The following is a 56,740-nucleotide window of genomic DNA, read 5'->3' on the forward strand; positions in this document are numbered from 1 at the left end:
CCGCGCAAGCGGGCTTTTTCGTTCCGGTGTGACGTCGCCAGGCAGGTATCGCCGGGCACGCGATGCGTGATCGAGCCGGCATTGAACCGGGCAAGCGATCGCACGAACGCACCGCCGATCGAGCAACGGGCCGCCACGCATTCGGCAATCCGGCCGCGCGCGAGCACGCGACGCCGTCTCGCACACGCGTTGCTCTTGCTCAGTCGTCCTTCGAGTCGAGCCCCGGAAACAGCACGTCGGTGAACCCGAAGCGCGTGAAATCGGTGATCCGCATCGGATACAGCTTGCCGATCAGGTGATCGTATTCGTGCTGGACGACCCGCGCATGGAACCCCTCGGCAACGCGATCGATCCTCGCGCCGTACTGGTCGAAGCCGCTGTAATGGACCTTCGCGTAGCGGCTGACGACACCGCGCATGCCGGGCACCGACAGGCAGCCCTCCCAGCCCTCCTCCATGTCCGGCGGCATGTACTCGATCTTCGGGTTGATCAGCACGGTCTCCGGCACGGGCGGCGCATCCGGATAGCGGTTGTTGTTGCCGAAACCGAAGATGATCACCTGCAGGCCGACGCCGATCTGCGGTGCCGCGAGCCCCGCGCCGTCCGCGTGATGCATCGTTTCGAACATGTCCGCGACGAGCGCGTGCAGCTCGGGCGTGTCGAACTTCTCGACCGGCCGGGCGATTTCGAGCAGGCGGGGATCGCCCATCTTCAGGATCTCGCGAATCATCACGCATTGCCCTCCAGGAGTTTGTGCAGGCCGTCTTCGTCGAGCACGGGAATGCCGAGCTCCTCGGCCTTCGCGAGCTTGCTGCCCGCTTCCGCGCCGGCGACGACGTAATCCGTCTTCTTCGATACCGAGCCCGCGACTTTCGCACCGGCCGCCTCGAGCATTTCCTTCGCGGCGTCGCGCGTCAGCGTGGGCAGCGTGCCCGTCAGCACCACGGTCTTGCCGGCCAGCACGCCCTGCGGCGCCCTCGGCGCGGGCGGCCCCTCGGGCCATGCTACCTTGCCGGGCGCGCGCAGCTGCTCGATCACGGTCCGGTTGTGCGCTTCGGCAAAGAACTGGTGGATCGACTCGGCGACCACCGGCCCGACGTCGTTGACTTCGAGCAGCGCGTCGATCGACGCGTCCATGATCGGATCGAGCGAGCCGAAATGCTTCGCGAGGTCCTTCGCGGTCGATTCGCCGACGTGGCGGATACCGAGCGCGTAGATGAAGCGCGCAAGCGTCGTGTGCTTCGCCTTCTCGAGCGAGTCGAGCAGGTTCTGCGCGGATTTCTCCGCGAACCGGTCGAGCTCGGCGAGCGTCGCGAAACCGAGGTTGAACAGGTCGGCCGGCGTGCGCACGAGGTTCAGCTCGACGAGCTGGTCGATGATCTTCTCGCCGAGCCCGTCGATGTCGAGCGCGCGCCGCTGCGCGAAGTGCCACAACGCCTGCTTGCGCTGCGCTGGGCAGAACAGGCCGCCCGTGCAGCGGGCGATCGCCTCGTCCGGCAGCCGTTCGATCCGCGAGCCGCACACCGGACACTCGGTCGGCATCACGAATTCGGCCGCGTGTTCGGGCCGCCGGTCGAGCATCGCGCCGACGACCTCGGGAATCACGTCGCCCGCGCGCCGCACGATCACCGTGTCGCCGATCCGGATATCCTTGCGGCGCACTTCGTCCTCGTTGTGCAGCGTCGCGTTGGTCACGGTCGCGCCGCCGACGAACACGGGCTCGAGCCGCGCGACCGGCGTGATCGCGCCGGTGCGTCCGACCTGCACGTCGATCGCGACGAGCGTCGTGAGCGCCTCCTGCGCGGGGAACTTGTGCGCAAGCGCGAAGCGCGGCGCGCGCGACACGAAACCGAGCCGCTCCTGCTCGTCGCGGCGGTTCACCTTGTAGACGACGCCGTCAATGTCATACGGCAGCGACTCGCGCTTCTCGCCGATCCTGCGGAAGAATTCGAGCAACCCGTCCGCGCCGCGCACGACCGCACGCTCGCGGTTCACGGGCAAGCCGAGCGACTCGTACCAATCGAGCAGCGCGCTGTGCGTTGCCGGCATCTCCGCGCCGTCGAGCACGCCGATCCCGTACGCGAAGAATGACAACGGACGCTGCGCGGTGATCTTCGGATCGAGCTGGCGCAGGCTGCCGGCCGCCGCATTGCGCGGATTCGCGAATTCGCGCTGCTCCGCGGCGCGCTGGCGTTCGTTCAGGCGTGCGAAATCGCGCTTGAACATCAGCACCTCGCCGCGCACGTCGAGCACCGCAGGCACGTCGGCGCCCTTCAGCTTCAGCGGAATCGAGCGGATCGTGCGGACGTTCTCGGTCACGTCCTCGCCGGTCGTGCCGTCGCCGCGCGTCGATGCCTGCACGAACGTGCCGTGCTCGTAGCGCAGCGAGATCGCGAGGCCGTCGAACTTGAGTTCGCACGCGTATTCGACCGGGTCGGTCACGGTGCCGGCGAGGTCGGCAGTCTTGTCGAGCGCGTCGGCAACGCGCTTGTCGAACGCGACGATGTCGTCGTCGGCGAAGCCGTTATTGAGCGACAGCATCGGCATCGCGTGGACGACCGGCGTGAAGCCGCTTGCGACTTCGCCGCCGACGCGCTGCGTCGGCGATTCGGGCGTCACCAGTTCGGGATGATCCGCCTCGAGCTGCTGCAGCTCGCGGAACAGCCGATCGTATTCGGCGTCGGGCAGTTCCGGCTGGTCGAGCACGTAATAGGCGAAGTTCGCCCGCTCGAGTTGGTCGCGCAGCCACGCGGCGCGCGCGTCGGGCTGGCTGGCTGGCGGTTCGGCTTGGGTTCGGGCCATGCTGGCGGCAGTGCCTTTCTGAGATATTCGAATGCCAGATTATCTCAGTTTGGCGTTGCGAACGGGCACCCGAATCGCCCGCCCGCACAAGGCCGACGGCGGGCCTGCGCCCGCGTCGGCACTGCAGCGGACGGCGACGCGGACGGCAACTGCGGGACGCCGCCGTTCCGACGATCGCGTTACTGGCTGAAGAGCCGCCGCGTGACCGGCGAACCGGCCGGAATACCCGCCTCTTCGAGCTTCGCGTACAGCTTCATCAGCTGCTGCTCGATCGCGAGCAGCGTCGATTCCGGCAGCGGCCGGCGCTGGTCGTCGACGACCCGCGCGCCGATCCGCTCGGACAGCGACTTCGCGTAGTCGCACATCAGCCGGAACGGCAGGATGTCCTCTTCCGCGACCGGCACGTCGAGCACCAGCGTGATCATGTTGCCGCCCTTGTAGGTCAGGTCGTCGCGCAGGAAGTTGGTGTCGCCGAACTGCAGCATGAACACCGGATTCTGCTTCGCGTCGAGCTTGACGAAGCGCGTGCCGTCGCGCGACAGCAGCAGGCCGTCCTGCGATGCAACCGCCTGCACGTAGTTGGCCGACCACGGTGCGCCGTCCGACATCACGTTGATCGACAGCTGCGCGTCGCATTGCGCGGCGAAACCGTCGAGCTCGCGTGCCATCGACACCGTTTCCATCATGTCCGGGAATTCGGGTGCGCCATCGATCGCGTCGGCGAACTGCTGGACGCCCGTCACGAATTCCGAGAACTCGAGCTCGTTCAGCGGGCCGCTGCGGTTCGCGAGCTGCGCGGCCGCGCGCAGTTCCTCGTAGCGCACGCCGTTCTGCAACAGCTCCCAGTTGCCGCCTTCCGGCTTGCCTTCGATGTGGACCGGCTTGCTGCCCGCGCGGCGCAGGCGCTGCGCGATCGGCAGGATCTTGTCGCCCGGCAGCGGCGACGCAAGACGGATCGGCACGATGCAGTCGATGCGGCGGTCGACGATCGTGGGCGGCGCGGCGGAAATCGTCGTCGCCGCCGGCAGCACGGGCTCGACGGGTTCGCTCGGGGCGGCTTCGTGGGCCACCTCGACTGCCTCGACCGGCTCGTCGGCCGGCACGTCCGGCAAAGTCGCCTCGGCCTGCAGGTCTGCCGGCATGTCGGCCGGCGCGGCCCCGCCGAATGTCGGCTCGACGCGCGCGGCTTCCGCCGCCGCGCCGGCCGCACCCGCTGCGGCTGCGGCCTCGGCGGCGGGCGCCGCCGACTCGCGGCGAGTCGGCTGACGCACGGGCTCGATGAACGGCAGCTCGTCGTCGCGCTCGGGGCGGTTCATCGCGTCCGCTGCCTCTTGCGGCATCGGCCGCGGCATCTTGCGCCGCACCTTCGCACCCTGCCACGCGTTATAGACCACGACGCCGCCAACCACGACCGCGCCCGCGCCGATCAAACCGAGTGTCAACTCGTCCATGCATGCTCCATCAGCAATTCTTTTTCGTTGGACTCGCAAGCGGGCGTCGATGCACCGGGCATCGGCATGCCGCGCACCCGCGAGCCATTGTCGTCAAACGTCAATTCTGGGCAAAACCCGCGGCGGTTTCCATGTCCACCGCGACGATCCGCGATACGCCCTGCTCCTGCATCGTCACGCCGATCAGCTGCTGCGCCATCTCCATCGCGATCTTGTTGTGCGAGATGAAGAGAAACTGCGTCTTGTCCGACATCGCGCGCACGAGGTTCGCGAAACGCTCGGTGTTCGCGTCGTCGAGCGGCGCGTCGACCTCGTCGAGCAGACAGAACGGCGCCGGGTTCAGCTGGAACATCGCGAACACCAGCGCGGTCGCGGTCAGCGCCTTCTCGCCGCCTGACAGCAGGTGAATCGTCGCGTTCTTCTTGCCGGGCGGCTGCGCCATCACCTGCACGCCGGCGTCGAGGATCTCGTCGCCCGTCATGATCAGCTTCGCCTGGCCGCCACCGAACAGACGCGGGAACAGGTCGCTGAAGTGACGGTTGACTTCGTCGAAGGTTCCCTGCAGCAGCGTGCGGGTTTCCTGGTCGATCTTGTGGATCGCGTCCTCGAGCGTCGTGATCGCGTCGGTCAGGTCGGCGGATTGCGCGTCGAGGAACACCTTGCGCTCGCTCGCGGCCTTCAGCTCGTCGAGCGCGGCCATGTTCACGGGGCCGAGCGCGTTGATCGCGTTGTTGATCCGCGTGACCTCGCCTTGCAGGTACGACGGCTTCAGGTCCGGCGTCAGCTTCTCGCGCAGCGCGGCCTCGTCGACGTTGGCCGTCGCGAGCTGCTCGGCGAACTGCTCGACGGACAGGCGCGCAGCCTGCTCCTTGAGCTGCAATTCGGTGATGCGGTCGCGCAGCGGCTGCAGCGAACGCTCGGCGACGAGGCGCTGCTCGTCCGACGCGCGCAGCTTCGCGGTCAGGTCGTCGAGCTCGATGCGCGCCGCCTGCAGCGCCTCTTCCTTCACCGCGCGGATCTCGAGCGCATCCTGCAGACCCGTGTGCGCGGTCTGCTCGTTGATCGTCTCGAGTTCGGCGCGCGCATCCTCCAGCGACGCGGCAACGCGCTCGCTCTGCTCGTGCGCGACCTGGATGCTGCGCTTCAGCTCGTCGATCCGGGTCACCGCGTTGCGGGCCGCGAAGCGCGCGTCGTTCGCCGCGCGCTCGAGGTCGCGCGCTTCCTGGCGCGCCTGGGTCAGCGATTCGTCAAGCGACTCGAACGCGAGCTGGTTGTCCTCGAAGCGCGCCTGCAGCTCCGCGAGCTCGCCGTCGAAGCGCTCGAAATTCGCTTCCGACTCCGCGCGCAGCGCGCGCTGCTCCTCGATCTGCGCGCCGATTTCCTCGAGCTCCTCGCGGATCTGCGTGCTGCGCTGCGTATAGCGCTCGTGCGCCTGCGCGAGCTTCAGCACGTCCATCTGCAGCGCATGCACGCGCTGCGTCGCGCGTTCGGCCTGCGCGCGTACGTCGCCGAGCGCCTGGGTCGCCTGCGTGTGCGCGGCTTCCGCGCGCACCACGGCCGACTTCGCCTCGTCGGCGAGCAGCGCCTGCGCGCGCACCTGACGCGTCAGGTTCTCGATTTCCTGCTGGCGGGCAAGCATCCCCGCCTGTTCCGAATCGGCCGCGTAAAGCTGTACGCCGACGCGCGTGACGATGTGGCCCGCCTTGACGACGAACGCGCCGCCCGCCGGCAGCTGCGTGCGCGTCGCGAGCGCCTGCGCGACGTCGTCCGCGACGTACACGTTGCCGAGCCAGTCGTTCAGCACCGCGCGGATGCCCGCGTCGTCGATCCGCACGAGCGACAGCACCGCGCGCAGCCCGGCTGCGGCCGCAGGCGGCTCGCCGGCCGGCGGCGGCGCATAGAACGCGAGCTTCGCAGGCGGCGCGTCGGTCGCGAACGCCTTCACCCAGTCGAGATTCGACACCTCGAGCGCGGCGAGCCGCTCGCGCAGCACGGCCTCGAGCGCCGTTTCCCAGCCCGGCTCGACGTGCAGCTTCTTCCACAGACGCGGCAGCGCGCCGAGTTCGTGCTTGTCGAGCCACGGCTGCACCTTGCCCTCGGTCTGCACGTTTTCCTGCAGCTGCTTGAGCGCGGCGAGGCGCGCCTCGAGCTGGTGGATCTGTGCGCTCTCGGCCTGCACGCGCTCGTGCGCGGTGCGGCGCTCTGCATCGAGGCGCGGCACCGTTTCCTGCGCGTCCGCCACGCGCGCCTGCGCGTCGGACAGGATTTCCTCCTGCTCGGCGAGCTGCATGCGCAATTCCTCGAGCTGCGCTTCGTCCGGCACGTCGAGCCCGCCGGATTCCGCCTTCAGGCGCTCGTGCCGCTGCTGGAGCTGCTGAAGTTGCTGATCGGCGTTGCGCTGATGCGCGGCCTCGAGCTTCAGCGACTGCTCGGTCTGCGCGATCCGCGCGCGCTCGTCGTTGAGCTGCGCCTGTGCATCGCGCCAGGTCGCCTCGAGTGCCGGCAGCGCGTCGTGCTTCGCCGCGGCGGCGTCCTCGGCGAGCGCGGCCTTTTCGTCCGCGATCGCGCGCGCTTCCTCGGCGTCCTCGAGCTCGTCCTGCGCCTTTTCGGCCTGCGCGCGCCACTGCTCGCGCTGCGCGTTGAGCGCGGCGATCTGCGCCTGCACGCGGTTGCGCGATTCGACGATGAACCTGATCTCGGCTTCGAGCCGGCTGACTTCGGCGTTCGCTTCGTAGAGCGCGCCCTGCGCGCCCTGCATCGCGTCGCTCGCCGCGTAGTGCGCGACCCGCAGCGTCTCGAGCTGCGACTCGACCTCGCGCAGCTTCGCGGTCTGCGCGTCGAGGTCGATCTGCGCCTGCTCGATCGCGCGTTGCTGCTTCTGCTGCTCGCCGCCGGCCTCGTTCTTGCGCAGCAGCCACAGCAGGCGCTGCTTCTCCTCGCCGTCCGCGACGAGTTCCTTGTACCGGGTCGCGACGACCGCCTGCGCCTCGAGCTTCTCGAGGTTCGCGGCGAGTTCGCGGATGATGTCCTCGACGCGCGTCAGGTTCTCGCGCGTGTCGTGCAGGCGGTTCTCGGTCTCGCGGCGGCGTTCCTTGTACTTCGACACGCCCGCGGCTTCCTCGAGGAACACGCGCAGCTCTTCCGGCTTCGCCTCGATGATCCGCGCGATCATGCCCTGCCCGATGATCGCGTACGCACGCGGCCCGAGGCCCGTGCCGAGGAAGATGTCCTGGATGTCGCGGCGGCGCGCCGGCAGGTTGTTGATGTAGTAGCTCGACGTGCCGTCGCGCGTCAGCACGCGCTTCACGGCGATCTCGCCGTACTGGCCCCACTGGCCGGCGGCGCGGCCGTCGGAGTTGTCGAAGATCAGCTCGACGCTCGCCCGGCTGCCCGGCTTGCGCGCGGTCGAGCCGTTGAAGATCACGTCCTGCATGGACTCGCCGCGCAGTTCGGACGCGCGCGACTCGCCGAGCACCCAGCGCACGGCGTCGATGATGTTGGACTTGCCGCAGCCGTTCGGGCCCACGACGCCGACGAGCTGGCCCGGAACCTGGAAATGCGTGGGATCGACGAAGGATTTGAAGCCAGCGAGTTTGATCGAGCTCAGACGCACGGCGGTATCGGATGTGAAGAATGTGTGAAACGGACGGCGGCACGCCGCGCCGGACCTGCCGGCCCTTGCGCGCGGCGCGCCCCCGAATTCAAAAGCGGGGCCGCGCGCTCAAGCCGTGCTCAAGCGTTGTGCCCCGCAAACGGCACCCATCATACCATCGCGCGTGCGCCGTCCCGCCCGCCGCCGGGTTTGTCCTGCGCCTGACTCGACCGGTGGACCCGGCTCGACAGCAGCGTCGCGAGCACGATGCACGCGCCGCCCGCCCACTCGCGCGCGCTCGGCAATTCGTGCGCGAACACCCACGCCGACAGTGCGGTGATCACGATCTCGAACAGCATGATGATCGACGCGCGGTTCGCCGGCACGCGGGCGAGCCCGTACTGGACGAGCAGGTTGTTCGACGCCATCGTCACGCCGATCCCGACGACGATCAGCGCCGCCACGCCGAGATTGCCGCTCGTCGGCACGGCCGGCAGCCCCTCGAACAGCGACGCGATCGCGCCGAACACGGCCGCGCCGCCGAACAGCGTCGCGGTGCGCATCTCGGCGCGCATCTGCGGCAGCTCGCGGCTCGCCTTGATCACGAGCACGTTGCTCATCGCGAACGAGAGCCCGGCCGCGAGCCCCGCCCATTCGGCCGGGTTGGCCGGCAGCGGCACGCCGAGCTGCGGCGACCACAACATCAGCATCGCGCCGCTGATCGACAGCGCGGCGAGCCCCGCGCCCGCCCACGTGAGCCGTTCGCGCAGCAGGAAGTGCGCGTAGATCGCGGTCCATGCGGGGGTCAGATAGAACAGCAGCATCACCCGCAGCACCTCGCCGTGGATGGTGCCCCAGACGAAACCGAGGTTCGTCACGCCGGCCGTCACCGCGATCCCGGGCAGCACCCAGTGCCAGCGCAGCGTCGCGATCGTGCTGCGCCTGGCGACGATGACGAACAGGAACGCGACGACGCTCGTCAGCGCGCTCGCTGCAGTGCCCGTCACGCCCAGCGACGCGAGGATCCGCAGCGGATACCAGATCAGGCCCCATACCGACGCGCCGACCAGGATCGCCAGCGTCGGCAGGCTGCCGCGTACCGCATTATTCATCTCGTTCGATACCCTCTATCTTTCATTGCCCGGCCGGCGTTCCGGCCCGCCGTGACCGCATTCCGTCACGCTATAATCGTCGGTCGCGACACGCGCCGCTTCATCGGCCCCGCCTCGCTGCCGCGCGGCGCGCACGCCGCCCCTTTCGCTCCAAACCGGCCGCGATGGCCGCTTCGCCCGTGAATCCTCGACTCGACTCGCTCCAGCCCTATCCCTTCGAAAAGCTGCGCGCCCTGTTCAAGGACGTGACGCCCGCCGCCAGCTTGAAGCCGATCAGCTTCGGCATTGGCGAGCCCAAGCACCCGACCCCGGCACTGATCCGCGACGCCGCGGTGGCCGCGCTCGACGGCCTTGCCTCGTATCCGGCCACGGCCGGCTCGGACGCGCTGCGCACGTCGATCGCGCGCTGGCTCGAGCGCCGCTACGGGCTGCCGGCGATCGATCCGGCGACGCAGGTGCTGCCCGCATCCGGCTCGCGCGAGGCGCTGTTCGCGCTGGCGCAGACGGTGATCGACCCGAACCGCTCCGAAAGCGGCGAGAAAGCGATCGTACTCTGTCCGAATCCGTTCTATCAAATTTACGAGGGCGCGGCGCTGCTCGCGGGCGCCGAGCCGTACTTCGCGAACAGCGACCCGGCCCGCAACTTCGCGTGCGACTACGCGGCCGTGCCGGAAAACGTCTGGGCACGCACCCGGCTGCTGTACGTGTGCTCCCCCGGCAACCCGACGGGCGCGGTGCTCACGCTCGACGACTGGCGCGAGCTGTTCGCGCTGTCGGACCGCCACGGCTTCGTGATCGCGTCCGACGAATGCTATTCGGAAATCTACTTCGACGAATCCCGCCCCCCGCTCGGCGGGCTCGAGGCCGCGCACCGCCTCGGCCGCGGCTTCGAGCGGCTCGTGATGCTGTCGAGCCTGTCGAAGCGCTCGAACGTGCCGGGCATGCGCTCGGGGTTCGTCGCGGGCGATCCGGCGCTGCTGAAGAAGTTCCTGCTTTACCGCACGTACCACGGCGCCGCGCTGTCGCCTGTCTGGCAGCAGGCGAGCATCGCCGCGTGGGACGACGAGGCGCACGTGCGCGAGAACCGCGCGCTGTACCTGCAGAAGTTCAACACCGTGACGCCGATGCTCGCCGACGTGATCGACGTGAAACTGCCGGACGCCGCGTTCTACCTGTGGGCCAACGTCGCGCGCACCGGGCTGTCGGACACCGAGTTCGCCCGGCGCCTGTACGCCGACTATAATGTGACGGTTCTGCCCGGCTCGTACCTCGCGCGCGACGCGCACGGCATGAACCCGGGCCGCGATTTCATCCGGATCGCGCTCGTCGCGGGCACCCCCGAATGCGTCGAGGGCGCGCAACGCATCGTCGATTTCTGCCGCGGCCTCGCGCGGTAATCGGCCATCCCGATCAATTCCATCCATCTCCTGCGAAAACGAACATGTCGCAACAACTTCAGCAAATCATCGATACCGCCTGGGAAAACCGCGCCGAGCTGTCGCCGAAGGCCGCGCCCGCCGAAGTCCGCGAAGCCGTCGCACACGCGATCGAGCAGCTCGACAAGGGTGCGCTGCGCGTCGCCGAGAAGATCGACGGCGACTGGACCGTGCACCAGTGGCTGAAGAAGGCCGTGCTGCTGTCGTTCCGCCTCGAAGACAACGCACCGATGCCGGCCGGCGGCTACTCGCAGTTCTACGACAAGGTTCCGTCGAAGTTCGCGAACTACACGGCAGAAGACTTCGCCGCGGGCGGCTTCCGCGTCGTGCCGCCGGCGATCGCGCGCCGCGGCTCGTTCATCGCGAAGAACGTCGTGCTGATGCCGTCGTACACGAACATCGGCGCGTACGTCGACGAAGGCACGATGGTCGACACGTGGGCAACGGTCGGTTCGTGCGCGCAGATCGGCAAGAACGTGCACCTGTCGGGCGGCGTCGGCATCGGCGGCGTGCTCGAGCCGCTGCAGGCAAACCCGGTCATCATCGAGGACAACTGCTTCATCGGCGCGCGCTCGGAAGTCGTCGAAGGCGTGATCGTCGAGGAGAACTCGGTGATCTCGATGGGCGTGTACCTCGGCCAGAGCACGAAGATCTACGACCGCGAAACCGGCGAAATCAGCTACGGCCGCATTCCGGCCGGCTCGGTCGTCGTCGCGGGCAACCTGCCGTCGAAGGACGGCTCGCACAGCCTGTACTGCGCGGTGATCGTCAAGAAGGTCGACGCGAAGACCCGCGCGAAGGTCGGCCTGAACGAGCTGCTGCGAGGCGATTGATGGCGAAGCCGCACACCGTGGTCGTGTACGGCATTCCGAACTGCGACACCGTGAAGAAGGCCCGCGTGTGGCTCGACGATCACGGTGTCGAGTTCGAGTTTCACGACTTCAAGAAGGCCGGCGTCAGCGCGCCGCTGATCCAGGACTGGCTGAAGGACGTGTCGCTCGACGTGCTGCTGAACCGGCGCGGCACCACGTGGCGCGGCCTGGGCGACGACCTGAAGGCAGCCGCCGAGACGCCGTCCGGCGCAATCGCGCTGATGATCCACAAGCCGTCGGTCATCAAGCGGCCCGTGCTGGTCGTCAACGGCCGCGTGAAATCGCTCGGCTTCGCGGCCGACCAGTACGCGGCGCTGTTCGCCGCGTAGGTCCCGCCCGCGCTGCACGCGCCCGAAGCCTCATCGCTGCCGGCCACCGCGCCGGCATTTTTTATCGAAAGTGGTTCGAACCATGTCCGCCACCCTAGTCCTTACCGAACAGCTGATCGCCCGCGCGTCCGTGACGCCCGACGACCAGCATTGCCAGCAGATCATGACCGAGCGCCTCGCCGCGCTCGGCTTCGAATGCGAGACGATCGCGTCGCACGGCGTGACCAATCTGTGGGCCGTCAAGCGCGGCGCCGACGGCCGCGACGGCAAGCTGCTCGCATTCGCCGGCCACACCGACGTCGTGCCGACCGGCCCGCTCGAGCAATGGACGTCGCCGCCGTTCGTCCCCGCGCACCGCGACGGCAAGCTGTATGGCCGCGGCGCAGCCGACATGAAGACCTCGCTCGCCGGCTTCGTCGTCGCGGCCGAGGAATTCGTCGCCGCGCACCCGGACCACCGCGGCTCGATCGCGCTCCTGATCACGAGCGACGAGGAAGGCCCGGCGACCGACGGCACCGTGAAGGTCGTCGAGCTGCTCGACGCACGCGGCGAGCGCCTCGACTACTGCATCGTCGGCGAGCCGACGTCGACCGCCGAACTCGGCGACGTCGTGAAGAACGGCCGCCGCGGCTCGATGTCCGGCGAGCTGATCGTCAAGGGCGTGCAAGGCCACATCGCGTACCCGCACCTCGCGAAGAACCCGATCCACCTGCTCGCGCCGGCGCTCGCCGAGCTCGCCGCCGAACAGTGGGACGAAGGCAACGAATACTTCCCGCCGACCACCTGGCAGGTGTCGAACCTGCATGCAGGCACCGGCGCGACCAACGTGATCCCCGGCCACGCCAACCTGCTGTTCAACTTCCGCTTCTCGACGGCGAGCACCGTCGAAGGCCTGCAGGCGCGCGTGCACGCGATCCTCGACAAGCACGGGTTCGACTACGAACTCAACTGGTCGGTCAGCGGCCTGCCGTTCCTGACGCCGCGCGGCGAGCTGTCGAGCGCGCTCGAGACGGCGATCCGCGCGGAAACCGGCCTCACGACCGAGTTGTCGACGACGGGCGGCACGTCCGACGGGCGCTTCATCGCGCGCATCTGCCCGCAGGTGATCGAGTTCGGCCCGCCGAACGGCAGCATCCACAAGATCGACGAGCACATCGAGGTCCGCTTTATCGACCCGCTGAAGAACGTGTATCGCCGCGTGCTCGAACAACTGATCGCCTGACGGAGCCCCGCATGACGACGACACCTTTTGCAACAGTCCGCGACCTGCTGCGCTACGCAGTCACGCGCTTCTCGAAGGCGAAGCTCGCATTCGGCCACGGCTCGGACAATGCGTATGACGAAGCGGCCTATCTCGTGCTGCACACGCTCGACCTGCCGCTCGACACGCTCGAGCCGTTCCTCGACGCGCGCCTGTTGCCCGAAGAGATCGACGCGGTGCTCGCGGTGGTCGAGCGGCGCGCGGCCGAGCGCGTGCCGGCCGCGTACCTCACGCATGAAGCATGGATGCACGGCCATCGCTTCTACGTCGACGAGCGCGTGATCGTGCCGCGCTCGTTCATCGGCGAACTGCTCGACGACGGGCTGCAGCCGTATGTCGCCGACCCCGAGCAGGTCGGCGCGGTGCTCGAGCTGTGCACGGGCTCCGGCTGCCTCGCGATCCTCGCGGCGAGCGCATTCCCGAACGCGGAGATCGACGCGGTCGACCTGTCCGACAAGGCGCTCGAAGTCGCCGAGATCAACGTGCGCGACTACGGCCTCCAGGACCGCATCGCGCTGCACCGCGGCGACCTCTACACGCCGCTGCCCGTGTTCCGCTCGACCGAGCCCGGCGCGCGCTACGACGTGATCCTGACAAACCCGCCGTACGTGAACGCGGCGTCGATGGCGGCGCTGCCGCCTGAATACCGGCACGAGCCCCAGATGGCGCTCGCGGGCGGCGACGACGGGATGGATATCGTCCGCCGCATCATCGCCGACGCGCGCAACTGGCTGCACGACGACGGCGTGCTCGTCGTCGAGATCGGCAACGAGCGCGAGAACGTCGAGGCGGCATTCGGCGGCCTCGAGATGACGTGGCTGTCGACCAGCGCCGGCGAGGACAGCGTGTTCCTGATCCAGGCGTCGGATCTTCCGCTGAAAGCCTGACGGCCGTCACCGGCCCCGACCGTGCGCGCGGCGCGGCGCCCCAGTACGCCCCGCTTCGCCGCACGGTTCGGTAAGATGCGCGTAAGCGGCCGCCGCGCCGCACGACTGCAGGAGTCCGTCACGCGCCTATGACCCTCGACTGGCTACATCTTGGCACGCTCATCCTCGCCATCCATGTGCTCGGGGTGATCGCGGCCTGCCACGCCATCCTCAATACCCGCACGTCGCAAGGCGCGATCGCGTGGGCGGTGTCGCTTGCCGCGATGCCCTACCTGACGCTGATCCCGTATCTGTTCCTCGGCCGCAGCAAGTTCTCCGGCTACGTCGACGCGCGGCGCCACGAGGCGGAAATGCTGCGCACGCACACCCACCCCGTGCCGTGGCACGACTGCGGCTCGACCGAGGGCCCGCCCGCGGACGCGCTCGGCGAGGCCGCGGTGCGCGCGCTCACGCGGCTCGGCGGCATGCCGTTCCTCGCCGGCAATGCGGTGCGCACGCTCGTCAACGGCGAAGCGACGTTCGCGGCGATCCTGTCGGCAATCGACAATGCGCGCGACTACGTGATCGTCCAGTTCTTCATCATCCGCGACGACGCGCTCGGCCAGATGCTGCACGATGCGCTGCTCGCGCGCGCCGCCGCGGGCGTGCGCTGCTACGTGCTGTACGACAGCATCGGCAGCTTCGACCTGCCGCACGGCTACGTCGACGCGCTGCGCGCGGGCGGCGTCGAAGTCCATCCGTTCGCGACCAAGCGCCAGTTCGTCAACCGGTTCCAGCTCAACTTCCGCAATCACCGCAAGATCGTCGTCGTCGACGGCAATCTCGCGTTCGTCGGCGGGCACAACGTCGGCGTCGAATATCTGGGCGCGAAACCGCGGCTGTCGCCGTGGCGCGACACGCACATCGAGGTGCGCGGCCCCGCCGTCGCGAGCATCCAGTACGTGTTCGCGGAAGACTGGCACTGGGCGACGCAGAAGCTGCCGCCGCTCGCGCCGCCGCCCGCCGCGCTCGCCGACGCCGACATGCATTGCCTCGCGGTGCCGATGGGGCCGGCCGACCAGCAGGAAACCGGCTCGCTGTTCTTCGTCGAGGCGATCAACGCGGCGCGCGAACGGGTGTGGATCACGACGCCGTATCTCGTCCCGGACGAAGCCGTGATCGCCGCGCTCAAGCTTGCGGTGATGCGCGGCGTCGACGTGCGCATCCTGATTCCGAGCCGGCGCGACCACTACGTCGTGTTCGAGGCGTCGAAGCTTTATGCGCGCGACCTCGTCGACGCCGGCGTCAAGGTGTTCCGCTACCGGCCGGGCTTCCTTCACCAGAAGGTCGTGCTGATCGACCGCCGCGCCGCTGCGATCGGCAGCGCGAATCTCGACAACCGGTCGTTCCGCCTCAACTTCGAGATCATGGTGCTGACCGTCGACCGCACGTTCGCCGACGAGGTCGAAACGATGCTCGCGGCCGACTTCGCGCAGGCATACGAGGTCGATGAAGGCGAATACCGGCACTCGCCGGCATGGCGGCGGGTCGCGATGCACATCGCCCGGCTGTTCGCGCCGATTCTGTAGCGCCCGTCGTTGGCGGGGACCGAGCGTTGGCCGCCCCGCCCCCCGTCACAGCAGCTTTTCGACGTCGGCGGCGATTTCGTCGGGCTTGGTCGACGGCGCATAGCGCTTGACGATCCTGCCGTCGCGATCGACGAGAAACTTCGTGAAGTTCCACTTGATCGCCTTGAGCCCGAGGATGCCGGGCGCTTCGTCGGTCAGGTAGCGATACAGCGGGTGCGCGTGGTCGCCCTTCACGTCGATCTTCGCGAACATCGGGAACGTGACGCCGTAGTTGCGCTCGCAGAACGCGCCGATCTGCGCGGCGTCGCCCGGCTCCTGCTTGCCGAACTGGTTGCACGGGAAACCGAGCACCGAGAAGCCGCGCGCCGTGTACTGGTCGTAGAGCTTCTGCAGGCCCGCGTACTGCGGCGTGAACCCGCATTCGCTCGCGGTATTGACGATCAGCAGCACCTTGCCGCGATACGCGTCGAGCGACACCGGCGCACCGGCGAGCGTCTCCGCGCTGAAGGAATACAGTTTGGACATCGGGCTACCCCCTTCGAAATCGGACCGACGTGGAGTATAGGGCCTGTCCACGCCAATATCAGGCCAGCCCTGACCCTATATGAAATCGCGCCAGCGCGCGATCTCCCGAACGGCCAATGCCCGGTGCGCGGTCCGCAGTCTAGAATAGCGGTTTTGCCCAGTCATTTCCGTCGTGATCCGTTTCAATCAGTTCAGCCTTGCGCGCGGCACCAAGCCGCTTTTCGACGCGGCCTCGTTCGTGCTCAATCCCGGCGAGAAAGCCGGCCTGATCGGCGCGAACGGCGCCGGCAAGTCAACGCTGTTCGCGGTACTGCGCGGCGAACTGCACGCTGACGCCGGCGATTTTTCGATGCCGCCGTCGTGGCGGATCGCCCACGTGTCGCAGGAAACGCCCGCCGTCGACCGCACGGCGCTCGACTACACGCTCGACGGCGACGCCGCGCTGCGCGAGATCGAGGCGCGCATCGCCGCCGCGTCCACCGCGCATGACGGCGCCGCCGAAGCGGAAGCGCACGCGGCGTTCGCCGACGCCGACGGCTACACCGCGCCGGCGCGCGCGGAGGCGCTGCTGCTCGGCCTGGGCTTCACGCTCGCGCAGACGCGCGAGCCGGTCGCGAGCTTCTCCGGCGGCTGGCGCATGCGCCTGAACCTCGCGCAGGCGCTCATGTGCCGGTCCGACCTGCTGCTGCTCGACGAACCGACGAACCACCTCGACCTCGACGCAATCGTCTGGCTTGAAGACTGGCTGCACCGCTACCCCGGCACGCTCGTCGTGATTTCGCACGACCGCGAATTCCTCGATTCCATCTGCAACGTGACGCTGCATCTCGAGAACCGCCAGGTGAAGCGCTACGGCGGCAACTACTCGCAGTTCGAAGTGCTGCGCGCGCAGCAGCTCGCGCTGCAGCAAAGCGCGTACGAGAAGCAGCGCAAGACGATCGAGCACCTGCAGAGCTTCGTCGACCGGTTCAAGGCCAAGGCCACCAAGGCACGCCAGGCGCAGAGCCGGATGAAGGCGCTCGAGAAGATGGAGCTGATCGCGCCGGCGCACATCGCATCGCCGTTCACGTTCGAATTCCGCACGCCCGACGCCGCGCCGAACCCGATGATGGTGATGGAAGACGTCCGCTGCGGCTACCTCGGCGACGGCGGCGCCGAGATCCCGATCGTCGAGCGCGTGTCGCTGTCGATCCAGAACGGCCAGCGCATCGGCCTGCTCGGCGCGAACGGCCAGGGCAAGTCGACGCTGATCAAGACACTGGCCGCCACGCTCGCGCCGCTGTCGGGCCACGTCCGCCAAGGCAAGGGCCTGACGATCGGCTATTTCGCGCAGCACCAGCTCGAAACGCTGCGCGAGGACGATTCGCCGCTCGCGCACCTCGCGCGGCTCGCACCCGACACCCGCGAACAGGAGCTGCGCGACTTCCTCGGCGGCTTCAATTTCTCGGGCGACATGGCGACGAGCCCCGTCGGCCCGTTCTCGGGCGGCGAGAAGGCACGCCTCGCGCTCGCGCTGATCATCTGGCAGAAGCCGAACCTGCTGCTGCTCGACGAGCCGACCAACCACCTCGACCTCGAGACGCGCCACGCGCTGACGATGGCGCTCGCGCAATTCGAGGGCACGCTGATCCTCGTGTCGCACGACCGGCACCTGCTGCGTGCGACGACCGACCAGTTCATGCTCGTCGCGAAGCACCGGCTGCAGCCGTTCGACGGCGATCTCGACGACTATCGCGACTGGCTGCTGCAGCATGCGGCCGAGCAGCGCGCCGCCGCGAAGGCCGACAGCGCGGCGGCGGCAGGCGCGGGGCCGGCCGTCAACCGCAAGGACCAGAAGCGCCAGGAGGCCGAGGCACGGCAGCGCCTGTCGCATCTGAAGAAGCCGCTGCAGTCGCGCATCACGAAGCTGGAAAAGGAAATGGAGACGCTGCACGCGGAGAAGGCGCGCCTCGACGCGTTCGTTGCCGATCCGGCGAGCTACGAGGCCGCCCGCAAGACGGAACTGACCGACGCGATCCGCAAGCTCGGCGACGTCAACGCCCGCCTCGAAGCCGTCGAAACGGACTGGCTCGCCGCACAGGAAGAACTCGAGCAGATCGGCTGAGCGCCGCACGGACGCCGGATACGGCGAGGCCGGGCGCATGGGCCCGGCCTCTTCATCGTCCGTCGTGCGACACCCGGCGGCTCAACGCCGCGGCAGCGTGTCGCGCGGCATCTGCTCGTCGTCGCCCATCAGGTGACGGCGCCCTTCGGTCGGCCGCCGGATCGTCGCGGCCACTTCCGCCTCCGTCACATCCTCCGACACGACCCGGCGCGCGAGGCGCCCGTCGTCATCGATCCATTCGACGATCCGGCACCCACCGCCCCACGGCTGGCGAATCGGCTCCGACACACGGCAGCCGCGCAGGTTGTAGACGCGTCCGCCCGGCACTTGCCCAGACTGTTTCAACATAGGTCCCTTTCGCATTGCGCGGCATTGCGCGGTTCGACAATTCGCCCAAGGATAGGGAAAAGGAATGTCCGGCGGGTTACACATCCCTACATATTCTTTACAGCGAATTACGCGACCGAACGCCGGGGCGCGGCCTCCGCGTCGCGCGGCAAGGCACTCACTCCAGCCCGCGTACCCGGTCGATCGCCTGCTCGATCCGCTCGACCGCCATCACCTCCAGCCCGTCGACAGGCTGTTTCGGCGCGTTCGCCTTCGGGATCAGCGCGGTCGTGAAACCGAGCTTCGCGGCCTCGCGCAAACGCTCCTGCCCACGCGGGGACGGCCGGATTTCGCCGGCCAGCCCCACTTCGCCGAATACGATCAAGCCCTTCGGCAGCGGCTTGTTGCGCATCGACGAATGGATCGCGAGCAGCACCGCGAGGTCGGCGGCGGGCTCCGTGATCTTCACGCCACCCACCGCGTTGAGGAACACGTCCTGGTCGAAGCACGCGATGCCCGCATGGCGGTGCAGCACCGCGAGCAGCATCGCGAGCCGGTTCTGCTCGAGGCCGACCGCGAGGCGGCGCGGGTTCGGCACGTGCGCGGTATCGACGAGCGCCTGGATCTCGACGAGCAGCGGCCGGGTGCCCTCCTGCGTCACGAGCACGCACGAGCCTGGCACGACCTGCTCGTGCTGCGACAGGAACAGCGCGGACGGATTCGCGACGCCACGCAGCCCGCGCTCGGTCATCGCGAACACACCGAGTTCGTTGACGGCGCCGAAGCGGTTCTTGAACGCGCGCACGAGGCGGAACGACGAGTGCGTGTCGCCTTCGAAATACAGCACCGTGTCGACGATGTGCTCGAGCACGCGCGGGCCGGCGAGGTTGCCCTCCTTCGTCACATGCCCGACCATGATGATCGCGGTGCCCGACTGCTTCGCGATGCGCGTGAGCTGCGCCGCGCACTCGCGCACCTGCGCGACGGAACCCGGCGCCGACGTCAGCGCCTCCGAATAGACGGTCTGGATCGAGTCGATGACCGCGACGTCCGGCCGCTCCGCATCGATCGCGGCCTGGATCTTCTCGAGCTGGATCTCGGCCAGCAGCTTCAGCTCGGCCGCCGGCGCACCGCCGTCGAGGAGCGCGAGCCGTTGCGCGCGCAACGCGATCTGCGCGGCCGATTCCTCACCGCTGATATAGAGTGCGCGCCGTTCGTTCGCGATGTCCGCGAGCGACTGCAACAGCAGCGTCGACTTGCCGATGCCCGGATCGCCGCCGATCAGCACCACGCCGCCCGCGACGAGCCCGCCGCCGAGCACCCGGTCGAACTCGCCGATCCCGGTCGAGAAGCGCGGCACGTCGGCCGCTTCGATGTCGACGAGGCGCTGCACCGGCGCACGCTTCGCGAGCGACTGGAAGCGGTGCGCGGCCGGCGATTCGGCCACCGACTCGACGAGCGTGTTCCAGGCCTGGCACGACGGGCATTGCCCCTGCCACTTCGGCGTCTGGCCGCCGCACTCGCTGCAGACGTAGATGGTTTTCTGTTTCGCCACGCGGTGCGCCCTTATTCCGCGCGCACCGGCACGCGGGCGGCCACCGCGCACATCAGTTCATAGCCGATCGTCCCGCAGTGACGCGCGACGTCGTCGATCGGCAGGTCGTTGCCCCACAGCTCGACGCGCGAGCCAACGCCCGCCTGCGGGCACGGGGTCAGGTCGACCGTGATCATGTCCATCGACACGCGGCCGACGATCCGCGTGCGGATGCCGTCGACGATCACCGGCGTGCCCTCGGGCGCAACGCGCGGATAGCCGTCCGCGTAGCCGCACGCGACGACGCCGATGCGCATCTGCGCCTGCGCGGAGTACGTCGAGCCGTAACCGATCGCCTGCCCCTTCGCGATCGTCTGCACCGCGATCAGCTCGGACGCGAGCGTCATCGCCGGCTTGAGGCCCGTGTCGGCAATGTCGGCCGAGCGGCCGGACGGCGATGCGCCGTACAGGATGATCCCCGGGCGCACCCAGTCGAAATGCGTGCCCGGGTGCCAGAGCACCGCCGCGGAGTTCGCGAGGCTGCGCGCGCCGGCGATGTTTTCCGCGCCGCGCTCGAACGCGGCCATCTGGTCGGCGACGCCGCGCTCGCTGTCCGCGTCCGAAAAATGGGTCATCAACGTGATCTGGCCGATGCCGGGACAGGCGCGCGCGCGCTCCCACGCGGCGCGGTACTTCTCGGGCAGGTAGCCGAGCCGGTTCATCCCGCTGTTCATCTTCAACTGCACGTTGATCGGCTTCGACAGCCGCGCCGTCTCCAGCATCCGCATCTGCTCGTCGTTGTGGACGGTCGTGGTCAGGCTGTAGCGGTCGACCACGTCGAGGTCGGTCGAGCGGAAGAACCCTTCGAGCAGCAGGATCGGGCCGGCCCAGCCGAGTTCGCGCAGCTTGACCGCCTCGTCGAGGTCGAGCAGCCCGAACCCGTCGGTGCCGCGCAGTCCGGGAAACGCGCGCGCGAGGCCGTGGCCGTACGCGTTGGCCTTGACGATCGCCCAGACCTTGGACTGACCGGCATAGCGGCGGACGACGGAGAGATTGTTCGCGAGGGCGGCGGTATGGATGGTGGCGGAGATCGGGCGCGGCATGGGAAATTTACGTAAAGACGCTTGCGAATCAGCAGCTTACCGCGCCTTTTGGGCGCCGAAGCCGACAACTTGCGGAACGATCGGGGAATCTTGCTAGTCCGAATCGCTGTATTTTCGTGTTATAAAGCCGTGCGCACAACCCATTTCGAACGGAATAAGCCGATCGCATACCAGGCGGCCTTCGCGGCCGAGCCGCAGCGACGAAAGCATCGCATCAGATGAAAAAAGGTTTTTACACCATCATGGCCGCGCAGTTTTTTTCGTCGCTGGCCGACAATGCGCTACTCATCGCCGCCATTGCCCTGCTGAAAGACCTTAACGCGCCGAACTGGATGACACCGCTGCTGAAGCTGTTCTTCGTGTTGTCCTATGTGGTACTCGCAGCGTTCGTCGGCGCCTTCGCGGATTCGCGCCCGAAGGGACGCGTGATGTTCATCACCAACTCGATCAAGGTCGTCGGCTGCCTGATCATGCTGTTCGGCGCGCATCCGCTGATCGCGTACGGCATCGTCGGCTTCGGCGCGGCGGCCTACTCGCCCGCGAAGTACGGGATACTCACCGAGCTGCTGCCGGCCGACCGGCTCGTTGCAGCGAACGGCTGGATCGAAGGCACGACCGTCAGCTCGATCATCCTCGGCACCGTGCTCGGCGGCGCGCTGATCAGTCCGCATATCGCATCGCACGTGATCGCGCACACGCCCTCCTGGATCAACACGCCGGCCGAAGCCGCGATGGCGATCATCATGGCAATCTACGTGATTGCCGCCCTGTTCAACCTGCGTATTCCCGATACCGGCGCGCGCTACCCGCGCCAGCAGCACGGCCCCGTCAAGCTCGTCACCGACTTCGCGGATTGCTTCATGGCGCTCTGGCGCGACAAGCTCGGCCAGATCTCGCTCGCGGTCACGACGCTGTTCTGGGGCGCGGGCGCCACCCTGCAGTTCATCGTGCTGAAGTGGGCCGAGGTGTCGCTCGGCATGTCGCTGTCCGAAGGCGCGCTGCTGCAGGCTGTCGTCGCGGTCGGCGTCGCGGCCGGCGCGATTGCCGCAGCCGGCCGGATCCCGCTGAAGAAGTCGCTCACCGTGCTGCCCGTCGGCATCGTGATGGGCATCGCGGTGATGCTGATGGCGTTCTATACGCGCGACCTGTTCCCGTCGAACTGGGTCATCCACTTCGGCCACGTCCGCATGCCGGTCTACCTGCTCATCGCGTACCTGTTCCTGATGTGCGTCGGCGCGCTGTCCGGCTACTTCGTCGTGCCGATGAACGCGCTGCTGCAGCACCGCGGCCACGTGCTGCTGTCGGCCGGCCACTCGATCGCGGTGCAGAACTTCAACGAGAACCTGTCGGTGCTCGTCATGCTGTGCCTGTACGCGGTGCTCGTGTGGCTCGACGTGCCGGTCGGCGTCGTGATCGTGCTGTTCGGCACCTTCGTCTGCCTGACGATGTGGCTCGTGATGCGCCGCCACCAGGCGAACCAGCGCCAGTTCGATTCGGTCGCGCTGATCGGCGAGGCGAAACACTGACGCCCCGCTTCCCGTTCGCGCCTGTCCGCGCCGGTTCCCGGACCGGCGCTTTGCCATCATGACTCAACCGATCCCCAACGTCCTGACGATCGCCGGCTCCGATTCGGGCGGCGGCGCAGGCATCCAGGCCGACCTGAAGACGTTTTCCGCGCTCGGCGCGTACGGCGCGAGCGTGATCACCGCGCTGACCGCGCAGAACACGTGCGGCGTAACCGGCGTGCACGCGCCCGATCCGGCATTCGTGACCGCTCAGCTCGACGCGGTGTTCGGCGACATCCGGATCGACGCGGTGAAGATCGGCATGCTCGCGAACGCGCCGATCGTACGCGCGGTCGCCGACGCGCTGCGCCGTTACGCGCCCCGCTACGTCGTGCTCGATACGGTGATGATCTCGAAAAGCGCACACGCGCTGCTCGCGCCGGACGCAGTCGACGCGCTGCGCGGCGAGCTATTGCCGCTCGCCACGGTCGTCACGCCGAACCTGCCCGAGGCGGCCGCGCTGCTGGGCGACACAGAGGCCGCGACCGAAGATGAAATGGTCCGCCAGGGCCGCGCACTGCTGGAGATCGGCGCGCATGCGGTGCTGATGAAGGGCGGCCATCTGCCGGACAGCCAGTCGAGCCCCGACTGGCTCGTCGACGCGACGCGCACCGTGCGGCTCGACGGCGCGCGCGTGCCGGTCGCCAATACGCATGGCACGGGCTGCACGCTGTCGTCGGCCATCGCGGCGCTGCTGCCGCGGCATCCGGACCTCGAGACCGCCGTGCGCGAAGCGAAGGCGTACCTGACCGGCGCGATCGCCGCAAGCGGCCGTCTCGACGTCGGCCACGGCGTCGGCCCCGTGCACCACTTCCATCGCTGGTGGTAAGCGCCGGCCGGAGCCCGCGTCAGGCGGCCAGCGACGCGAATGCCTGCGCCTGCTCGGGCCAGTCGTCCGGCACGACGAACCCGCGCGCGGTCTCGTGCCATGTGCCGTCGCCGCCCCGCGCATAGACGCCGATCAATGCCGGCGCCTGGCGCGCCGTCAGCACTGCCGGCAGCGCGTGCGTGGCCGCGAACGGCTCGGGCGCCGCGTCGCCCGGTGCGATGCGCCGCGGCGCGAGCCATGCGAGCCGCGGCAGCACGGCCCACGCGACATCCGCCGGCTGCGCGGCCGCCCACTCCGCCCACTGCGCGTGCGTCAGCCAGAAGCCGCGCGGGTGGACCGGCGCAATGTCGCCGGCGACGCGCGGCAACGGCACACCGTGCGGATAGAACAGCCATCCCTTGATGAACATCTGTGCATCGGCCAGCGCGCCGTATCCGAGCCGCGCGAATCCGTCGCGCCCGCTCAGGCGCAACTGGTGGCTGATCAGCCGGCCGCGCTTGCGATCGAAGCGGTCGACGAGATTCGGGCCGACGAAATCGGCGAGCGCGGCCGCGTCGCGCACCGGTGCGCACAGGTAGCACTTCACCGCCAGCTCCCAATGCAGGCGCTGACCGCCGGGCGTATCGACGAGGAAGTCCACCTCGCCGAGCGTCTGGCCATTGATGCGCAGCGCGAGGTTGGCCGCGACGAGCCGCAGCGACGGCCCGTGCGTGAGGAAGTATTCGAGCAGGCATTCCGCATAGCGGCCGAGCCGGACCGGGCGCAGCCCTTCGAGCGCGCGGTGCAGCGGCTCGGGCGCCGCATCGAGCGCGGCCAGCCAGGCCTCTGCGGCCGCCTGTTCCGTGGCGTCGGACCACGGCTGCGCGAGCGGCGCGCCGGGCGCCGCCGTCAGCAGGCTCGGGCTCGACAGCAGCCACGCCAGATCGCGGACTGCCGCGTCGCGCAGCGTTTCGACGAACGACAACGCCGCGCGGGCCGTCATTGCGCGGACCGCTCGTCTGCGCTGCCGATGGCCGCCCCACGGACGGCCGCCCCACGGAACGTGTCGCGTGCGAGGCACAGATCGGCCCACGCCTTCGACTTGTCCTGCAGGCTGCGCAGCAGATACGCCGGGTGATAGGTGACGATCACCGGCACGCCTTCGTATGTATGCACGCGGCCGCGCAGCGACGCGATGCTCGCATCGGACTTCAGCAGCGTCTGCGCGGCGAAGCGGCCGAGTGCGACGATCAGCTTCGGCTTCACGAGCGCGACCTGACGCTGCAGATACGGCTCGCAGCGCGCGACTTCATCCGGCTCCGGATTGCGGTTGCCGGGCGGCCGACACTTGATCACGTTCGCGATATAGACATTGTCGCCGCGCTTGAGCGACAGCGACTGCAGCATGTTGTCGAGCAGCTTGCCCGCCTGGCCGACGAACGGCTCGCCCTGCTTGTCCTCGTTTTCGCCGGGCGCTTCGCCGATCAGCATCCAGTCGGCCTCGCGGTCGCCGACGCCGAATACCGTGTTGGTCCGCTTCTCGCAGAGCCGGCAGCGCGTGCAGTCTGCCACGCGTGCCGCAAGCGCGTCCCAGTCGAGTTCGGCCACCGGCGTCTCGGTGGAGCGCAGGTCGGCGACCGGCGCGGGATCGCCCGGCGGCGCGGCGTCGAACCACGCGAAATCGTCGTCGCCGAGCGGGGGCGCGTCGTCGGGCGGTGCGAACGCGCCTGTGTGCATCGCGGGTTCGTGCTTCGAGGTCGTCGCGCGGGCATCGCCGACAGGGGCCGCTTGCGCGCGCACTTCGGACGTCTGCGTGGCGGCAGGGGATTGCGTGCCGCGCGCCTGCGCCGCGTCGTCGGCCGAATTCATGTCCGGTTCGTGCACCATCGCCGCCGCGCTCGCCCGCACGTCCGGTTCAGGCGCGTTCGCCGGCCCGTCAGCCGGCCATGCGGCGTGCTCCGCTACAGGAACGGCCTCGCGCGCCACGGCTGCCTTGTCCGCCGTCCGCGCACGCGTATCGGCCTGCGCGCCTGCGGCCTCCGTCAGCGCATCCTGCCCGGCCGCTGCCGGCGCGTCGCCCGCATGCAGCCCGCGCCGGACCCAGCGATGCGCGAGCCCCATTTCCTCGAGTGCCGCTTCAGCCCACGCCATGCGCGCCTCCGTCCTTGTTCAGCGTCAGACGCATCACGATCGCGTCTTCCCGGCTGCGATGCCGCGCCGGATAGTAGTTCTTGCGCCGCCCGATCGTCACGAAGCCGAAGCGCTCGTACAGATGGATCGCCCGCGGGTTCGACGGCCGCACTTCGAGCAGCACGCCGTCGAGGCGTTCCGCCTGCGAAACGCGCACGGCCTCGCGCAGCAGCGCAAGGCCTGCGCCCGTGCATTGCGCGGCAGGCGCGACGCACAGGTTCAGCAGATGCATCTCGTCGATCACGGGCATCAGCACGCAATAGCCGACGAGCGCGCCCGTCACGTGACGCAGGCACAAGCCGAAATAGCCGTTGCGCAGCGAATCCTCGAAATTGCCGCGGCTCCACGGGAATTCATAGGCGGCGTGCTCGATCGCCACGACTTCGTCGAGATCGGCGTCCGTCATCGGCGACAGATACCGGTCGCTCAGCAGTACACCCGTCATTCCTGCGCTCCGCCCGGTCGTGCAGCCCGCGCCGCCATCCGCTCGGCGGTCGTCTGCGCGACCTTGTCGCGCACGTACTCGGGTGCGGCCTGCTCGGCCGGCACCGTACGCCCGGCCCGATACGCGCGCAACGCCGCGTGCGCAACCGCCAGCGCATGCGGCATTGCGTCGCCGTCGACCGCCGCAGCGCGCGCGACGGCCGGCAGCTGCGCGCCGAACGCGGCAGCCGCGTTGCCCGCGAGCGTGAACGGCGCGTCGGGCACGCCGACCGCGCCCGGCGCATCGAGCGCGGCCGGATGCAGCGTGCGCCAGTCGCCGGCAGCGTCGTCCCACGCGAAATCGGCCCAGTAGACCTCGTCCATCCGCGCATCGAGCGCAGCCAGCACGCGCGCGGTGCCCGGCGCGCGCAGCCGCGCATGCTCGGCGCACGCGAGCAGCGTGCCGACCGGCACGACCGGCAGACTGCGCCCGAACGCGAGGCCTTGCGCGATGCCGGTCGCGGTGCGCAGGCCCGTGAACGAGCCGGGGCCCGCGCCGAAGGCGATCGCATCGCAATCGGCGAGCGTCAGCCCGGATTCGGCGAAGAGTTCCTGGACGGCCGGCAGCACGCGCGTGCTCGACACGGCGCCCGTCAGTTCGTGGCGGACCCAGCTTTGCAGGGAGGAAGCCGCGGATTCGGCCGTAGCCGAGCGCAGCAGCGCGACCGAGCAGTATTCGGTCGACGTATCGATGGCGAGGAGCACTGTTTGCGTCATGGCCGACATTGTAATGCGGCGCCCCGCTCCCACGGGCGATCCCGGCGTATCGCGACGTGCCGTCAACGCCCGCGGCGGTTTGGAAGGATCGCTCGACCCCGCGCGCCGGTCCGCTTGTTAAGATCGCCCGACTCGAAACCCTTACCGGAGACACCCGATGAGCGAACTCACCACGCAATTCGACCAGGCCCAGGTCGACGTCAAGCAACTGACCGAGCGTCCGGGCAACCTGACCCTGCTGCGCCTCTACGCGCTCTTCAAGCAAGCCACCGACGGCGACGCGCACGGCGACAAGCCGGGCTTCACCGACATCGTCGGCAAGTACAAGTACGACGCATGGGAAGCGCTGAAGGGCACGTCGCAGGATGCGGCGAAGCAGCAATACATCGCGCTCGTCGACTCGCTGAAGAACGGCACGGCAGCCTGATCGCGCCCCACCGTGTCACGGGCAGTGGCGCAGCGCAGCAAAAGTCTCTATAATGCTGGCTGCGTCACATCCGCGCCCGGCCAACTGGCCGATCCGGCCAGACGCCTCGTAGCGTTAAGCTCCAATCCGGTTTAGAACCTGTCCCCTTCCTGCTTCGGCTCTTGCGGCCGTCAATTATCAGGCTGGCGGCAACGCTGTCATCGCACGCCGCACCCAAAACAGCTTCTAGCCTCATCCGCCTCATGACTGGCGGATTGCACCCGTTTTCCGATTTGCTCGTTGAATCCGACAACTTGGGCATGCGCGATTGGCGCCGACGTTTCACCCACTGTGTTTCAAGGATTGTTATGACTTCGAGCATTTCCACCAGCCCCCTCAACGCGACCGCCGACAAGGCACTCGGTCTCGACGACGCCGCGCAGACTGCAGCCGCGCCGGCTGCCGACGAGCCGACCTTCGCGTCGCTCGGGCTGTCGCCGGAGATCGTCTCCGCGCTGCAGGCCGCCGGCTACGAGAAGCCGACGCCGGTCCAGCAGCGCGCGATTCCGGCCGGCATCGCCGGCCGCGATCTGCTGGTGTCGAGCCCGACCGGTTCGGGCAAGACGGCCGCGTTCATGCTGCCCGCGATCGAGCGCTTCGCTCAATTGCAGAAGGCGCAGGCGCAACAGCCGCGCGCGCCGCGCGAACCGAACAACGGTGATCGCCGTGTCCGCCGTCCGCAACCGGTCGCGCGCCCGGGCCTCCTCGTGCTGACGCCAACCCGCGAACTCGCGATGCAGGTCACGACGGCCGCATCGACCTACGGCAAGCACCTGAAGCGCCTGCGCACGGTCAGCATCCTCGGCGGTGTCGCCTATGGCCAGCAGCTGATGCTGCTCGCGAAGAACCCGGAAATCCTCGTCGCGACGCCGGGCCGCCTGCTCGATCACCTCGAGCGTGGCCGCATCGACCTGTCCGAGCTGAAGATGCTCGTGCTCGACGAAGCCGACCGCATGCTCGACATGGGCTTCATCGACGACATCGAGACGATCGTCGACGCGACGCCTGAATCGCGCCAGACGATGCTCTTCTCGGCGACGCTCGACGGCAAGATCGGTTCGCTGACGAGCCGCCTGCTGAAGGATCCGGAACGCATCGAGATCCAGCAGCGCCTCGAGTCGCGCGCGAACATTGCGCAGACCGTGCACTACGTCGACGACCGTGACCACAAGGATCGCCTGCTCGATCACCTGCTGCGCGACAGCGCGCTCGACCAGGCGATCATTTTCACGGCGACCAAGATCGACGCCGACCAGCTCGCCGGCCGCCTCGCCGACGCAGGCTTCGAGTCGGCCGCGCTGCACGGCGACCTGCCGCAAGGCGCGCGCAACCGCACGATCCGCGCGCTGCGCGAGCGCCGTGTCCGCGTGCTCGTCGCGACCGACGTCGCGGCGCGCGGCATCGACATTCCCGGCATCACGCACGTGTTCAACTACGACCTGCCGAAGTTCGCGGAAGACTACGTGCACCGGATCGGCCGTACTGGTCGCGCGGGCCGTTCGGGCACCGCGGTGAGCCTCGTGCATCACGCCGAGCAAGGCGCGCTGAAGCGCATCGAGCGCTTCGTGCGTTCGCCGCTGCCGGTCAACGTCGTCGAAGGCTTCGAGCCCCGCAAGGCGCCGCCGCGCGGCGATCGCGGCAACGGCGGCCGCGGCCGTCCGGGCGGCGGTAACGGCGGTCGCCGTTTCGGCGGCAAGCCGGGCGGCGGCCACGGCAATGGCGGCGGCCGCAGCTACGGCGGCGGCAACGGCGGCTGGAGCGGCAAGCCGGGCGGCAGCCGCGACGGCGGCAACCGCCGCAGCGACGGCCAGCGCGGCGGCCCGCGCCGCAGCAATTCGGCGTCGTAATGGCGCGCGGGCGGCCTCGTCGGCCGTCCGTCACCTGCCCCGCAATACGCAACCGGCGCACCCGCGCCGGTTTTTTTTCGCCCCCGCCGCCTTTTCACGATACGAAAAATTTTTTTGTGCCGTGAAAAATCATGTTGCGTGGCACAACCCGGGCCATTGCAGGATGGAAAAATGCATTTCTTATCTCGAAATCATCACCACAAGCATTTGATTAATAACGATTAAAATTTTCAAAACTTCCTGAGAGCGCCTCTGTTTCGCGATCCTCGATTTGCCTAGACTCTTATACAAGACTTCACGAAACGAAACGCACCACATCCGGCTTCGTGAACAGCATCACCCCCGTTCGATTCACACCGATTCAGGCAACACCATTCGAGGAGCACATCATGTCGCGTCAGCAACAGGCACAGGAACTGCAACAGCAATGGGAAACCGATCCGCGCTGGAAGGGCATCAAGCGCAGCTACTCGGCTGATGACGTGGTCCGCCTGCGCGGCTCGATCCAGGTCGAGCACACGATCGCGAAGCGCGGCGCGGAAAAGCTCTGGACCCTGATCAACAACGAACCGTTCGTCAACGCACTCGGCGCGCTGACCGGCAACCAGGCCATGCAGCAGGTGAAGGCCGGCCTCAAGGCGATCTACCTGTCGGGCTGGCAGGTCGCGGGCGACGCGAACCTCGCGGGCGAAATGTACCCGGACCAGTCGCTGTACCCGGCGAACTCGGTGCCGCAGGTCGTCAAGCGCATCAACAACACGCTGACGCGCGCCGACCAGATCCAGTGGTCGGAAGGCAAGAACCCGGACGACGAAGGCTACGTCGACTTCTTCGCGCCGATCGTTGCCGACGCGGAAGCCGGCTTCGGCGGCGTGCTGAACGCGTTCGAACTGATGAAGGCGATGATCGAGGCCGGCGCCTCGGGCGTCCACTTCGAAGACCAGCTCGCTTCGGTGAAGAAGTGCGGCCACATGGGCGGCAAGGTGCTCGTGCCGACGCGCGAAGCCGTCGCGAAGCTGTCGGCAGCGCGTCTCGCGGCCGACGTGATGGGCACGCCGACCGTGCTGGTCGCCCGTACCGACGCGGAAGCGGCCGACCTGATCACGTCCGACATCGACGACAACGACAAGCCGTTCCTGACGGGCGAGCGCACGGTCGAAGGCTTCTTCCGCACGAAGCCGGGCCTCGAGCAGGCGATTTCGCGCGGTCTCGCGTACGCGCCGTACGCCGACCTGATCTGGTGCGAAACGGGCAAGCCGGATCTCGAGTACGCGAAGAAGTTTGCGGAAGCGATCCACAAGCAGTTCCCGGGCAAGATGCTGTCGTACAACTGCTCGCCGTCGTTCAACTGGAAGAAGAACCTCGACGACGCGACGATCGCGAAGTTCCAGAAGGAACTCGGCGCGATGGGCTACAAGTTCCAGTTCATCACGCTGGCCGGCTTCCATGCGCTGAACTACTCGATGTTCAACCTCGCGCACGGCTATGCCCGCACGCAGATGAGCGCGTTCGTCGAACTGCAGCAGGCCGAGTTCGCGGCAGCGGACAAGGGCTTCACCGCGGTCAAGCACCAGCGCGAGGTCGGCACCGGCTACTTCGACGCGGTGACGCAGACGGTCGAGCGCGAAGCGTCGACGACCGCGCTGCACGGCTCGACCGAAGACGAGCAGTTCTTCGACGGCAAGAAGGTCGCTTAGGACGCCTTGCGGGCGTCACGCCGATGCCCGCCGGTCATGCGACGGCGCGGCATCGGCACCCGAATCACGCACAAGGATCAGGGAGGAGACGGCAGGCGCGCGACATCCGTCGCGCGACCGGCCGCGCAGCCTGCGGGCTGCACACGACAACGCGCGCCGGGCCTGCCCGGCGCGCCTTCTTTTCGGCTTCGGCCGATGGACCGGTCGCCCATGCAGCGTGAGCACGCGCAGGGCCTACCGATAGACGATCACCGGAATTTTCGTATGAGTCAGTACGCGCTGCGTCTCGCTGCCGATCAGCAGGCTGCCGAGCCCGCGGCGCCCGTGCGACGCCATGAAGATCACGTCGCAGCCGCCGCGTTCGGCCGCTTCGATGATGCCGAGGTACGGCGACGGATGCACGCTCGTCCAGGTGTCGCAGTCGACGCCCGCCTGCCGCGCGGCGGATTCGACCTCGTCGAGGTGCGTGCGCGCCTCGCGCTCGCTGCGCGCCCGGAAATCGGCCGGCGGCTCGATGATCACCTCCGAGAACGGCGAGTACGGATATTGCGGCAGGCACGCATAGGCCGTCACGCGCGCGCCGACCGCGCGGGCGAGATCGATCGCGCCATCGATCGCCTTCTTCGACAGGTCGGAACCGTCGGTCGGTACGAGGATGTGCTTGAACATCGCGCCCTCCATCGTTATTCGCACCCGGCGCGGCGCGCCGCCGCACGCCGCGGCCGTCGCGCATCCGGTGTACCTGTCTCGATTGTAGTGTGCGAATCGGCGCGCCCGGCTCCGGCAGCGGGTTCGTCCTCATATCGGAAACACCCGGGCGACGAAGCCGCGCCCGGCTCGTGCGCGGTCGAGCGCCGCGCATCGCCCGGGCCCGCCGCCCTCCCGCGTGCGGCGGACCGCGCCGCGCCCGACCGGCGCCTAGCCCCAGTAGCCGGGCCGTTCGTACGTGTGCTTCAGGTAGTCGAGGAACAGCCGCACGCGCAGCGGCAGATGCCGGCGCTGCGGAAACACCGCGTGGATGCCGATCGGCGGCGCTGCGAACGCGTCGAGCACGCTGACGAGCCGGCCGGCGGCGATGTCCTCGCCGACCTCCCACCACGAGCGCCACGCGAGCCCGTGGCCGGCCAGGCACCACTCGTGCAGCACCGCGCCGTCCGAGCATTCCATCATGCCGCTCACGCGGATCGACACGACCTTGCCGTCTTCCTGGAATGCCCAGCCGCGTTGCTGGTTCGCGTTGGCCGCGAGCGCGAGGCAGTTGTGCCGGGCGAGCTCCGCGAGCGTGGCCGGCGTGCCGCGCCGCGCGAGATACGCCGGCGATGCGACGCACACGCGGCGGTTTTCGCCGAGCTTCAGCGACACGAGCGACGAATCGGGCAATTCGCCGAGCCGAACCGCGCAGTCGAAGCCCTCGTTGACGAGATCGACCATCCGGTCGGACAGGTCGAGCGTGACCGACACGTCCGGATGGGCGCAGCTGAATTCGGGCACGAGCGGCGCAACGTGCCGCCGGCCGAAACCGGCCGGCGCGGAGATGCGCAAGTGGCCGCTTGCCTTGACCCCGCCCGCGGACACGCTCGCCTCCGCGTTCTGCATGTCGTTGATGATGCGCTGGCAGTCTTCGAGAAACGCCGACCCTTCGAAGGTCAGCGTGAGCTTGCGCGTCGTGCGCACGAGCAGCTTCACGCCGAGCCGCTCCTCGAGCGCGTCGAGCCGGCGGCCGATGATCGCCGGCGCGACGCCTTCCGCGTGCGCGGCCGCCGACAGGCTGCCTTTCACCGCGACCGCGGCGAACGTTTCGATCTGTTTGAACCGGTCCATGAGTCGTCGGGACGGCAGACGCCGCCCGTCATATTGACTGAAGCGGCTCCAGATTAGGTATATGAAAGTAAAAGATCAAGTGATGTTTAGCGTCTTTTTTGGTACTAGTGATCACGAATAAAATCGTTTCCGACCTCTGATATTGGAGCGCAAGGCTATGTCGGCCACAACGACACTCTCTCCCAACGCCATCCTCTTCGACGCATACGGCACGTTGTTCGACGTGCACGCGGTCATGGCCGCGGCAGAGCAGATGTTCCCCGGCCACGGGGAACGGTTGTCGCAGCTGTGGCGACGCAAGCAAATCGAATACTCGCAGCTGCGCACGCTCGCCGATCCGGCCGGCGCCCGCTATCGCCCGTTCTGGGACATCACGCTCGACGCGCTGCGGTTCGCCGCGCGCTCGCTCGGCCTCGCGCTCAACAGCGCCGCGGAGAAACGCCTGATGGACGAATATGCGTGCCTGTCCACCTATCCCGACACGGTGCCCGCGCTGCGCAAGCTGCGCGCGCTCGACCCGCGTCCGTCACTCGCGATCCTGTCGAACGGCAACCCGCAGATGCTCGACATCGCGGTCAAGAGCGCCGGCATGACCGGCCTGTTCGATCGCGTGCTGTCGGTCGACGCGGTGCGCGCGTACAAGCCGTCCCCCGCCGCCTATGCGCTCGGCACTGCCGCGTTCGGGCCGAACCCGCGCGACATCGTGTTCGTGTCGTCGAACGGCTGGGACGTGACGGGCGCCGCCTGGTTCGGCTACACGACGTTCTGGCTCAACCGCACGGGCGCCCCTGCCGAGGAGCTCGGCACGCCGCCCGACGGCGCCGGCACCGGCATGGCCGACCTGCTCGCTTTCCTCGCCACCCCGGCTCCGTCCGGCAAGCACGCAAACCGCAGGCGTCCCAGCCCGGGCGCATGACGTTCGCATCGCTGCCGCCTTCCCCCTTCACCGAAACCGCAACTGACCGACCAAGGAGATGAGACTCATGAGCACCCCGATCACGCTGCCGCAAGGCATGGCGATCACCGGCGACATCCAGCCGGGTTACGACGCGATCCTGACGCCCGACGCGCTCGCGCTCGTCGCGGCGCTGCACCGCACGTTCGAACCGCGTCGCCACGCCCTGCTGCAGGCACGTGCCGAGCGCACGAAGCGCCTCGACGCCGGCGAGCGCCCGGACTTCCTGGCTGAAACGAAGGCCATCCGCGAAGGCGACTGGAAGGTCGCGCCGCTACCCGCGGACCTGCAGTGCCGCCGCGTCGAGATCACCGGCCCGGTCGAGCGCAAGATGATCATCAATGCGCTGAACTCGGGTGCCGATTCGTACATGACGGACTTCGAGGATTCGAACGCGCCGAGCTGGACCAACCAGATCGACGGCCAGATCAACCTGAAGGACGCGGTGCGCCGCACGATCTCGCTCGAGCAGAACGGCAAGTCGTACAAGCTGAACGACAAGGTCGCGACGCTGATCGTGCGTCCGCGCGGCTGGCACCTCGACGAGAAGCACGTGACGGTCGACGGCCAGCGCGTGTCGGGCGGCATCTTCGACTTCGCGCTGTTCCTGTTCCACAACGCGAAGGAACTGATCGCGCGCGGCTCGGGCCCGTACTTCTACCTGCCGAAGATGGAAAGCCATCTCGAGGCGCGCCTGTGGAACGACATCTTCGTCGCCGCGCAGGAAGCGATCGGCATCCCGCGCGGCACGATCCGTGCGACCGTGCTGATCGAGACGATCCTCGCCGCGTTCGAGATGGACGAGATCCTGTATGAACTGCGCGAGCACAGCTCGGGCCTGAACGCGGGCCGCTGGGACTACATCTTCTCCGCGATCAAGAAGTTCAAGAACGACCGCGACTTCTGCCTCGCGGACCGCTCGAAGATCACGATGACGGTACCGTTCATGCGTGCGTACGCGCTGCTGCTGCTGAAGACCTGCCACAAGCGCAACGCGCCGGCGATCGGCGGGATGAGCGCGCTGATCCCGATCAAGAACGATCCGGAAGCGAACGACAAGGCAATGGGCGGCGTGCGTTCGGACAAGCAGCGCGACGCGACCGACGGCTACGACGGCGGCTGGGTCGCGCACCCGGGCCTCGTGCCGATCGCGATGGAAGAGTTCGTGAAGGTGCTCGGCGACAAGCCGAACCAGATCGCGAAGCAGCGCGACGACGTGCAGGTCGAAGGCAAGAACCTGCTCGACTTCCAGCCGGAAGCGCCGATCACCGAAGCGGGCCTGCGCAACAACATCAACGTCGGCATCCACTACCTCGGCGCATGGCTCGCGGGCAACGGCTGCGTGCCGATCCACAACCTGATGGAAGACGCGGCGACGGCCGAGATCTCCCGCTCGCAGGTGTGGCAGTGGATCCGTTCGCCGAAGGGCGTGCTCGACGACGGCCGCAAGGTGACGGCGGAACTCGTGCGCGGCTACGCAAAGACCGAGCTCGAGAACGTGAAGCAGTCGGTCGGCGGCGATACGCAGCCGTACGAGCGCGCCGCGGCGATCTTCGAGCAGATGTCGACGTCCGAAGGCTTCACGGAATTCCTGACGCTGCCGCTCTACGAAGAAATCTGACCAGGCCGGTCGGATACGGCCGGTCAGCCCGACGCGGCCGAGCGCGCGAGGTGACGCGACGCTTGGCTGGCTTCGCGCGCGGCCCGATGCAATGAAAGAAGGCGCCCAGCGAATCGCTGGGCGCCTTCTTTTCATGCGGCGTCGACCGTCACGCGCTCAGACTTTCGCGTTCCCGCCGATGCTGGACCCAGTCGCCCGACGCGATGCGCGGCTTGTCCGACACCGCGTGCGCCGCGACCGGGTAATACACGCACGTGTACTGCCGGCCGCCGAGTTCGACCGTCGCCGTCTCGGGCTTGAACAGGCTGTCGACGCCCGGATAGACGCGCTCGATCTCGTCGAGCACGGGCACGAGCCGCTCGTCGACTTCATAGACATCGCCCCAGACGAGCGACTTGCCGTCTCCCGCGGCCACCATCCCCGGATACGTGCCGAAGTCGTACAGTTCGCCCGGCAACGCGGCGGCGCCGACGAGTGTCGGCACCGCGATGCCGTGCCGCGCAGCCGCGCTGCCGATATCGTTGGCCTCGCCTGCTCTCAACGTGCCATAGACGAATACGTGGCGCATCGTGTTTCTCCCTCCTTGATTCGTGTGTTGCCGTGTCAGGTCAGCGGCGTCGCGCTGACGAGCACGCCGTTCTCGTCGGCGTAGATCCATTCTCCGGGCGCGATCCGCGTGCCGAGCACCGTGACGGGAATGTCCCGCTCGCCGGCGCCGCGCTTGTCGCTCTTGCGCGGATGCGTCGCGAGCGCCAGCTCGCCGACGTTGCACGCGCGCCGTTCCGCCGCGTCGCGTACGCATCCATAGACCACGATACCGGCCCAATGGTTCTTCTCGGCCAGCGCGGCCAGGTTGCCGCCGACGAGCGCGCACCGCCGGCTGCCGCCGCCGTCGACGACCAGCACGCGGCCTGCGCCGTCCAGCTCGAGTGCTGCGCGCACGAGCGTGTTGTCCTCGACTTGGTTCGCCCCGCACAGTACTCGCTGGCCCCATACAACGTTCATTCAAGCGAGTCATTATCGACCCAAAAAACCGCCGCGTGCCCTCGCGCGGCCCCTTCTACAATAGCGGCATCGCCGCCGCGCCACCCGATCACCCATGAATCCGTCCGCCCAAGCAGACGCGTCCGCCCATTACGACGTCATCGACATTCCGCCGGAATTCGCGCCGACCCCCGGCCATCCGATGCGCGTACGCGCGCGTCCGCTCCCCGCCAGCGTGCGCATCCCGCTCCACACGCATGCTTGGGCGCAGCTCGCGTACGCGTCACGAGGCGTCCTGCGCGTGACGACGAGCGGCACGACATGGATGGTGCCGCCGTCGCGCGCGATCTGGGTGCCGCCGCACGTGACGCACGAGGTCGTGATCGTCGAGGATGCCTATCTGCGCACGCTGTACATCGACGAGTCGATCGTGCCGGACGGGCTCGATGCGTGCCGTGTCGTCGAAGTAACGGGATTGCTGCGCGAGCTGATCGTCGCGCTCGATGCCCACGACCTGAGCGCGACGCGTGAACGCATGCTCTGCGCGCTGGTGCTTGACGAACTCGGTCACGCCGAGCCGCTGCCGCTCGCGGTGCCGATGCCGGTCGAGAAGCGTTTGCGCACGCTGTGCGAAGCGGTGATCGCCCAGCCTGCGCACGCGGAGTCGCTCGAGCACTGGGCAAGCGAGGTCGGCGCGAGCACGCGCACGATTTCGCGGCTGTTCAAGCAGGAACTTGGCGTGAGCTTCTCGCAATGGCGGCAGCAGGCGCTGCTCGCGCGCGCGATTCCGCTGCTCAACCAGGGGCGCCCGCTGTCGCATATCGCGCGCGAACTCGGCTACCAGAGCCAGAGCGCATTCTCCGCGATGTTCCGCCGCGCGTTCGGCGAAAGCCCGCGCGCGTTCATGCTGCGCGGTCACGAACACCGCGGCGCGGAAGGCATGACAGCGGAAGAGGCGCCGCCGGACGGCGCGCCGGTCTGACACCGGCCCCGCGCGTCAGACCGAACGGACCATGTGCCGGATCGAGCCGAGCTGCGCGAGCCGCGATCCGGCGACGCGATAGCCCATGCGCAGGTACAGCCGCGCGGCGGGATTGTCGACGAACACGCGCAGCTGCAGCTCGTTCAGCCCGCGCGCCTTCGCCCAGCGGTGCGACATCTCGAGCAGATAGGTGCCCGCGCCGTGGCCGCGATGGCCGGCCGCGATCTGCACGTCGCGGATATGCAGCGAGTCGCCCTCTTCCGTCACGCGCAGCACGCCGATACGCTCGCCGTCTGCCTCGAGAATGAAATTCTCCGATTCGCGCCAGCTCGCGTAGAACAGGTCGCTGCGCCATACGAGCCCGTGGCGCTTGTAATAGCCGCCCATGTTGCCGTGCGTCAGCGCTTCGGCAAACGGAAAATCGCCGGGCTCCGCGGGGCGGAGCTGATACAGGATTCGCAGGTCGGTGGGATCGAGCATCGCACGATGATCAAGGACGCATTCCGCCACGATAGCGCAGTCCGGCCCGGATGCAATCGCGATTTTCGCGCATCGCGGGCGCGCCAGTGACGAACACCCGTTCGAACCGGCACCCGAGCGGGTATCGTCTTCGGCGAGGAACCGGACACGCGTATGGCCCCAACGGGCGCAACCGGAAACACAAATGAAAAAGCCCGCACAAGGCGGGCTTCTTCATTTCCTGGCGGAGCGGACGGGACTCGCCTACATCCTGCAGGCCGCGGATGCGCGTGCACGCGCACCCCTTCGAGTCCCGCCGGAAGCCGCGCAGGCGGCTTCCTCCGCTCCGCAGTCACGCGCCCGCCAACGGGCGCAACCGGAAACGCAAATGAAAAAGCCCGCACAAGGCGGGCTTTTTCATTTCCTGGCGGAGCGGACGGGACTCGAACCCGCGACCCCCGGCGTGACAGGCCGGTATTCTAACCGACTGAACTACCGCTCCAGTCTTGCTGCTTGCCTGGCAGGCGTCGGTTACTTCCTGCCGGCGCATCGTTTGTTCGAACGACGCCGAAATCTGGCGTCCCCTAGGGGATTCGAACCCCTGTACTCACCGTGAAAGGGTGATGTCCTAGGCCTCTAGACGAAGGGGACAACATACTGCTTACATCTTTAATGCAAAAGCCCGCTCAATGACGTCTTGAACGGGCTTCGTTCTGGCGGAGCGGACGGGACTCGAACCCGCGACCCCCGGCGTGACAGGCCGGTATTCTAACCGACTGAACTACCGCTCCAGCTTTCTTCACCCCAACTCGCAGGACGTCGGTTACGTTCCTGCAAGCCTTGCGACACTTCTACCGAAACGCCGCTGAATCTGGCGTCCCCTAGGGGATTCGAACCCCTGTACTCACCGTGAAAGGGTGATGTCCTAGGCCTCTAGACGAAGGGGACAACGTACTGCTTACACCTTTAATGCGAAAGCCCGCTCAACAACACCTTGAGCGGGCTTTGTTCTGGCGGAGCGGACGGGACTCGAACCCGCGACCCCCGGCGTGACAGGCCGGTATTCTAACCGACTGAACTACCGCTCCAGCTTTCTTCACCCTAACCCGCAGGACGTCGGTTACGTTCCTGCAAGCTTTGCGACACTTCTATCGAAACGCCGCTTAATCTGGCGTCCCCTAGGGGATTCGAACCCCTGTACTCACCGTGAAAGGGTGATGTCCTAGGCCTCTAGACGAAGGGGACAAAATCTTTTCAGATCTGTCTGGTTTCCGCTATTAATTTTTCGTCAACAGCGAAGACCGAAATTCTAACTGCTTTAAATCGTTTTGTGAAGCATTTTTTACTATCCTGCTTCGCGACGCGATTTGTTTGTTCTGTTGGTGGAGGTAAGCGGGATCGAACCGCTGACCTCTTGCATGCCATGCAAGCGCTCTCCCAGCTGAGCTATACCCCCTTGCAGAACAGAAATGAGATTATATGGACCGTCTTTGAACTTGTAAATACCTTTTTTGCGATTCGAGCAAAATTTCTTGCGAAGCCGTCCGCCGACGGCTTCGCGAATGCACGAATCTCAGGCCAGCGCGGCCTCGATGCGCGATACGACGACATCGCGGCCGAACAGCATCAGCACCGCGTCGATCGACGGCGTGTGCGTCGTGCCCGCGACCAGCAGGCGCACCGGCATCGCCAGTTGCGGCATCTTCAGCTTGTGCGCGGCGAGCGTCGCCTTCAGCGCGGCCGAAATCGCCTCCTTCGTCCACTCGACCGTCTTCAGCGCAGCCGCCAGTTCGGCCAGCGCCGGCCGCACCGCACCGGTCACATGCTGCGCGATCGCGTCCGCTTCCGGCGCCGGCACGCGGTAGAACATGGCCGCGCCCTCAGCGAGTTCCTTCAGCGTCGACGCGCGATCCTTCATCAGGCCGATCACCGCGTCGAGGTCCGCGCCGCTCGCAAGCGCCGCGTCGTCGATGCCGAGCGCCACGAAGAACGGCTTCGACAGGCCGGCGAGGCGCGCGTTGTCCGCTTCCTTGATGTAGTGGTTGTTCAGCCAGTTCAGCTTGTTGTGGTCGTACTGCGCCGGCGACTTGCCGAGGTGCTCCAGGTCGAACCATTCGACGAACTGTTCGCGCGAAAAGATTTCAGCGTCGCCGTGCGACCAGCCGAGGCGCGCAAGGTAGTTCACGACCGCTTCCGGCAGGTAGCCCGCGTCGCGGTACGCCATGACGCTCATCGCGCCGTGGCGCTTGCTCATCTTCTCGCCCTGCTCGTTCAGCACCGTCGGCAGGTGCGCGTACACGGGCACCTCGCCGCCGAGCGCGCGCAGGATGTTGATCTGGCGCGGCGTGTTGTTCACGTGGTCGTCGCCGCGGATCACGTGCGTGATTCCCATGTCGAGATCGTCGACCACGACACAGAAGTTGTACATCGGCGTGCCGTCCGGACGCGCGATCACGAGATCGTCGAGCTCCTCGTTCGAGATCTCCACACGGCCTTTCACCGCGTCGTCCCACGCGACGGTGCCCGTCAGCGGGTTGCGGAAGCGCAGCACCGGCGTCACGCCGGCCGGCGGCTCGGGCAGCACCTTGCCCGGCTCCGGACGCCACGTGCCGTCATAGCGCGGCTTCAGGCCCGCCTCGCGCTGGCGCTCGCGCAGCGCGTCCAGTTCGTCGGTCGACATGTAGCACGGGTACGCGAGGCCGTCTTCGAGCATCTTCGCGAGCACCTCGCGATAGCGGTCCATCCGCTGCATCTGGTAGAACGGGCCTTCGTCGAACGCCAGGTCGAGCCACTTCATCCCGTCGAGGATCGCGTCGACCGCTTCCGGCGACGAACGCTCGACGTCGGTATCCTCGATGCGCAGCACGAACGTGCCCTTCATCTTGCGGGCGAACGCCCACGGATAGAGCGCGGAGCGGATGTTGCCGAGGTGGATGAAGCCGGTGGGACTCGGCGCGAAGCGGGTACGGACTGGACGGGTCATAAAAGGTAACTCGAACGCCTGAGGCGCATGAATGATTCGACGCGGGATCGGCGGCGGCTGCCCGAAGCTGCAACGGGGCCGGCGACGCCCGGAACGGAGCGAAGCCGGAATTATACTCGCGCCACCCATCGCGCCAAGCGCGCCGCTTGCTTTATGATGTGCGCGCCGCGGCTGCCTGCCGGCGCCGCGCCGGCCGCGCGGAACCTGCCGCGCCGCCGCCCGGAACCTACCGCCGCGGCGGGCCCTCGCCCGCCGCCCGATGCTGGAGAACCTTCGATGTCGTCCCCTCGCCTGTCGCGCCGCCAGTTCACGATCGCGTGCGCTTCCGCCAGCCTCGCCGCCTGCACGTCGATCGGCGGCAAGAGCCGCCCCGAGAATGCCGCCACGCCGACCGAGAAACCGGTGAAGATCGGCATCGCGCTCGGCGGCGGCGCCGCGCGCGGCTTCGCGCACATCGGCGTGCTGAAGGGACTCGAGGCGCGCGGCATCCCGGTCGAACTCGTCGCGGGCACGAGCGCGGGCTCGGTCGTCGGTGCGCTCTACGCGTCCGGGATGAGCGCGCTGCAGATCAACAAGCTCGCGCTCGAAATGGACCAGTCCGCGATCAGCGACTGGGCGCTGCCGTTCCGCTCGCGCGGCCTGCTGCAGGGCGTCGCGCTGCAGAACTTCATCAATAAGTCGCTGAACAACCGGCCGATCGAGAAGATGGCGAAACCGCTCGGCGTCGTCGCGACCGATCTGCAGAACGGCCAGCCGATCCTGTTCCAGCAGGGCAATACGGGCCTCGCAGTGCGCGCGTCGTGCAGCGTGCCATCGGTGTTCGAGCCGGTAAAGATCGGCAGCCGCGAGTACGTCGACGGCGGCCTCGTGAGCCCGGTGCCTGCGTCGTACGCGCGCAAGATGGGCGCGACCTTCGTGATCGCGGTCGACATCTCGGCACGCCCGGACGGCGCGGCGACCAACAACCCGATCGAGATGCTGCTGCAGACCTTCACGATCATGGGCCAGACGATCAAGACCTACGAGCTCGACAAGTACGCCGACGTCGTGATCCGCCCGAACCTCAATGCGATGGGCGGCAGCGACTTCAACCAGCGCAACGCAGCGATCCTCGCCGGCGAGGAAGCCGTCGCGCGCATCATGCCCGAACTGCAGCGCAAGCTCGCGGCGGCCCGCACGGCGACCGCGTGAGCATCGCCGCAGCGAAGGCACGCGCGCCAGCCGCAGCGCGCGCCTTGGCCGGCGGCCGAGACGGCGCATCGGCGCGTCAGCGACGCCCCAAAACAAAAAACCCCGTCGCCTTTCGGGCGACAGGGTTCGATGGGATCCGACTGCCGGGAACGCTCAGTTGCTGCCGTTGTTCGCCGTGTCGTCGCCGATCGTCGCACGCACGCGCTGGCGCAGATCGTCGGCCTTCATCGGGAACTGCGACTCGATCCGGCGCGCGCCGGTGAAGCGCTTTTCCCAGTAGCCGCTATCGAGATCGTCGACGCGCACGGTGCTGCCCGTCGACGGCGAATGCACGAACTTGTTGTCGCCAATGTAGATCCCGACGTGCGAGAACGTGCGGCGCATCGTGTTGAAGAACACGAGGTCGCCCGGCTTCAGCTCGCTCATCCGGACCTTCTCGCCGACCCGGCTCATCTCTTCCGCGCGGCGCGGCAGCGACATGCCGAGCGTGTCCTGGAACACGTAGCGTACGAAGCCGCTGCAGTCGAGGCCCGAATCCGGCGAGTTGCCGCCCCAGCGGTAGCGGACCCCGATCATGTTCAGCGCGCTGACGACGACGTCGCCCGCCTTGCCGGCCATGCCGGACAGGAACGACTTCGCGCCGCCCGTCGAAGCCGACGGCTGCGCGCTGGTTGCGGAATTCTGGGAGGAAGTCGACCCGGATTGAGTCGAAAATGCGGCATTCTGGTTAAAACTGCTTGCTTCGTCGGCAAACGCGCCGGGAGCTGCAGCGAACAGGACGCCGATGAACATCCCGGCGACGGCGCGCGCGCATGCCTGGGTCAGGGATCGGTGCTGCATTGGTCGATGGATTGTGCTTAAAAATCAGCTGATTGGCGGAAAATTTCGGTCGATACTAGCCAGCGCGTAATCGTTTGTCAAAACAAATTAAAAAATACAATCGAGATACTCAGACCATTGGACGCCTATCACGCTTTCCAGACCGCTTTCAACAGCTTTTGTGTGTAAGGATGTGACGGATTGGTGAAGATCTCGGCGACGTCGCCCGCCTCGACGATCGCCCCGCCCTGCATCACCGCGACGCGGTGCGCCATCGCGCCGATCACCTCCAGGTCGTGGCTGATGAACACGTAGCCGAGGTTGTATTTCTGTTGCAAATTCGCGAGCAGTTTCAGCACCTGCTGCTGGATCGACACGTCGAGCGCCGACGTCGGCTCGTCGAGGATCAGGATGCGCGGCTCCAGCACGAGCGCGCGGGCGATCGCGATGCGCTGCCGCTGTCCGCCCGAGAACTCGTGCGGATAGCGGTGCATCACGGTGCGGTCGAGGCCGACCTCGCGCAGCACCGCGAGCGACTTCGTGCGCCGCGCGTCGGCCGACAGGTCCGGTCGATGCAGTTCGAGCCCCTCGCCGACGATCCGCTCGATCGTGTGGCGCGGCGACAGTGAACTGAAAGGATCCTGAAATACGACCTGCATGTTCGAACGCAGCGCGGTCTGCTCGCGGCCGCGATAGCTCGACAGTGCGCGCCCCTGGAATTCGATCTCGCCTTGCGCGGTCCGCTGCAGCCCGAGCAGTGCCATCGCGAGCGTCGACTTGCCGGAACCGGACTCGCCGACGACGCCGAGCGTCTCGCCCTGCCGGACCGACACCGACACGTCCGCCACCGCCGTCACCGGCGCGGAGCGGAACCAGCCCGCGATGCCCGGCCGCTTGCGGGCGAACTGCACGGTCACGTGGCGCGCGTCGAGCAACACGGGCGCGATCGGCATCACCGGCACCACCGCGCGCTGCGGGCGGCTGTTCAGCAGCCGCTGCGTGTACGGGTGCTCGGGTGCCGCGAAGATCCGCTCGACCGGCCCGCTTTCGACGAGCCGCCCGCGCTCCATCACCGCGACGCGGTCGGCGAAGTGCCGCACGAGGTTCAGGTCGTGCGTGATCAGCAGGATCGCCATGCCGCGCTTTTCGGCTTCGTCGCGCTGCAATTCGAGCAGCAGCTCGACGATCTGCGCGCGGATCGTCACGTCGAGCGCGGTGGTCGGCTCGTCGGCGAGCAACAGGCGCGGCCGGCATGCGAGCGCCATCGCGATCATCGCGCGCTGCCGCTGGCCGCCCGACAACTGGTGCGGATAGCTGTCGACGCGCTTCTCCGGTTCGGCGATCCCGGTCCGCTCGAGCAATGCGATCGCCCGCTTGCGCGCCTCGGCGGCCGACACGCCGTCGTGCAGCACGATCGTCTCGCCGATCTGCGAGCCGATCGTATACAGCGGGTTGAGCGCCGTCATCGGCTCCTGGAAGATCATCGCGATGTCGGAGCCGCGCAGCCCGCGCATCTCGCGCTCGCTGCACGCCGCGAGATCCCGGCCGGCAAAGCGGATCGTGCCGCCCACCTCCGCCTCGCGCAGCAGCCGCAGGATCGACAGCGCGGTCACGCTCTTGCCCGAACCCGACTCGCCGACGAGCGCCACGCGCTCGCCGCGGCCGATCGCGAGCGTCACGTCCTCGACCGCGACGGTGTCGCCGAAGCGCACCTGCAGGCGCTCGAGCGACAGCAGCGGCTCGTCCGGCGGCGGCATCTGCGCCGCGCTCATCGCTGGCCTCCCGCCGCCTGCACGGCGTCGCCCATCCGCGTGTCGAGCGCATTGCGCAGCGCGTCGCCCATGAAGGTCAGCAGCAGCAGCGTCGCGACCAGCACGCCGAACGTCGACAGCGAAATCCACCATGCGTCGAGGTTGCCCTTGCCCTGCGCGAGCAGCTCGCCGAGGCTCGGCGTCGGCGGCGGCACGCCCAGCCCGAGGAAGTCGAGGCTCGTGAGCGCGAGAATCGCGCCGCTCATCCGGAACGGCAGGAACGTGATCACCGGCGTCAGGCTGTTCGGCAGCACGTGGCGCCAGATGATCTGCCAGTTCGACAGCCCCATCGCGCGCGCCGCGCGCACGTAGTCCTGCGTGCGGTTGCGCAGGAACTCGGCGCGTACGTAGTCGGCGAGCCCGATCCAGCCGAACAGCGACAGCAGCACGATCAGCAGCAGGAAGCTCGGCTCGAAGATCGACGCGAAGATGATCAGCAGGTACAGCTCCGGCAGCGAACTCCAGATCTCGATCAGTCGCTGCCCGACGATGTCGATGCGGCCGCCGAAGAAACCCTGCACCGCGCCCGCGGCGATCCCGAGGATCGTGCCGATCAGCGTCAGGACCAGCCCGAACTCGACCGACACGCGAAACCCGTAGACGAGCCGCGCAAGCAGGTCGCGCCCCTGCGCGTCGGTGCCGAGCCAGTTCTCGCGCGACGGCGGCGCGGGATTCGGCACGGTCGAGAAGTAGTTCAGCGTGTCGTAGTGGTAGCGGTTCGGCGGATAGACGACGAAGTTGCCGGGCGTCTCGAGGCGCTTGCGGACATACGGATCGAGGTAGTCGGCCGGCGTCGGGAAATCGCCGCCGAAGGTCGTCTCCGGATACGCATGGAACATCGGGAAGTAGTAGTGGCCGTCGTAGCGCACGACGAGCGGCTTGTCGTTCGACCACAGCGGCGCAGCGAGGGCCACCGCGAACGCGATGATGAAGATCACGAAGCTCCAGTAGCCGAGGCGCTGCTGCGTGAAGCGCCGCCACACGCGGCGCGCGGGCGACGGCGACACGCGTGCGCGCGCGGCGTCGAGGCGGGACGACACGGCGGCCTGGCTCATGCGCACCCTCCGCGGGCGTCCTCGTCGAAACGCGGCGGGCGAAGCGCGTGTCGGCGTTGTTTCATATCAGCGCTCCAGGTTTTCGAATTGAATGCGCGGGTCGACCCACACGTAGCACAGATCGGAGATCAGCTTGGTCGCGAGCCCGATCAGCGTAAACAGATACAGCGTGCCGAGCACGACCGGGTAATCCCGCCGTACGACCGATTCGTACGACAGCAGCCCGAGGCCGTCGAGCGAGAACAGCGTTTCGATCAGCAGGCTGCCGGTGAAGAACGCGCCGATGAACGCGCCCGGGAACCCGACGATGAGGGGCAGCATCGCGTTGCGGAACACATGCTTCCACAACACGCTGCGCTCGGCGAGCCCCTTTGCGCGCGCGGTCAGCACGTACTGCTTGCGGATCTCGTCGAGGAACGCGTTTTTCGTCAGCATCGTGACGACCGCGAAGCTGCCGACGACCGACGCGGTGATCGGCAGCGCGATGTGCCACAGGTAGTCGAGGATCTTGCCGAACGTCGACAGCCCGGCGAAGTTGTCCGACGTGAGCCCGCGCAGCGGAAACAGCTGCAGGAACGACCCGCCGCCGAACAGCACGAGCAGCAGCACACCGAGCACGAAGCCCGGAATCGCATAGCCGACGAGCACGATCAGGCTCGTCGCGACATCGAACGGCGAGCCGTTGCGCACCGCCTTCGCGATGCCGAGCGGCACCGAGATCAGGTAGGTGAGAAAGAACGTCCAGAGCCCGATGCTGATCGACACCGGCAGCTTCTGCACGATCAGCGACCACACGCTCTGGTGGCGGAAGTAGCTGTCGCCGAGATCGAAGCGCGCGAAGCGCTTCAGCATCAGCACGTAGCGCTCGAGCGGCGGCTTGTCGAAGCCGTACAGCGCCTTCAGCTGCGCGATCTGCTGCGGATCGACGCCCGTATGCGCGCGCATCCCGAACGGCACCGCGCCCTGCTCCGTCGCCCCCTTGCGCAGTTCCTGCACGGCCTGTTCGACGGGGCCGCCCGGCACGAACTGGATCACGACGAACGTGAGCGTGAGCACGCCGACGAGCGTCGGGATCATCAGCAGCAGGCGTTTGAGGATATAGCTCCACATAGGCGTCGACTCGCGATCGAAAGACAGATAGGCAACGATTGGACGAAGGCCGGCCAGGCGCGCGCCGCGCTCAACTGCCCGGCTTGGCCCACCAGGTCGACACGACCCAGCCCTCCGCCGAATAGTACAGCGGCAGCGTCTGCGGATAGGCAAGCGTGCGCTTGTACGCAATCCGGTGCGTCGCGCTGTACCACTGCGGGACCGCGTAGTAGCCGTGCATCAGCACGCGATCGAGCGCATGGGTCGCGTCGTTCAGTTGTTCGCGGGTCTGCGCGGCGGCGAGCGCCTGCAGCAGCGCATCGACGGCCGACGACTTGAGCCCGATGACGTTGTCGGAACCCTGCTCGTCCGCAAACTTGCTGCCGAAGCGCGCGAACTGCTCGGCGCCCGGCACCTGCACGCCCGGATAGCGGATCGTCGTCAGGTCGTAGTCGAACGCGTCCAGACGCTTCTGCAGCAGCGCGAAATCGGCGGTGCGGAACCGCGCGTCGATGCCGAGCTTCGCGAGGTTGCGCTGGTAAGCGGTCGCGACCGGCTCGAACGACGAGCCCGCATCGTCGAGGATCTCGAACGTGAACGGCTCGCCCTTCGCGTTGCGCAGCGCGCCGTCGCGATACGTCCAGCCGGCCTGCGCGAGCAGCGCGCGCGCCTTCAGCAGGTTCGCGCGCAGCGAGTCGGGCGGGTTCGTGTTCGGCTGCACGACCATCGGGCCGAACACCGCCGGGTCGAGCTGCGCGCGCAGCGGCTCGAGCAGCTTCAGCTCGCCCGGACTCGGCATGCCGGTCGCCTGCAGGTCGGTGTCGGCGAAATAGCTGTCGAGGCGCGTGTACGCGCCATAGAAGAGCTGGCGGTTCAGCCATTCGAAGTCGAACGCGAGATCGAGCGCCTGGCGCACCCGCACGTCGCGAAACAGCGGCCGGCGCAGGTTGATCATGAAGCCCTGCATGCCCGCACCGTTGTGCTGCCGGAACTCGCGCTTGATCAGCTCGCCGTTGTCGAAGCGCTTGCCGACGTCGCGCCGCGCCCAGTTGCGCGCGATGTATTCGACGAGCACGTCGTATTCGCCCGCCTTGAACGCCTCGAGCCTCGCGACGCCGTCGCCGTACAGCTTGTAGACGATGTGGTCGAAGTTGTTGGTGCCGACCCGCACCGGCAGGTCGGCGCCCCAGTACGCCGGGTTGCGCCGGTACGTGATCGTGCGGCCGTTGTCGTAGCGCTCGATCAGGTACGGGCCGCTGCCGATCGGCTGCTCGAACGCGAGCTGGTCGAACGGAATCCGCGTGCCATCCGCGCGCAGCCCCCATTTGTGCGAAAACACCGGTACGCCGCCCGCGATCAGCGGCAGTTCGCGGTTGTGCTGGCGGAATTCGAAGCGCACCGTTGCCGGGTCGACGATCACCGCGCGCGTGATGTCGGCGAAGTACGCGGCGAACTGCGGGGCCGCCTGTTTGCTCTTCAGCGTGTCGAACGAATACTTGACGTCCGCCGCCGTCACCGGATCGCCGTTCGAGAAGCGCGCGCGCGGGTTCAGGTGGAACGTGACCGACAGGCCGTCCGGCGCCACCGCGATGTCGTCGGCCAGGAGCCCGTATGCGGAGGCCGGCTCGTCCGAGCTGCCGGTCGCCAGGCTCTCGAACAGCATGTCGATGCCGGGTGCGACGTTGCCGCGCATCGTATACGGGTTGAACTTGTCGAACGACGTCAGCCGGTTCGGGTTCGCGAGCACGAGCGTGCCGCCCTTCGGCGCGTCCGGATTCACGTAGTCGAAATGCTTGAAGCCCGGCGGATACTTCGGCTCGCCGTACTGGGCGATCGCATACGCGGCATGCGCGGCGGTCGCGGCAAGCACGGCCTGCGCGAACAGCACGGCCGCCACGCGGCCGGCGGCCCGCACGGCGCGCGTTGCGCCGGAACGGGCACGCGCGGCGGCGGCCCGGGGCGAACCCTTCGTCATAGAGGCCCTGTCGGTCGATTGAGAGTGGCGATGTGCGAGGATTCTACCCATTCAAAAGGGATTGCAGCCGGTCGCGCCACCTTGACGCCCGCACGAAATCGACGAACAAGCGGCATCGCAAGAAAAAAAACGCCCCGAAGGGCGGTTTTCTTCATCGGCACGCGACGCGTGACGATCAATGCCAGTCGCCGTGGCCGCGGCCGTGATCATGATCCCAGTGGCCGCGATCGCGGTCCCAGCCGCCATGACGGCGATACCAGTCGTCGCGGCCCCAGTAGCGGCGACCGTCCCAGTACCGATCGCCGTGCCAGCCGATCACGATCGCCGGCGCCGGCGCGACATACACCGGCGCAGGCTGGTAGACGACCGGCGGCGGAGGCGGCGCATACACCGGCGCGGGCGCGACGTAGACCGGCGCCGGCACGCCGACGTTGATCCCGACATTGACACCCGCCATTGCTGCGCCCGACACGAGCAAGGCTGTGACTCCGGTCATGAGCGAGGCAACACGCAAGGTCTTCATGGATTCCTCTTCTGGTTGTTTCGTGGGTGATTCGACTATAACGGCATGCGGCGCGGCTGCATATTTCCACTTTGTAAGAACTGATGCGCGGAATCGCAACGCGCACGCGCCGCTAACGTCTTGTAACAATCTGCGGGCGCCGCCCGGGCCGCATCATACGCGAACGGAGGCCGCACACCGGCCTGCGCGGGCGCGCCGCCCCGCCGCGTGCCGACCGGCTCGCAAGCCGGCAACATGAAAAAAGGCGGCACATGTGTGCCGCCTTTTCGTTGCCTGCGATGCAGGACGCGTCCCGCGATGCCGCTCAGCGCGACATCATGTTCATGCTGACGTTATGCATCACCCACATCGTGCCGACGATCAGGATCGCCGCCGTCAGCACCGTGTAGCTGAACGCCATCACGTTCCAGCGCTGCCCGGACGAGCCGTTCATGTGCAGGAAATACACGAGATGCACGACGATCTGCACGAACGCGAGCACCGCCAGCGCAACGAGCGACGCGTGCGGCGACAGCACGCCGCCCAGCACGAGCCCGAACGACGCCGCCGTGAGCACGACCGACAGGATGAACCCTGCGACGTAGCCGCCGACGCTGCCGTGCCCTGCTTCAAGTTGAGACGAATGCGAATGGGCCATTTAGATCACGCTCGCAAGATAGACAAAGGAAAACACGCAGATCCACACGATGTCGAGGAAGTGCCAGAAGAGGCTCAGGCACGTGAGGCGCCGGATGTCGCGATCGGTCAGCTCGTGACGGCCGATGATCTGCGCGGCGAGCACGATCATCCACACGAGACCCGCGGTCACGTGCAGGCCGTGCGTGCCGACCAGCGTGAAGAACGCCGACAGGAACGCGCTGCGCTGCGGGCCCGCGCCTTCCGCGATCAGGTGCGAGAACTCGCGCAGTTCCATCGCGAGGAACGCCGCGCCGAGCACGAACGTCACCGCGAGCCACACGAGCGTCGTGCCGCGCTTGCCGCGGTGCGCGCCGATCATCGCGAAACCGTACGTGATGCTCGACAGCAGCAGCGCCGCCGTCTCGACCGCCACGCCAGGAATGTCGAACAGGTCCTTCGCGGTCGGCCCGCCTGCGAACTGGTGGCCGAGCACCGCGAACGTCGCGAACAGCGCCGCGAAGATCACGCAGTCGGTCATCAGGTACAGCCAGAAACCGAACACCGAATGCGACGGCGGATGATCGTCCGCGTGATCGTGCACGTGCAGGTTCACGTCCAGGGTTTTCTGCAACATCAGTTGGCCTCCAGTTCCACGTCTTCGACGCGCGCGGCCACGCGCGTCTTGCCTTGCTTCTCTTCGGTCCGCCGCACCGTCGACGCGGGGATGTAATAGCCGTCGTTATCGCGCGAGCTGTAGATCACGAGCGTCGCGACGATGCCGACGAGGCCGGCGATCGCGAGCCACCAGATGTGCCACACCAGCGCGAAGCCGAGCACGAGGCTGAAGATCCCGATCACGAGGCCCGCGCACGTGTTCGACGGCATGTGGATGTCGCGGAACGTCGCCGGATTCGGCCTGCCGTCGCCGCGCGCCTTCATGTCCGCGTACGCATCGAGCGCACGCACCTTCGGAATCACCGCGAAGTTGTAGTCCGGCGGCGGCGAGCTCATCGCCCATTCGAGCGTGCGGCCGCCCCACGGATCGCCCGTCGTGTCGCGGTACTGCGGCAGGTTGCGATTGCGGATGCTGACGACGAGCTGCAGCACCTGGCAGCCGATGCCGATCGCGATCAGCACGGCGCCGAACGCAGCGACGAGCAGCCACGGATGCCACGCCGGGTTGTCGTAGTGGTTCAGGCGCCGCGTCATGCCCATGAAACCGAGCACGTAGAGCGGCACGAACGCGACGTAGAAGCCGACCTGCCAGAACCAGAACGCGGCCTTGCCGAGCGTCTCGTTCAGCTTGAAGCCGAACGCCTTCGGGAACCAGTAGTTGAAGCCCGCGAGATAGCCGAACAGCACGCCGCCGATGATCACGTTATGGAAGTGCGCGATCAGGAACAGGCTGTTGTGCAGCACGAAGTCCGCACCGGGAATCGCCATCATCACGCCGGTCATCCCGCCGATCGTGAACGTGACCATGAAACCGATCGTCCACAGCACGGGCGTCGTGAATTCGATCCGGCCGCGGTACATCGTGAACAGCCAGTTGAACACCTTCACGCCGGTCGGGATCGCGATGATCATCGTCATGATCCCGAAGAACGCGTTCACGTCGGCGCCCGAGCCCATCGTGAAGAAGTGATGCAACCACACGAGGAAGGACAGCACCATGATCGCGCAGGTCGCGTACACCATCGTCTTGTACCCGAACAGCGGCTTCTTCGCGAACGTCGCAATCACTTCCGAGAAGATCCCGAACGCCGGCAGGATCAGGATGTACACCTCCGGATGCCCCCACGCCCAGATCAGGTTCAGGTACAGCATCGCGTTGCCGCCGGCATCGTTCGTGAAGAAATGCATGCCGAGGTAGCGGTCGAGGCCAAGCAGCGCGAGCGTCGCGGTCAGGATCGGGAACGACGCCATGATCAGCACGTTCGTGCACAGCGCGGTCCACGTGAACACCGGCATCTTCATCAGCGTCATGCCCGGCGCGCGCATCTTGATGATCGTCACGAAGAAGTTCACGCCCGTCAGCAGCGTGCCGACGCCGGAAATCTGCAGCGCCCACAGGTAGTAGTCGACCCCTACCCCCGGACTGAACTGCAGCTCCGACAGCGGCGGGTACGCGAGCCAGCCCGTCTGCGCGAACTCGCCGATCACGAGCGACACGTTGATCAGGATTGCACTGACCGCCGTCATCCAGAAGCTCAGCGAGTTGATGAACGGGAACGCGACGTCGCGCGCGCCGATCTGCAGCGGCACGATCAGGTTCATCAGGCCGACCATGAACACCATCGCCATGAAGAAGATCATGATCACGCCGTGCGCGGTGAAGATCTGGTCATAGTGGTGCGGCGGCAGGAAGCCGGGCGCGTTATACGAGAGCGCGAGCTGCATGCGCATCATGATCGCGTCCGCGAAGCCGCGCAGCAGCATGATGAGCGCGACGATGATGTACATCACGCCGAGTCTCTTGTGGTCGACCGTCGTCAGCCACTCGGTCCACAGCCATTTCCACCGGCCGGTGATTGTCAGCGCGGCGAGAATGCCCAGCACGACGAGCCCCATGAAGGCGCCCGCCCCCATGATGATGGGCTGATCGAACGGGATCGCCGAAAGTGTCAGTTTGCCGAACATGCGTTATCCCTTCGTTCCGCAGGCGGCGTCCTTCAGGTCGAGGACGTGGCCATCGTTGTATTTCGCGATGATGTTGTGAAAGAGCTTCGGATCGACCGACGAGAAGTAGCGCACGGGCGCCTTCTCGCTCGGCTGCGCGACCGCGCCGTACGCGGTCATGTCGAGCCGGTCGGACGACGCCTTCACCTTCTGCACCCATGCGTCGAACTGCTCGCGCGGCTCGGCGAGCGTGCGGAACTTCATGTCGGAGAAGCCGCGGCCGCTGAAGTTCGCGGACGTGCCGGCGTAGTCGCCCGCCTCGTCGGCGATCAGGTGCAGGCGCGTCTGCATGCCGGCCATCGCGTAGACCTGGCCGCCGAGCTGCGGGATGAAGAACGAGTTCATCACCGAGTCCGACGTGATGCGGAAATTCACCGGCGTGCCGACCGGAATCGCGAGCTGGTTGACCGACGCGATACCGAGCTCCGGATAGATGAACAGCCACTTCCAGTCGAGCGCGACGACTTCGACGTCGATCGGCTTGACCGACGATTCGAGCGGCTTGTACGGATCGAGCTCGTGCGTGGTCTTCCACGTGAGCACGCCGAGGAACAGGATGATCAGCGTCGGCACGGTCCAGATCACGACCTCGATCGCGGTCGAGTGCGACCACTCCGGCGCATACGTCGCGCTGCGGTTCGACGCGCGGTAGCGCCACGCGAAGTACAGCGTCAGCAGGATCACCGGCACGACGACGATCAGCATCGCCCACGTCGATGTCGCAATCAGCGATTTCTCTGCAGCGCCGACGCTTCCTTTCGGGTTTAGTACATCTAAATTACATCCTGAAAGGCTCAATGCCGCGCCCACTGAAAGCAGCGCCGACAAGCCCCTTGAAGCTCTTGTTTTCATCACACAGCCTGATCGTCATTGAATCCGTTGCGTACGCCCGATGCACCTTCGATCCACGAAAGTGCCCGAATCATACGGCGACCGGATTGTATGAAAATCAGTCAATGAGGAAAATCATCATTGCAGAATCTGACCTGTGTCAGATTGTCGCGGGGTGTGCGGCACATGCGCGCGCGGGCCCGCCGCAGCAGGCAGCGCGTCTCCGGGAAGGATGCGTGCGCAACCGTCCACACGCGGCATGCCGCGTGTGGCAAATCACGCACGCATGGCAACGGTCAGTCGTGCGCGGACGCCATGTAGGACGGCTGCGCGGGCGCAAGGTCGTCCCCGGCCGGCACCTTCGATTGACCGGCTTCGGCGATCAGGCGAGTGACTGTCGGATCGATCGCGTCGGTGAACGGCTTCGGATAGACGCCGACCATCAGCACGACGAACGCGAGCGACGAGAACATCACGATCTCGCGGCGGCTCAGATCGGCAAGCTGCGCGATGCGCGGGTTCGCAATCTTGCCGAACACGACGCGCTTCAGCATCCACAGCGTGTACGACGCGCTCAGGATCAGCGTCAGCGCGGCCAGTGCGCCGATCCAGAAGTTGACGCGGATCGCGCCCATGATGACCATGAACTCGCCGACGAAACCCGACGTGCCCGGCAGCCCGACGTTCGCCATCGCGAACAGCAGCGTGAACGTCGCGAAACGCGGCATCACGTTGGCGACGCCGCCGTACTCGGCAATCTCGCGGGTCTTCGTGCGGTCGGCCAGCACGCTCACGCAAAGCAGCATCGCGCCGGCGACGAAGCCGTACGACACGAGATGCACGATCGCGCCTTCGACGCCGATCCGGTTGAACAGGAACAGGCCGAGCGTGACGATCCCCATGTGCGCGACCGTCGAATACGCGAGCAGCTTGCAGAGGTCGGTCTGCGCGAGCGCGAGCAGGCTCGCGTAGACGATCGCGAACAGCGACAGCGCGATCATCGCCGGCGCGAAGAAATGGCTCGCGTCCGGCGTGATCGGCAGCGCGAAGCGCAGGAAACCGTAGCCGCCGAGCTTCAGCATCCCGAGCATCAGCGCGGCGCCCGTCGGGCCGTCCGAGTAGACGTCGCGCAGCCACGTGTGCACCGGCCACATCGGCACCTTGACCGCGAACGCCGCGAAGAAGCCGAGGAACACCAGCAGCTGCGGCGCGAAGCCGAGCTGCAGCGTGCGCCACACGGTCATGTCGAACGTGTGCGACTTCGCGTACAGGTACAGCATCGCCATCAGCAGCAGCAGCGAACCCGCGAACGAGATGAAGAAGAACTTCACCGCCGCGTACACGCGGTTTTCACGTCCCCACGTACCGATCAGCAGGTACAACGGAATCAGCGTGGCCTCGAAGAAGATAAAGAACAGCAGGCCGTCCTGCGCCGCGAACACGCCAACCATCAGTCCCGACAGGATCAGGAACGACGCGAGGTATTGCGCGACGCGCACCGTAACCGCTTCCCACGAAGCGATCACGATGACGAGCGTGGTGAAAGCAGTCAGTACGACGAGCCACAGCGACGCGCCGTCGATCCCGAGGCGCCAGCCCGCGTTGAATGCGGCGAGCCAGTCGCGGTGCTCGACGAACTGCAGCGCGGCCGAATGCGCGTCGAAGCCCATCACGAGCGGCACGACGGTGGCGAACCCCGCGATCGCGCCCGCGAGCGCGATCAGCCGCGTGCGGCGCGGATGACGGTCGGAACCGGCACGCAACAGGCACGCGCCGAACAGGATCGGAACCCAGATCGCCAGGCTCAGATAGGGGAAATCATGCATGTCAGTCAAGCCTTGAGAGTGTCGCGCACTGGATCGGGGCAGGCACGACGAAAGAAACGAAACCTAATTGAAAGGTAAATTTCGCGGATCGACGGCGTCGGGCAAATGTAAAGCGGCGTCGAGCGATACCTTGACGCCGCGCAAATGCCAGCGGGTTAACGAGGATAAGGCTGTTGGCCATTTTTTGCAGCGCAGCAAGATGAAGTTTTCACGATATTTCCGCAAGCAACTGATTCTTATAAGTATTTTTTTGTTGCCAAAATGCCTGATCGTTGCCGTTTGCCGATGCGCCGCCGCATTTTTTTCCCGGCTGGCCGTCGCCGTCCGTCCGCCGGCATCGCGAGCAGATCGCCAGGGCGCTACTTGTCTGAACAATACAACCTTACACACTTTCTTTCATTTGCATTTCATTATTGCAGCCTAGACCACTGATCGAGGAACGATCTTCCGGCCGCTCGAATGAATGATGACCGTCGATTGAGGAACAGCCGCCTGCGCGTTCTGCGGCTGATTGGCGGCGACGGTTCGTGGCACACGATATCGTTCAGCTCGGCGACCACCGTCAACAACATGTATCGCGGGCTCGGCAACGCGGCCGTCAAGGTCACCGTCGCGTACGGTGAGGATATCGATCGTGCGGTCGCGACGCTGAAGGAGATCGGCGCCGCACTGCGTGAGGATCCGAAGGACCGCGACGGCATCCTGTCGGATTTCAGCTAGCGTGGCGTAGGCCAGGTCAACCGCGTAGCGATCGCGCTCAGCGGGCAGATCCAGTGCACGGATACGACGCGCTGGGGAGTGCAACGCGTACCCAACCGGCGGATTGCGGACAGGTTCCGCGAACGCGGGATCCGGATCGCGAATCCGCAGCGCTGCCTGGTTGCGCGCGACGACGATACGCGGCACGCACGCGGCCGACGCACCGCCCTCGCCCGGCACGCCCGCGCAGAAACCGGGCACGCAAGCGTGCCACGAACCTGCTCACGCAGCTTGGGCAGGAGAACGGGCGGCTGAACAAGAGGCTGGCGCCGAAGCCCGCATTCAAAGTGGGCATTGGTGCGAGCCGCCACTTACAATGTAAGCGCGACCACGACGTCATGGAGGGTGCCATGAAAGAATCGTTGATGGCTTACTTGATGGGGCCGGTCGTGATGGTGATCGTCGGCGCTGCGCTGTGGATCATCGCCGCGCATAACCGTCGCAAAGAGAACCAGGAAAGACAAACCCGCTGGCTCGATACCCATTACGTCGACCTGATGCACCACAGGCATTGACGGCCCGGCCACAAGACGCTTGGGCGTTTGGCGGGTTCTTTGGCAGGCAGACCGACGCCACAAAACAAAAAGCCCCGTAAGTCCTAGAACTTACGGGGCTTTCTCACCGCTTTTGGCGGAGACGGAGACCGCCAAATCCGGCCCCAAGCCGGTCTAATCCCATCCAAACATCTTCAACGAATTCAAATACTTGCGCTGCCAAAGCATCGAATTTACGCTAGCACCTTCCAACCCCATCCAGCGTTTGCTGATGGGCTGAATAATGGGCTAGAAAATCGATGCTAACCGACAAACAAGCAAAAGCACTGAAGCCGGACGACAAGCCGGCCTTCGACGGAAAGGTCACGGGACTGATGCTGGTACCGTCCAAATCCGGCTGCAAATGGATCTTGCGCTTCACCAGCCCGGTGACCGGCAAGCGACGCGATGCCGGCCTCGGCATCTATCCCGAGACGTCGATCGCTGAAGCACGCGAAAAAGCGCATGCTACGCGGAAGCTCATTGAAAGCGGCGAAAATCCGATTGAGCAGCGTAATCGGGAACGCGAAGCTGCCGCGGTTGCAACAGC

General features: G+C 67.1%; 47 protein-coding genes, 7 tRNA genes and 3 pseudogenes (1 of these 57 cut by a window edge). 20 read left to right on the plus strand and 37 right to left on the minus strand.

Translation table 11 applies throughout. The features are described 5' to 3' along the window. Positions 1-199: 199 nt before the first annotated feature. From def to ACV229_RS36165, 5 genes are all read right to left on the minus strand, one after another. Positions 200-730, minus strand: coding sequence for a peptide deformylase (gene def / locus ACV229_RS36145; RefSeq protein ID WP_448087856.1), 531 nt, complete (start codon positions 728-730; stop codon positions 200-202). Continuing rightward, positions 730-2,802, minus strand: coding sequence for an NAD-dependent DNA ligase LigA (ligA, locus tag ACV229_RS36150; RefSeq protein WP_448087857.1), 2,073 nt, complete (start codon positions 2,800-2,802; stop codon positions 730-732). The genes def and ligA overlap by 1 nt, the downstream gene beginning before the upstream one ends. A 179-nt stretch (positions 2,803-2,981) precedes the next feature. Next, positions 2,982-4,253 (minus strand): cell division protein ZipA C-terminal FtsZ-binding domain-containing protein, encoded by a 1,272-nt coding sequence (locus ACV229_RS36155; protein ID WP_448087858.1) that lies wholly within the window; start codon positions 4,251-4,253, stop codon positions 2,982-2,984. 100 nt (positions 4,254-4,353) lie between these two features. Beyond that, positions 4,354-7,866 carry a chromosome segregation protein SMC gene (gene smc / locus ACV229_RS36160; RefSeq protein WP_448087859.1) on the minus strand — a complete coding sequence of 1,171 codons (3,513 nt, stop codon included), beginning with the start codon at positions 7,864-7,866 and terminating at the stop codon, positions 4,354-4,356. A gap of 149 nt (positions 7,867-8,015) precedes the next feature. Then, the gene (locus ACV229_RS36165) at positions 8,016-8,957 is read right to left on the minus strand and encodes a DMT family transporter (RefSeq protein WP_448087860.1); all 942 of its coding nucleotides are present in this window, start codon (positions 8,955-8,957) and stop codon (positions 8,016-8,018) included. Positions 8,958-9,121: 164 nt separating this feature from the next. On the opposite strand from ACV229_RS36165, the gene dapC reads away from it, so the two are divergent. The 6 genes from dapC to cls all read left to right on the plus strand — a co-directional run bounded on the left by dapC (position 9,122) and on the right by cls (position 15,310). Next, complete coding sequence (gene dapC, locus ACV229_RS36170; protein ID WP_448087861.1) at positions 9,122-10,354, plus strand: succinyldiaminopimelate transaminase; 1,233 nt, start codon at positions 9,122-9,124, stop codon at positions 10,352-10,354. 44 nt (positions 10,355-10,398) lie between these two features. Continuing rightward, entirely contained in the window at positions 10,399-11,226 is an 828-nt protein-coding gene (gene dapD, locus ACV229_RS36175) for a 2,3,4,5-tetrahydropyridine-2,6-dicarboxylate N-succinyltransferase (RefSeq protein ID WP_059563479.1), read from the plus strand. Continuing rightward, a complete protein-coding gene (locus ACV229_RS36180) occupies positions 11,226-11,594 on the plus strand; it encodes an ArsC family reductase (protein WP_448087862.1) in 369 nt (122 codons plus the stop codon). The genes dapD and ACV229_RS36180 overlap by 1 nt, the downstream gene beginning before the upstream one ends. Before the next feature lie 82 nt (positions 11,595-11,676). After that, entirely contained in the window at positions 11,677-12,816 is a 1,140-nt protein-coding gene (dapE, locus tag ACV229_RS36185) for a succinyl-diaminopimelate desuccinylase (RefSeq protein WP_448087863.1), read from the plus strand. A gap of 11 nt (positions 12,817-12,827) precedes the next feature. Further along, positions 12,828-13,742 (plus strand): 50S ribosomal protein L3 N(5)-glutamine methyltransferase, encoded by a 915-nt coding sequence (prmB, locus tag ACV229_RS36190; protein WP_448087864.1) that lies wholly within the window; start codon positions 12,828-12,830, stop codon positions 13,740-13,742. 128 nt (positions 13,743-13,870) lie between these two features. Next, a complete protein-coding gene (gene cls / locus ACV229_RS36195) occupies positions 13,871-15,310 on the plus strand; it encodes a cardiolipin synthase (RefSeq protein WP_448087865.1) in 1,440 nt (479 codons plus the stop codon). 45 nt (positions 15,311-15,355) lie between these two features. On the opposite strand, the gene ACV229_RS36200 is transcribed toward cls, so the two are convergent. Further along, positions 15,356-15,835: a glutathione peroxidase gene (locus ACV229_RS36200; RefSeq protein ID WP_448087866.1), complete on the minus strand. Its 480-nt coding sequence runs from the start codon at positions 15,833-15,835 to the stop codon at positions 15,356-15,358. A gap of 172 nt (positions 15,836-16,007) precedes the next feature. Here ACV229_RS36200 and ACV229_RS36205 point away from each other — a divergent pair, with 172 nt between their 5' ends. Next, positions 16,008-17,939 carry an ATP-binding cassette domain-containing protein gene (locus ACV229_RS36205; RefSeq protein ID WP_448087867.1) on the plus strand — a complete coding sequence of 644 codons (1,932 nt, stop codon included), beginning with the start codon at positions 16,008-16,010 and terminating at the stop codon, positions 17,937-17,939. Between the two features lie 81 nt (positions 17,940-18,020). Here ACV229_RS36205 and ACV229_RS36210 read toward each other — a convergent pair whose 3' ends face one another. The 3 genes from ACV229_RS36210 to alr form a co-directional block, all read right to left on the minus strand. Then, positions 18,021-18,287 carry a DUF2866 domain-containing protein gene (locus ACV229_RS36210; RefSeq protein ID WP_448087868.1) on the minus strand — a complete coding sequence of 89 codons (267 nt, stop codon included), beginning with the start codon at positions 18,285-18,287 and terminating at the stop codon, positions 18,021-18,023. 157 nt (positions 18,288-18,444) lie between these two features. Next, positions 18,445-19,821, minus strand: a complete 1,377-nt coding sequence (radA, locus tag ACV229_RS36215) for a DNA repair protein RadA (RefSeq protein WP_448087869.1) — start codon at positions 19,819-19,821, stop codon at positions 18,445-18,447. An 11-nt stretch (positions 19,822-19,832) separates the two neighbouring features. Further along, the gene (gene alr / locus ACV229_RS36220) at positions 19,833-20,903 is read right to left on the minus strand and encodes an alanine racemase (RefSeq protein WP_448087870.1); all 1,071 of its coding nucleotides are present in this window, start codon (positions 20,901-20,903) and stop codon (positions 19,833-19,835) included. 218 nt (positions 20,904-21,121) lie between these two features. On the opposite strand from alr, the gene lplT reads away from it, so the two are divergent. Next, positions 21,122-22,429: a lysophospholipid transporter LplT gene (gene lplT / locus ACV229_RS36225; RefSeq protein ID WP_448087871.1), complete on the plus strand. Its 1,308-nt coding sequence runs from the start codon at positions 21,122-21,124 to the stop codon at positions 22,427-22,429. Between the two features lie 58 nt (positions 22,430-22,487). Further along, positions 22,488-23,297 carry a bifunctional hydroxymethylpyrimidine kinase/phosphomethylpyrimidine kinase gene (gene thiD / locus ACV229_RS36230; RefSeq protein ID WP_448087872.1) on the plus strand — a complete coding sequence of 270 codons (810 nt, stop codon included), beginning with the start codon at positions 22,488-22,490 and terminating at the stop codon, positions 23,295-23,297. Positions 23,298-23,316: 19 nt separating this feature from the next. On the opposite strand, the gene ACV229_RS36235 is transcribed toward thiD, so the two are convergent. From ACV229_RS36235 to tsaB, 4 genes are read right to left on the minus strand one after another with little or no spacing between them, the layout of a single operon-like run. After that, positions 23,317-24,279, minus strand: a complete 963-nt coding sequence (locus ACV229_RS36235) for a DUF1853 family protein (protein ID WP_448087873.1) — start codon at positions 24,277-24,279, stop codon at positions 23,317-23,319. After that, positions 24,276-25,427 carry a uracil-DNA glycosylase family protein gene (locus ACV229_RS36240; RefSeq protein WP_448087874.1) on the minus strand — a complete coding sequence of 384 codons (1,152 nt, stop codon included), beginning with the start codon at positions 25,425-25,427 and terminating at the stop codon, positions 24,276-24,278. Before ACV229_RS36240 ends, ACV229_RS36235 begins: the two co-directional genes overlap by 4 nt. Continuing rightward, positions 25,414-25,911 (minus strand): ribosomal protein S18-alanine N-acetyltransferase, encoded by a 498-nt coding sequence (rimI, locus tag ACV229_RS36245; protein WP_448087875.1) that lies wholly within the window; start codon positions 25,909-25,911, stop codon positions 25,414-25,416. Before rimI ends, ACV229_RS36240 begins: the two co-directional genes overlap by 14 nt. After that, positions 25,908-26,675, minus strand: coding sequence for a tRNA (adenosine(37)-N6)-threonylcarbamoyltransferase complex dimerization subunit type 1 TsaB (gene tsaB / locus ACV229_RS36250; RefSeq protein ID WP_448087876.1), 768 nt, complete (start codon positions 26,673-26,675; stop codon positions 25,908-25,910). The genes rimI and tsaB overlap by 4 nt, the downstream gene beginning before the upstream one ends. A gap of 148 nt (positions 26,676-26,823) precedes the next feature. Here tsaB and ACV229_RS36255 point away from each other — a divergent pair, with 148 nt between their 5' ends. The 3 genes from ACV229_RS36255 (at position 26,824) to aceA (ending at position 30,676) form a co-directional block, all read left to right on the plus strand. Continuing rightward, complete coding sequence (locus ACV229_RS36255; protein ID WP_448087877.1) at positions 26,824-27,093, plus strand: acyl-CoA-binding protein; 270 nt, start codon at positions 26,824-26,826, stop codon at positions 27,091-27,093. Positions 27,094-27,440: 347 nt separating this feature from the next. Next, positions 27,441-28,979, plus strand: a complete 1,539-nt coding sequence (locus ACV229_RS36260) for a DEAD/DEAH box helicase (RefSeq protein ID WP_448087878.1) — start codon at positions 27,441-27,443, stop codon at positions 28,977-28,979. 389 nt (positions 28,980-29,368) lie between these two features. Beyond that, complete coding sequence (gene aceA, locus ACV229_RS36265; protein ID WP_448087879.1) at positions 29,369-30,676, plus strand: isocitrate lyase; 1,308 nt, start codon at positions 29,369-29,371, stop codon at positions 30,674-30,676. 234 nt (positions 30,677-30,910) lie between these two features. On the opposite strand, the gene ACV229_RS36270 is transcribed toward aceA, so the two are convergent. Both ACV229_RS36270 and ACV229_RS36275 read right to left on the minus strand, forming a co-directional pair. Next, positions 30,911-31,345: a universal stress protein gene (locus tag ACV229_RS36270; protein WP_124598642.1), complete on the minus strand. Its 435-nt coding sequence runs from the start codon at positions 31,343-31,345 to the stop codon at positions 30,911-30,913. A 249-nt stretch (positions 31,346-31,594) separates the two neighbouring features. Further along, positions 31,595-32,497 carry a LysR family transcriptional regulator gene (locus tag ACV229_RS36275; protein ID WP_448087880.1) on the minus strand — a complete coding sequence of 301 codons (903 nt, stop codon included), beginning with the start codon at positions 32,495-32,497 and terminating at the stop codon, positions 31,595-31,597. Positions 32,498-32,654: 157 nt separating this feature from the next. Between ACV229_RS36275 and ACV229_RS36280 the strand changes: the two genes are divergently transcribed. Then, on the plus strand, positions 32,655-33,413 hold the full coding sequence (locus tag ACV229_RS36280; RefSeq protein ID WP_448087881.1) for a haloacid dehalogenase type II: 759 nt from the start codon (positions 32,655-32,657) through the stop codon (positions 33,411-33,413). A 67-nt stretch (positions 33,414-33,480) separates the two neighbouring features. Further along, on the plus strand, positions 33,481-35,073 hold the full coding sequence (gene aceB / locus ACV229_RS36285; protein WP_448087882.1) for a malate synthase A: 1,593 nt from the start codon (positions 33,481-33,483) through the stop codon (positions 35,071-35,073). Positions 35,074-35,221: 148 nt separating this feature from the next. On the opposite strand, the gene ACV229_RS36290 is transcribed toward aceB, so the two are convergent. Continuing rightward, positions 35,222-35,641 carry a gamma-glutamylcyclotransferase family protein gene (locus ACV229_RS36290; protein WP_448087883.1) on the minus strand — a complete coding sequence of 140 codons (420 nt, stop codon included), beginning with the start codon at positions 35,639-35,641 and terminating at the stop codon, positions 35,222-35,224. Positions 35,642-35,676: 35 nt separating this feature from the next. Beyond that, a pseudogene (rraA, locus tag ACV229_RS36295) lies at positions 35,677-36,030 on the minus strand (ribonuclease E activity regulator RraA); the annotation flags it as partial. Between the two features lie 142 nt (positions 36,031-36,172). Between rraA and ACV229_RS36300 the strand changes: the two are divergent. Further along, on the plus strand, positions 36,173-37,039 hold the full coding sequence (locus ACV229_RS36300) for an AraC family transcriptional regulator (protein WP_448087884.1): 867 nt from the start codon (positions 36,173-36,175) through the stop codon (positions 37,037-37,039). Between the two features lie 15 nt (positions 37,040-37,054). Here ACV229_RS36300 and ACV229_RS36305 read toward each other — a convergent pair whose 3' ends face one another. The 9 genes from ACV229_RS36305 to gltX all read right to left on the minus strand — a co-directional run bounded on the left by ACV229_RS36305 (position 37,055) and on the right by gltX (position 40,481). Further along, positions 37,055-37,519, minus strand: a complete 465-nt coding sequence (locus ACV229_RS36305; RefSeq protein WP_448087885.1) for a GNAT family N-acetyltransferase — start codon at positions 37,517-37,519, stop codon at positions 37,055-37,057. Between the two features lie 404 nt (positions 37,520-37,923). Beyond that, positions 37,924-38,000 (minus strand) — tRNA-Asp (locus ACV229_RS36310). Between the two features lie 73 nt (positions 38,001-38,073). Further along, a tRNA-Glu gene (locus ACV229_RS36315) sits at positions 38,074-38,149 on the minus strand. Between the two features lie 63 nt (positions 38,150-38,212). Next, positions 38,213-38,289 (minus strand) — tRNA-Asp (locus ACV229_RS36320). An 81-nt stretch (positions 38,290-38,370) separates the two neighbouring features. Further along, a tRNA-Glu gene (locus tag ACV229_RS36325) sits at positions 38,371-38,446 on the minus strand. 63 nt (positions 38,447-38,509) lie between these two features. Further along, a tRNA-Asp gene (locus ACV229_RS36330) sits at positions 38,510-38,586 on the minus strand. An 81-nt stretch (positions 38,587-38,667) separates the two neighbouring features. After that, positions 38,668-38,743 (minus strand) — tRNA-Glu (locus tag ACV229_RS36335). A 135-nt stretch (positions 38,744-38,878) separates the two neighbouring features. Continuing rightward, a tRNA-Ala gene (locus tag ACV229_RS36340) sits at positions 38,879-38,954 on the minus strand. A gap of 117 nt (positions 38,955-39,071) precedes the next feature. Beyond that, positions 39,072-40,481, minus strand: coding sequence for a glutamate--tRNA ligase (gene gltX / locus ACV229_RS36345; RefSeq protein ID WP_448087886.1), 1,410 nt, complete (start codon positions 40,479-40,481; stop codon positions 39,072-39,074). A 171-nt stretch (positions 40,482-40,652) separates the two neighbouring features. On the opposite strand from gltX, the gene ACV229_RS36350 reads away from it, so the two are divergent. Further along, complete coding sequence (locus tag ACV229_RS36350) at positions 40,653-41,672, plus strand: patatin-like phospholipase family protein (RefSeq protein ID WP_448087906.1); 1,020 nt, start codon at positions 40,653-40,655, stop codon at positions 41,670-41,672. Between the two features lie 153 nt (positions 41,673-41,825). On the opposite strand, the gene ACV229_RS36355 is transcribed toward ACV229_RS36350, so the two are convergent. From ACV229_RS36355 to ACV229_RS36405, 11 genes are all read right to left on the minus strand, one after another. Next, positions 41,826-42,512 carry a C40 family peptidase gene (locus ACV229_RS36355; protein WP_448087887.1) on the minus strand — a complete coding sequence of 229 codons (687 nt, stop codon included), beginning with the start codon at positions 42,510-42,512 and terminating at the stop codon, positions 41,826-41,828. Between the two features lie 128 nt (positions 42,513-42,640). After that, complete coding sequence (locus ACV229_RS36360) at positions 42,641-44,263, minus strand: ABC transporter ATP-binding protein (protein ID WP_448087888.1); 1,623 nt, start codon at positions 44,261-44,263, stop codon at positions 42,641-42,643. After that, positions 44,260-45,357, minus strand: coding sequence for an ABC transporter permease (locus tag ACV229_RS36365; protein WP_448087889.1), 1,098 nt, complete (start codon positions 45,355-45,357; stop codon positions 44,260-44,262). The genes ACV229_RS36360 and ACV229_RS36365 overlap by 4 nt, the downstream gene beginning before the upstream one ends. 66 nt (positions 45,358-45,423) lie before the next feature. Continuing rightward, a complete protein-coding gene (locus tag ACV229_RS36370; protein ID WP_448087890.1) occupies positions 45,424-46,467 on the minus strand; it encodes a microcin C ABC transporter permease YejB in 1,044 nt (347 codons plus the stop codon). Positions 46,468-46,537: 70 nt separating this feature from the next. Beyond that, a complete protein-coding gene (locus tag ACV229_RS36375) occupies positions 46,538-48,421 on the minus strand; it encodes an extracellular solute-binding protein (protein ID WP_448087891.1) in 1,884 nt (627 codons plus the stop codon). A 175-nt stretch (positions 48,422-48,596) separates the two neighbouring features. Beyond that, complete coding sequence (locus ACV229_RS36380) at positions 48,597-48,944, minus strand: hypothetical protein (RefSeq protein WP_448087892.1); 348 nt, start codon at positions 48,942-48,944, stop codon at positions 48,597-48,599. 304 nt (positions 48,945-49,248) lie between these two features. Continuing rightward, a complete protein-coding gene (cyoD, locus tag ACV229_RS36385; RefSeq protein ID WP_448087893.1) occupies positions 49,249-49,581 on the minus strand; it encodes a cytochrome o ubiquinol oxidase subunit IV in 333 nt (110 codons plus the stop codon). Continuing rightward, complete coding sequence (gene cyoC, locus ACV229_RS36390; protein ID WP_448087894.1) at positions 49,582-50,196, minus strand: cytochrome o ubiquinol oxidase subunit III; 615 nt, start codon at positions 50,194-50,196, stop codon at positions 49,582-49,584. Beyond that, positions 50,196-52,202: a cytochrome o ubiquinol oxidase subunit I gene (gene cyoB, locus ACV229_RS36395; protein ID WP_448087895.1), complete on the minus strand. Its 2,007-nt coding sequence runs from the start codon at positions 52,200-52,202 to the stop codon at positions 50,196-50,198. The genes cyoC and cyoB overlap by 1 nt, the downstream gene beginning before the upstream one ends. Positions 52,203-52,205: 3 nt before the next feature. Beyond that, positions 52,206-53,093 (minus strand): ubiquinol oxidase subunit II, encoded by an 888-nt coding sequence (gene cyoA, locus ACV229_RS36400; protein WP_448087896.1) that lies wholly within the window; start codon positions 53,091-53,093, stop codon positions 52,206-52,208. A 275-nt stretch (positions 53,094-53,368) separates the two neighbouring features. Further along, positions 53,369-54,898 carry a complex I subunit 4 family protein gene (locus tag ACV229_RS36405; RefSeq protein ID WP_448087897.1) on the minus strand — a complete coding sequence of 510 codons (1,530 nt, stop codon included), beginning with the start codon at positions 54,896-54,898 and terminating at the stop codon, positions 53,369-53,371. A gap of 67 nt (positions 54,899-54,965) precedes the next feature. On the opposite strand from ACV229_RS36405, the gene ACV229_RS36410 reads away from it, so the two are divergent. The 4 genes and pseudogenes from ACV229_RS36410 to ACV229_RS36425 all read left to right on the plus strand — a co-directional run. Beyond that, positions 54,966-55,322, plus strand: coding sequence for a hypothetical protein (locus tag ACV229_RS36410; protein WP_448087898.1), 357 nt, complete (start codon positions 54,966-54,968; stop codon positions 55,320-55,322). A 68-nt stretch (positions 55,323-55,390) separates the two neighbouring features. After that, positions 55,391-55,979 (plus strand): annotated as a pseudogene (locus tag ACV229_RS36415) (hypothetical protein); the annotation flags it as partial. Positions 55,980-56,007: 28 nt separating this feature from the next. Beyond that, entirely contained in the window at positions 56,008-56,172 is a 165-nt protein-coding gene (locus ACV229_RS36420) for a hypothetical protein (RefSeq protein WP_448087899.1), read from the plus strand. 278 nt (positions 56,173-56,450) lie between these two features. Then, a pseudogene (locus ACV229_RS36425) lies at positions 56,451-56,740 on the plus strand (tyrosine-type recombinase/integrase) (it continues 456 nt past the right edge of the window).

It is taken from the genome of Burkholderia sp. MR1-5-21, from assembly GCF_053427715.1.

Coding starts and splice junctions, on each gene's coding strand:
- def (WP_448087856.1), bottom strand. CDS start 730: ATGATTCGCGAGATCCTGAAGATGGGCGATCCCCGCCTGCTCGAAATC.
- ligA (WP_448087857.1), bottom strand. CDS start 2,802: ATGGCCCGAACCCAAGCCGAACCGCCAGCCAGCCAGCCCGACGCGCGC.
- ACV229_RS36155 (WP_448087858.1), bottom strand. CDS start 4,253: ATGGACGAGTTGACACTCGGTTTGATCGGCGCGGGCGCGGTCGTGGTT.
- ACV229_RS36165 (WP_448087860.1), bottom strand. CDS start 8,957: ATGAATAATGCGGTACGCGGCAGCCTGCCGACGCTGGCGATCCTGGTC.
- dapC (WP_448087861.1), top strand. CDS start 9,122: ATGGCCGCTTCGCCCGTGAATCCTCGACTCGACTCGCTCCAGCCCTAT.
- dapD (WP_059563479.1), top strand. CDS start 10,399: ATGTCGCAACAACTTCAGCAAATCATCGATACCGCCTGGGAAAACCGC.
- ACV229_RS36180 (WP_448087862.1), top strand. CDS start 11,226: ATGGCGAAGCCGCACACCGTGGTCGTGTACGGCATTCCGAACTGCGAC.
- dapE (WP_448087863.1), top strand. CDS start 11,677: ATGTCCGCCACCCTAGTCCTTACCGAACAGCTGATCGCCCGCGCGTCC.
- prmB (WP_448087864.1), top strand. CDS start 12,828: ATGACGACGACACCTTTTGCAACAGTCCGCGACCTGCTGCGCTACGCA.
- cls (WP_448087865.1), top strand. CDS start 13,871: ATGACCCTCGACTGGCTACATCTTGGCACGCTCATCCTCGCCATCCAT.
- ACV229_RS36200 (WP_448087866.1), bottom strand. CDS start 15,835: ATGTCCAAACTGTATTCCTTCAGCGCGGAGACGCTCGCCGGTGCGCCG.
- ACV229_RS36210 (WP_448087868.1), bottom strand. CDS start 18,287: ATGTTGAAACAGTCTGGGCAAGTGCCGGGCGGACGCGTCTACAACCTG.
- alr (WP_448087870.1), bottom strand. CDS start 20,903: ATGCCGCGCCCGATCTCCGCCACCATCCATACCGCCGCCCTCGCGAAC.
- lplT (WP_448087871.1), top strand. CDS start 21,122: ATGAAAAAAGGTTTTTACACCATCATGGCCGCGCAGTTTTTTTCGTCG.
- thiD (WP_448087872.1), top strand. CDS start 22,488: ATGACTCAACCGATCCCCAACGTCCTGACGATCGCCGGCTCCGATTCG.
- ACV229_RS36235 (WP_448087873.1), bottom strand. CDS start 24,279: ATGACGGCCCGCGCGGCGTTGTCGTTCGTCGAAACGCTGCGCGACGCG.
- ACV229_RS36240 (WP_448087874.1), bottom strand. CDS start 25,427: ATGGCGTGGGCTGAAGCGGCACTCGAGGAAATGGGGCTCGCGCATCGC.
- rimI (WP_448087875.1), bottom strand. CDS start 25,911: ATGACGGGTGTACTGCTGAGCGACCGGTATCTGTCGCCGATGACGGAC.
- tsaB (WP_448087876.1), bottom strand. CDS start 26,675: ATGTCGGCCATGACGCAAACAGTGCTCCTCGCCATCGATACGTCGACC.
- ACV229_RS36255 (WP_448087877.1), top strand. CDS start 26,824: ATGAGCGAACTCACCACGCAATTCGACCAGGCCCAGGTCGACGTCAAG.
- ACV229_RS36260 (WP_448087878.1), top strand. CDS start 27,441: ATGACTTCGAGCATTTCCACCAGCCCCCTCAACGCGACCGCCGACAAG.
- aceA (WP_448087879.1), top strand. CDS start 29,369: ATGTCGCGTCAGCAACAGGCACAGGAACTGCAACAGCAATGGGAAACC.
- ACV229_RS36270 (WP_124598642.1), bottom strand. CDS start 31,345: ATGTTCAAGCACATCCTCGTACCGACCGACGGTTCCGACCTGTCGAAG.
- ACV229_RS36275 (WP_448087880.1), bottom strand. CDS start 32,497: ATGGACCGGTTCAAACAGATCGAAACGTTCGCCGCGGTCGCGGTGAAA.
- ACV229_RS36280 (WP_448087881.1), top strand. CDS start 32,655: ATGTCGGCCACAACGACACTCTCTCCCAACGCCATCCTCTTCGACGCA.
- aceB (WP_448087882.1), top strand. CDS start 33,481: ATGAGCACCCCGATCACGCTGCCGCAAGGCATGGCGATCACCGGCGAC.
- ACV229_RS36290 (WP_448087883.1), bottom strand. CDS start 35,641: ATGCGCCACGTATTCGTCTATGGCACGTTGAGAGCAGGCGAGGCCAAC.
- ACV229_RS36300 (WP_448087884.1), top strand. CDS start 36,173: ATGAATCCGTCCGCCCAAGCAGACGCGTCCGCCCATTACGACGTCATC.
- ACV229_RS36305 (WP_448087885.1), bottom strand. CDS start 37,519: ATGCTCGATCCCACCGACCTGCGAATCCTGTATCAGCTCCGCCCCGCG.
- gltX (WP_448087886.1), bottom strand. CDS start 40,481: ATGACCCGTCCAGTCCGTACCCGCTTCGCGCCGAGTCCCACCGGCTTC.
- ACV229_RS36355 (WP_448087887.1), bottom strand. CDS start 42,512: ATGCAGCACCGATCCCTGACCCAGGCATGCGCGCGCGCCGTCGCCGGG.
- ACV229_RS36360 (WP_448087888.1), bottom strand. CDS start 44,263: ATGAGCGCGGCGCAGATGCCGCCGCCGGACGAGCCGCTGCTGTCGCTC.
- ACV229_RS36365 (WP_448087889.1), bottom strand. CDS start 45,357: ATGAGCCAGGCCGCCGTGTCGTCCCGCCTCGACGCCGCGCGCGCACGC.
- ACV229_RS36370 (WP_448087890.1), bottom strand. CDS start 46,467: ATGTGGAGCTATATCCTCAAACGCCTGCTGCTGATGATCCCGACGCTC.
- ACV229_RS36375 (WP_448087891.1), bottom strand. CDS start 48,421: ATGACGAAGGGTTCGCCCCGGGCCGCCGCCGCGCGTGCCCGTTCCGGC.
- ACV229_RS36380 (WP_448087892.1), bottom strand. CDS start 48,944: ATGAAGACCTTGCGTGTTGCCTCGCTCATGACCGGAGTCACAGCCTTG.
- cyoD (WP_448087893.1), bottom strand. CDS start 49,581: ATGGCCCATTCGCATTCGTCTCAACTTGAAGCAGGGCACGGCAGCGTC.
- cyoC (WP_448087894.1), bottom strand. CDS start 50,196: ATGTTGCAGAAAACCCTGGACGTGAACCTGCACGTGCACGATCACGCG.
- cyoB (WP_448087895.1), bottom strand. CDS start 52,202: ATGTTCGGCAAACTGACACTTTCGGCGATCCCGTTCGATCAGCCCATC.
- cyoA (WP_448087896.1), bottom strand. CDS start 53,093: ATGAAAACAAGAGCTTCAAGGGGCTTGTCGGCGCTGCTTTCAGTGGGC.
- ACV229_RS36405 (WP_448087897.1), bottom strand. CDS start 54,898: ATGCATGATTTCCCCTATCTGAGCCTGGCGATCTGGGTTCCGATCCTG.
- ACV229_RS36420 (WP_448087899.1), top strand. CDS start 56,008: ATGAAAGAATCGTTGATGGCTTACTTGATGGGGCCGGTCGTGATGGTG.